This is a genomic window from candidate division KSB1 bacterium, assembly GCA_034506335.1.
Classification (GTDB): Bacteria; Zhuqueibacterota; Zhuqueibacteria; order JANLFK01; family Oleimicrobiaceae; genus Oleimicrobium.
Genome location: JAPDPR010000030.1, coordinates 1 through 42,380, shown reverse-complemented (window position 1 = coordinate 42,380; position 42,380 = coordinate 1). Strand labels below are relative to the sequence as shown.

Annotated in this window: 34 protein-coding genes and 2 tRNA genes; 26 read left to right on the top strand and 10 right to left on the bottom strand. The window is 61.8% G+C overall.

Annotation, left to right across the window (positions count from 1 at the left end; all coding sequences use genetic code 11):
* The 5 genes from ONB25_09815 to ONB25_09795 form a co-directional block, all read right to left on the bottom strand.
* Positions 1-2,968, bottom strand: a 2,968-nt coding sequence (locus ONB25_09815; GenBank protein MDZ7393173.1) for a DUF559 domain-containing protein, incomplete at its 3' end; no start/stop codon positions are given.
* Positions 2,965-3,372, bottom strand: coding sequence for a HEPN domain-containing protein (locus ONB25_09810; protein ID MDZ7393172.1), 408 nt, complete (start codon positions 3,370-3,372; stop codon positions 2,965-2,967). The genes ONB25_09815 and ONB25_09810, both read right to left, overlap by 4 nt.
* Positions 3,359-3,694, bottom strand: a complete 336-nt coding sequence (locus tag ONB25_09805; GenBank protein MDZ7393171.1) for a nucleotidyltransferase domain-containing protein — start codon at positions 3,692-3,694, stop codon at positions 3,359-3,361. Before ONB25_09805 ends, ONB25_09810 begins: the two co-directional genes overlap by 14 nt.
* Positions 3,694-7,062, bottom strand: coding sequence for a helicase-related protein (locus tag ONB25_09800; protein ID MDZ7393170.1), 3,369 nt, complete (start codon positions 7,060-7,062; stop codon positions 3,694-3,696). The genes ONB25_09805 and ONB25_09800 overlap by 1 nt, the downstream gene beginning before the upstream one ends.
* A 507-nt stretch (positions 7,063-7,569) precedes the next feature.
* On the bottom strand, positions 7,570-8,772 hold the full coding sequence (locus ONB25_09795) for an ATP-dependent 6-phosphofructokinase (protein ID MDZ7393169.1): 1,203 nt from the start codon (positions 8,770-8,772) through the stop codon (positions 7,570-7,572).
* A gap of 612 nt (positions 8,773-9,384) precedes the next feature.
* Between ONB25_09795 and sucC the strand changes: the two genes are divergently transcribed.
* From sucC to ONB25_09705, 18 genes are all read left to right on the top strand, one after another.
* Positions 9,385-10,545, top strand: a complete 1,161-nt coding sequence (gene sucC, locus ONB25_09790) for an ADP-forming succinate--CoA ligase subunit beta (GenBank protein MDZ7393168.1) — start codon at positions 9,385-9,387, stop codon at positions 10,543-10,545.
* Positions 10,546-10,584: 39 nt separating this feature from the next.
* Positions 10,585-11,460, top strand: a complete 876-nt coding sequence (sucD, locus tag ONB25_09785) for a succinate--CoA ligase subunit alpha (GenBank protein ID MDZ7393167.1) — start codon at positions 10,585-10,587, stop codon at positions 11,458-11,460.
* Positions 11,461-11,483: 23 nt separating this feature from the next.
* Positions 11,484-11,765, top strand: a complete 282-nt coding sequence (locus ONB25_09780) for a 4Fe-4S binding protein (GenBank protein ID MDZ7393166.1) — start codon at positions 11,484-11,486, stop codon at positions 11,763-11,765.
* A 47-nt stretch (positions 11,766-11,812) separates the two neighbouring features.
* Positions 11,813-12,970, top strand: a complete 1,158-nt coding sequence (locus ONB25_09775; protein ID MDZ7393165.1) for a 2-oxoacid:acceptor oxidoreductase subunit alpha — start codon at positions 11,813-11,815, stop codon at positions 12,968-12,970.
* Positions 12,967-13,887, top strand: a complete 921-nt coding sequence (locus ONB25_09770) for a 2-oxoacid:ferredoxin oxidoreductase subunit beta (protein MDZ7393164.1) — start codon at positions 12,967-12,969, stop codon at positions 13,885-13,887. The genes ONB25_09775 and ONB25_09770 overlap by 4 nt, the downstream gene beginning before the upstream one ends.
* Positions 13,888-13,918: 31 nt before the next feature.
* On the top strand, positions 13,919-14,530 hold the full coding sequence (locus ONB25_09765) for a 2-oxoacid:acceptor oxidoreductase family protein (GenBank protein ID MDZ7393163.1): 612 nt from the start codon (positions 13,919-13,921) through the stop codon (positions 14,528-14,530).
* Between the two features lie 4 nt (positions 14,531-14,534).
* Positions 14,535-14,990, top strand: coding sequence for a 4Fe-4S dicluster domain-containing protein (locus tag ONB25_09760; GenBank protein MDZ7393162.1), 456 nt, complete (start codon positions 14,535-14,537; stop codon positions 14,988-14,990).
* 6 nt (positions 14,991-14,996) lie between these two features.
* Positions 14,997-15,881 carry a CoB--CoM heterodisulfide reductase iron-sulfur subunit B family protein gene (locus ONB25_09755; protein MDZ7393161.1) on the top strand — a complete coding sequence of 295 codons (885 nt, stop codon included), beginning with the start codon at positions 14,997-14,999 and terminating at the stop codon, positions 15,879-15,881.
* A 6-nt stretch (positions 15,882-15,887) separates the two neighbouring features.
* Positions 15,888-16,055 carry an FAD-dependent oxidoreductase gene (locus tag ONB25_09750; protein MDZ7393160.1) on the top strand — a complete coding sequence of 56 codons (168 nt, stop codon included), beginning with the start codon at positions 15,888-15,890 and terminating at the stop codon, positions 16,053-16,055.
* Positions 16,056-16,070: 15 nt separating this feature from the next.
* Complete coding sequence (locus tag ONB25_09745; protein ID MDZ7393159.1) at positions 16,071-18,926, top strand: FAD-dependent oxidoreductase; 2,856 nt, start codon at positions 16,071-16,073, stop codon at positions 18,924-18,926.
* The gene (locus tag ONB25_09740; protein MDZ7393158.1) at positions 18,926-19,357 is read left to right on the top strand and encodes a hydrogenase iron-sulfur subunit; all 432 of its coding nucleotides are present in this window, start codon (positions 18,926-18,928) and stop codon (positions 19,355-19,357) included. The genes ONB25_09745 and ONB25_09740 overlap by 1 nt, the downstream gene beginning before the upstream one ends.
* Entirely contained in the window at positions 19,358-20,494 is a 1,137-nt protein-coding gene (locus ONB25_09735) for a (Fe-S)-binding protein (GenBank protein ID MDZ7393157.1), read from the top strand. It begins immediately after the preceding gene.
* A 114-nt stretch (positions 20,495-20,608) separates the two neighbouring features.
* Positions 20,609-21,331, top strand: coding sequence for a hypothetical protein (locus ONB25_09730; GenBank protein MDZ7393156.1), 723 nt, complete (start codon positions 20,609-20,611; stop codon positions 21,329-21,331).
* A gap of 52 nt (positions 21,332-21,383) precedes the next feature.
* Positions 21,384-21,980 (top strand): FAD-dependent oxidoreductase, encoded by a 597-nt coding sequence (locus tag ONB25_09725; protein ID MDZ7393155.1) that lies wholly within the window; start codon positions 21,384-21,386, stop codon positions 21,978-21,980.
* A 15-nt stretch (positions 21,981-21,995) separates the two neighbouring features.
* Positions 21,996-23,828, top strand: coding sequence for a hydrogenase iron-sulfur subunit (locus ONB25_09720; protein MDZ7393154.1), 1,833 nt, complete (start codon positions 21,996-21,998; stop codon positions 23,826-23,828).
* A gap of 25 nt (positions 23,829-23,853) precedes the next feature.
* A complete protein-coding gene (locus tag ONB25_09715; protein MDZ7393153.1) occupies positions 23,854-23,991 on the top strand; it encodes a hypothetical protein in 138 nt (45 codons plus the stop codon).
* Between the two features lie 131 nt (positions 23,992-24,122).
* Positions 24,123-27,101: a DUF294 nucleotidyltransferase-like domain-containing protein gene (locus ONB25_09710; GenBank protein MDZ7393152.1), complete on the top strand. Its 2,979-nt coding sequence runs from the start codon at positions 24,123-24,125 to the stop codon at positions 27,099-27,101.
* 212 nt (positions 27,102-27,313) lie between these two features.
* The gene (locus ONB25_09705) at positions 27,314-27,514 is read left to right on the top strand and encodes a hypothetical protein (GenBank protein ID MDZ7393151.1); all 201 of its coding nucleotides are present in this window, start codon (positions 27,314-27,316) and stop codon (positions 27,512-27,514) included.
* A 71-nt stretch (positions 27,515-27,585) separates the two neighbouring features.
* Here ONB25_09705 and ONB25_09700 read toward each other — a convergent pair whose 3' ends face one another.
* The 5 genes from ONB25_09700 to ONB25_09680 form a co-directional block, all read right to left on the bottom strand.
* Positions 27,586-28,428 carry an esterase family protein gene (locus ONB25_09700; GenBank protein MDZ7393150.1) on the bottom strand — a complete coding sequence of 281 codons (843 nt, stop codon included), beginning with the start codon at positions 28,426-28,428 and terminating at the stop codon, positions 27,586-27,588.
* A gap of 187 nt (positions 28,429-28,615) precedes the next feature.
* Positions 28,616-29,611 (bottom strand): pectinesterase family protein, encoded by a 996-nt coding sequence (locus ONB25_09695; GenBank protein MDZ7393149.1) that lies wholly within the window; start codon positions 29,609-29,611, stop codon positions 28,616-28,618.
* A gap of 250 nt (positions 29,612-29,861) precedes the next feature.
* Positions 29,862-31,517, bottom strand: coding sequence for an MFS transporter (locus tag ONB25_09690; protein ID MDZ7393148.1), 1,656 nt, complete (start codon positions 31,515-31,517; stop codon positions 29,862-29,864).
* A 299-nt stretch (positions 31,518-31,816) separates the two neighbouring features.
* Complete coding sequence (gene xylB / locus ONB25_09685; GenBank protein ID MDZ7393147.1) at positions 31,817-33,349, bottom strand: xylulokinase; 1,533 nt, start codon at positions 33,347-33,349, stop codon at positions 31,817-31,819.
* On the bottom strand, positions 33,327-34,898 hold the full coding sequence (locus tag ONB25_09680) for a metallophosphoesterase (protein MDZ7393146.1): 1,572 nt from the start codon (positions 34,896-34,898) through the stop codon (positions 33,327-33,329). The genes xylB and ONB25_09680 overlap by 23 nt, the downstream gene beginning before the upstream one ends.
* Before the next feature lie 458 nt (positions 34,899-35,356).
* Between ONB25_09680 and ONB25_09675 the strand changes: the two genes are divergently transcribed.
* The 8 genes from ONB25_09675 to ONB25_09640 all read left to right on the top strand — a co-directional run.
* Positions 35,357-35,433, top strand: a tRNA-His gene (locus tag ONB25_09675).
* A gap of 41 nt (positions 35,434-35,474) precedes the next feature.
* Positions 35,475-35,546 (top strand) — tRNA-Glu (locus ONB25_09670).
* A gap of 116 nt (positions 35,547-35,662) precedes the next feature.
* Positions 35,663-36,835: a galactokinase gene (locus ONB25_09665; GenBank protein ID MDZ7393145.1), complete on the top strand. Its 1,173-nt coding sequence runs from the start codon at positions 35,663-35,665 to the stop codon at positions 36,833-36,835.
* Positions 36,836-36,863: 28 nt separating this feature from the next.
* On the top strand, positions 36,864-37,796 hold the full coding sequence (gene rbsK / locus ONB25_09660) for a ribokinase (protein MDZ7393144.1): 933 nt from the start codon (positions 36,864-36,866) through the stop codon (positions 37,794-37,796).
* A 28-nt stretch (positions 37,797-37,824) separates the two neighbouring features.
* On the top strand, positions 37,825-38,346 hold the full coding sequence (locus ONB25_09655) for a DUF5698 domain-containing protein (protein ID MDZ7393143.1): 522 nt from the start codon (positions 37,825-37,827) through the stop codon (positions 38,344-38,346).
* A gap of 78 nt (positions 38,347-38,424) precedes the next feature.
* Entirely contained in the window at positions 38,425-39,174 is a 750-nt protein-coding gene (locus tag ONB25_09650; protein ID MDZ7393142.1) for an ion channel, read from the top strand.
* Positions 39,175-39,308: 134 nt separating this feature from the next.
* Entirely contained in the window at positions 39,309-40,640 is a 1,332-nt protein-coding gene (locus tag ONB25_09645) for a replication-associated recombination protein A (protein MDZ7393141.1), read from the top strand.
* A 189-nt stretch (positions 40,641-40,829) separates the two neighbouring features.
* Positions 40,830-42,380, top strand: a 1,551-nt coding sequence (locus ONB25_09640) for a putative LPS assembly protein LptD (protein MDZ7393140.1), incomplete at its 3' end; no start/stop codon positions are given.

Genomic DNA, 42,380 nt, shown 5'->3' with positions numbered 1-42,380 from the left:
CGGGTTCGTTATCGTCACCTTCGCCCTCTGGGAGAGGGCTGGTCTGAGGGCCGTTGGAGGACTGCAGGGTCCAGAGGAAGAGCGCCGTGAGGCGGGCGTCCTCTTCCAGCGCACCGGCAACACCGTTCCGCGCGCGGGCCTCCCCGGTGCCGAGCACGTTTTCCAACGCCGTGCGGCCCACGACCTCCCAGACCTTCTCCAGAAACTCAGGCAGTTTGACCTCCCGGCCATCGGCGGTCTCGACCTTGCGGTAGCGGCTGAAGATCTCCAGTGCCGGGCCTATGCAGGCGAAGACGAGATCGGCCCCGCGGATGCCCTCGGCCTGGAGCCGCTCCATCCAGTCGCCGACCCGCCTGGGCAGCTCGCGCAGCACTTCGCCCCAGTCGCCCACGGGCGCATCGTCGGGACGCGGACGGCAGACGAGGTGGACGCTGGTGGCGAGGGCGGCGGAATCCCGGGCACGTAGGCGCGAAGCCATTTCAGTGGCAATGGGCCAGGAGCCGGTGATCGTCCAGCCGCCGCGGATCATGCCCGAAAGCAGCGCTTCCCAGCCTTCGGTCGTCTTGTGGGCGAAGACGACGGAGGCCACGCCATCTTCGCGGAGCACGCGCCGGCCCTCGGCGAAGGCCTTGGCCATCGCATCTTCGTAGAAGTGCTTGTCCTTGGGGCGGCCGTCGGCGGTTGTGGAACGTTCGTTCTGGACTGCTTCGGCGCTCTTGGGGGTCAGTGGATTGGCTGGATCGAACGGGTCGCGCAGGAGCGGATGGCCGGGCAGTGTGCGCTTCAGCCAGACGAAGAAAAAGTCCGAGAGGTCCGCGTATGGCACCGCATCGTAGTACGGTGGATCGGTGAACCACACGGTGGCGGCCGCATCGGGCAGGGGATGCTCCGTCGCATCGGCGAGGTGGACTTGGCCCGTGTGAGAATCCTGCATTGAGCTAACGATGTCACAAACCGCCCCCAAGGAGCTTAGAAACACACCCCTTGCATCAGCATAGGGGGAAGATTCGCAAAAGTCCCAAACGATAGGGAGCGCCTGACGTCCAAAAGTGTTGGCAGGGTTTTCATATCCTGCCATCCAACGTGAACCTGCACTGTTGCCATCAGCGCCCTTAGTAATTTGCAGCACCATCCCCTCCCTCACCGCCTCGCTCTGGGCTCTCTGCGTCCCTGCGGTGAGTTCCCGCACCAGCCGCGCCAGCGTCACCAGCGCCACCTTCTGCCGCGCAGTGAAGAGGTCGCCCCATTGAAGCATGCCGTAGCGCTGAACGCGGAAGCCGAGGGTTCCGACCGGCGGTAGCGGTTCGTCCGGCACAGGGCAAAGTCCCTTCTTGCCGCCGCGCTCCCACTCCTCCAGAATCGCCTTGAGGCGTTTCTGGGCCTTCCAGACGGCCCGGTAATCGCGGTCCGTGGGCAGGCGGTAGTTACGGCCTTGGTTGCCCGAATTGAGCGTCACCACAGCCAAGAGCCGAGCCCCGCCGCTGCGGTTGCCGTCGGCATCGAAGACCACATCCGCTCCGCCGCGCTGAGCCGCCAGTTGCGCGCGCACGCGCTCCGGCGGCAGGACCGCGCCGCAACACAGGCACCTGGCCCGGGCACGGGAAACAGTCCCCTCGGGAACCTCCTTCTCGCTTTTCGGCTCGAAAATCTCGAACTCGACCTCCGGCACCATCTCCCTCTCCCCCTGGGAGAGGGTTGGGGTGAGGGCATTCCATATCTGCTGAAGAACCGCCTCCGTCTCCGTAAGGATCTCGTGATTCCAGAAGCGCAGGACGCGCAGGCCGCGTTGTTCCAGGAATCGCGTTCGTTCCTGGTCGTACCGGCGTTGATCGTCATGCTGGCCGCCGTCTGCCTCGACCACCAACTTCGCTTCGTGGCAGTAGAAATCGACAACGTACGGAGGAATCGGATGCTGGCGGCGGAACTTGGCGCCGGCCAAACGGCGATCTCGCAACATGCACCAGAGTTTGGTCTCTGCGTCGGTTTGCTGTTTACGCAGGTTGCGCGCGAATTCGAGCAGTTCCTTCGGCACCACGGGTGGGCCGTGGTAGCCCTCACCCTGCCCTCTCCCAGAGGGAGAGGGCTTGTTCTCCTCTGTCCCAGAGGGAGAGGGGTCGCTCTGGTCTCTCCCAGGGGGAAAGGGGTTGCTCTGATTTCCTTCAGAGGGCGAGGGGGTGCGAACGAGCTTGTAGCGCAGCGCCCGCCTGCGGTTGGGCTTCTTGCAGAGCCAGAAGGAGCGCACAAGTGGTATCTCGGCGCCGCAGTTCGGCGCTTCGCACTTGACCGTGCGCGCCCAGAGGTAGGCGATGGGGGTGGCTCCGTCAGGGTCCTTGGGGTAGAACTCGGCCAGTTCCTTTTCGGCCTGCTTCTTGATTTCGGCTCCGACTCGGCGAAGTTCCTCGGCGAGCTGCGGCCCGTGGCGGGGGATGTCCTCCAGCATGACCTTGAGGATGAGGCAGGCCACGGGGTTCAGGTCGCTTGCGAAGGCCTCGCAGCCCAGGCGCAGGGCCTCGAGTGGAATGGAGCCTCCGCCGGCAAAGGGGTCCACGACGAGGGGCGTCTCGTCCGGGTGCGCGGCCTTGACCAGTTCCCTGGCCGCACCGATCCAGCGCGGGTTGTTGGCAACGTCCCAGTTGGCCACATCGCCGATGAACGTCAGGAGTGCCTGGCGCAGGCCCTTGTCGGACTTGACCTGCTCCTGCAGTTTTGGTGTATTCCACCCCTGCACATCGAGCAGCACCTGCGCCGCCTTCGACTTGAAATCCTTGGGGCAGTGCGGATCGCACGGGTCGGGGAGCAAGAGCCCCAGGAGGATCGCACGGCAGGAGGCCAGGGGCCGCCGCGCCCACCACAGGTGCAGCGTGGACGGGTGCCCATGCCGAATGGACTTCTCCCGAGCCGCGTGCTTGCTCACCACGGCAATCGGGAAATCTACCTCCGCCAGGCGCTTGCATTCCTTAGGAATCATACGGGCGCTCCTTGGATTATCCTCTCGGCCCATTCGACCACGCGCCTGGCCGCGGCAATGGCCTTGCGGTATTCCTCCTCCGTCACCGGCTCGGTCAGGCCCGGGTAGCGCGCCTCAAAGGCGTACCCAGTGAGGAACACTGCTTCTTGAACGTGACTCGGGATACTGATGCCACGGCGTCGGAGCCCGGTCACAAGCTCGTCAAGGTCGTGCACATAGCGGAATGTCCACCCACGCGTAACATAGACGGCTTTCAAGGCCTTTTCCGCGGCCTGTTGGGCGTGAAAACAGAGGTCTTCGTAGAACCCTCCATGGGGTAAGGGTGCACTCGCCAAGGCAAGATCACCCTTGGCGCGGGCCATGCAGTCCTGCGGCGAGCCAGGGGTCAACCTACTCCTTGGCATGGTAGAGCTCCCGTCCTTCGCGAAGGGCTGGCCAAAGTACAAGCGAAGGGTTGTCGCCATACTGTTCAACGTCCCGCTCGGTCACCACCACAACATCTTTGGCTATCCCCATCCCCGCCAAATGTTGATGGATTTTCTGCGCGGTCCGCCTGCGATGGGTTCCGTTGGGCATGACCACCAGCAGATCCAGGTCGCTATGTGGGCCTACCTGACCACGAGCAGCAGAGCCGAAGAGGATGATGCGCTTAGGATGCACGGCCGCAACGATGCGGCGCACCAGTTCCTCAAGAATGGCCTGCGAGACGAACTGAGACGTCTCCATCAGTGCCCTCCGTAGGGCGAGGAATCGTCTTGTATCCGCATTGGACCCGTCATCGCGGTCACTTGCAGCCAGTAGTGGTCCACTTTGGTGACCTCGTGCCAGGGTAAGCGGGCCGGGTCTTTGACCGGGTCCTGCAGCGTGGGTGTAGTGCCGCAGTTGGTGACGACGTACAGCCAGTAGCAGTCCCGGCGGTCTTCGGCCACGCGGCGTTCGTTGGGGGTAAGGAAGATGGTCCCGGTCGCGTGGGTTAACCCCTTGACCTCGATTAGGCGCAGTTCCCCGGAACGCAGGTCAAGGCTGGTAACGTCGTAGCCGAGGTCCCTTTCGTGGACATCATACACTTCACGACCCTGTGCCCGTTCGTACTCCATGACCACGCGCATGGCGATCGCTTCAGTCTTAGCGTCGGGCTGGAGCCGCCGAATTTCCGGCGATTGGAGTTCCGGGTGGGGGAGGACAAGGGCGCTGGCAATGCGTTCCACACCCTGGAGGCTGAGCGACCGCTGTTGTTCCAGTTCTTTGCGACGGCGATCGCGCCGAGCCAGCAGTTCGGCGTGGCGGTTTTCTGCCTGCACCAGGCGCCCTTCGGCCCCCGGTTCATTCCGGTCGATGGCCTCCTGGGCCTTGCCGATCTCCTCGTCCGCCCGCTGAATGAGCTCCGTCAGCGACAGCTCAACGTGCCGAGCGATACGTTCCACCTCAGCGGTTCGTTCCTTGCGGATCTCTTCCAGGAACGGCTGCAAGGCGTTCTGCTGGAGCCACGCTAACGGCTCAGGTTGATATGCGACGGGCGGCAGTTCGCCCGGCGGGCCGGCGGGGATGAAGTTGTTGAGAACATTCGGCTCACGCAACGCAGGCTGGCCACTTGCAGTGACCTCCACCGCGAAGAGCCGCTCGTGGACTACCTGGCCTTGGCCGTCCACCACGCGGGCGCGGTAGAAGTCGATGCGCGACGGCTCCTCGTGCTGGAGAGAGTAAAAGCAGGCCCCCCTGCTGAAGGCGTCGGCGGCCATGGCACAGGTGTGCCTGCGCACGGCTTCGAAAAGTGGGTGGCCGGGCGTAACCCATTCCAGGTTGTTCTTTTCGGCCGTGTCACGATCGGTCGAGCAGCGCGGATAGCGTGCGGCCAATGGCGGCAGCTTCCAATCCGCCGCCCGTTCATACTCCCGCAGCAGCAGTGGCGTGCGGCCTGGCTCAAACGTGTGCGGGAGGTGGGGGATGTCCTTCATCTCAAGCCGAGCATAAGGGGCGGCCTCGCGCATGAAGCGGGCAACCGTCTCCGGCACGACGCGGCGTTCCTGGGCGCGAGCCCGGCGCTCAATCAGCATCTCCAGATTGAGCTTCTTGGAGGCCAGGCCCTCGAGGGCATTCTGGCAAATGGCGCGGAAGCGGCCCTCATCGACGTTCTCGAGTAGGCGCTCCTCCAGGTCGGCATCGCCGAGTTTACCGGCGTAGTAGTCCCGCAGGATGCGCTCCACGTGAGCCGCTGGCAGGATTTCGCCAACGACGTTAAAGACCGCATCGTCGTCCAGTGCGTCGCGGATTGCCTGGAGCTTCTCCAGCAGCCGCTGCAGCACCCGGCCCTCGATGGTGTTGGTGGCCACGAAGTTGAAGATCAAGCAGTCCTTGTGCTGGCCGTACCGATGGATGCGCCCCATGCGCTGTTCCAGGCGGTTGGGGTTCCAGGGGATATCGTAGTTGAACATGATGTTGCAGACCTGGAGGTTGATGCCCTCGCCCGCCGCCTCGGTGGCCACCAGCACTTGGATTGCGCCTTCGCGGAACTGCTGTTCGGAATACAGCCGCGTGCCCGGCTCGTCCCGAGAGCCGGGTTTCATGCCGCCATGTATGCAGCCGACGCGGAATCCCCAGCCCTTCAGTTTCCCCACCAGGTAGTCGAGCGTGTCCTTGAACTCGGTGAAAATGAGCAGACGCTTGTCTGGGTCGTCGAAAAAGCCCTCTCTATGGAGCAGCTCTTTCAGTTTCGACAATTTTGCCTCGGAGTCGCTGTCTTCCACAGCCTCTGCCTGGGCGGCGAGTTGGCGGAGTTCGGCGACCTCCTCTCGCACCTGCTCCGCATTGCCGGCCAGCGTGATGGCTTCGAGCAACCTCTCCAGGTGCTCCCGTTCACTTTCCTCCATCTCCTCGATCTCTTCCGGGTCCGGGAGCTCTGGCGGGGCGAGGCTGACAAGTTCCTGGGCCTTTTTTAGACCTTCTTCAAGGCGGCGGGCGCGGTTTTCGAGGCTGTGGCGCATGGCATAAGTGCTGGAGGCCAGCCTGCGCTGGTAGAGGGACATCAGGAAGCCCACTGCACGGGCGCGGGGATCGTCGCCTTGCGCGGCCGCCTTGGCGCTTTGGCGCTTCACGAAGCGGGTGATGTCCCTATACAGATCGAATTCCGCGCCGTCAATCTCAAATCCAACGGTGTGGGGGATGCGCTTGGTGAATATCCTCTTTGCTACCCACGTCCCGTCTGCCTTCCGCTCGGGGAAATAGACCATGGCTTCCTTGGTGCGACGGAGGTAGAACGGGGCCCGCCGGCGCTCCATCGCCTCCTGGATGGACCGGACGTCAGCATACGCATCACGATCGAGCAACTGCAGGAAGAGACAGAAATTGACAGGGTCGCCCTTGTGCGGTGTAGCGGTGAGGAGCACCAAATGATCTGAAGTGTCCCGCAGCAGCTCGCCAAGCTTGTAGCGGAGGCTCTTATGCGATTCGTCGGAGGCCGACATGCGGTGGGCCTCATCGACAATCACAATGTCCCAGTGCACCTGTCTTAGGCCAGGGAGAATGTCAGATCGCTTGGCAAGGTCCAGCGAAGCAATGATCTTCTTCTGCTCCAGCCATTGGTTGACGCCGAACTGCTCGCGTATGTCGGCGCCTTTCAGGACAAGAAACTTTTCTTCGAACTTTTCCTTGAGCTCGCGCTGCCACTGAAAACTTAGGTTGGCCGGGCACACGATGAGGATCCGCTCCGCAAGCCCTCTCAATTGCAGCTCGCGGATTAGCAAGCCGGCCATGATGGTCTTGCCCGCGCCCGCATCATCTGCCAGCAAGAAGCGAACTCGCGGCAGCTTCAAAAGGTAATCGTAGACCGCCTCCAACTGATGGGGCAAGGGATCGACTCGGCATACAGACAGTCCAAAAAAGGGGTCAAACTCCCATGCAAGACCGAGAGAGATCGCCTGCAGTCCCAGGCGGAGGAGACGCCCATCCCCGTGGTAAACGGGGTGTGAGTCGACGATGCGCAGGCCCTGCAAGTCGCTGGCAGTGAGGGTTACCTTGCGGAAGCGTTCGGTTTGCACCCCTACCAGACCCAGAACCCACGAGGTCTCGGTGAGCTGCTGCACGCTCTCGACGCGCATGGGTTCCGCAAAGAATGTCCCCGTGATGACTTGTCCTTGACGCGGTAGGTAATTCATCGCCTACCCCCGCGGCCCTAGGTGACGCTCATGCCACACATGGAGGGCCGCCCCTGTCTTCGTCCTTGAGCCCGGAACCGATCGCTCCGTGCTCCACCCGCATTGCGCCATTGCGAATCCCGCTTCGTCCAAGAAGACCCCCCGTCCTGTGGGACGTTCATCTCACTAGGCGCTCCTGGAGGCCGTCCGAGTCGTTCTCATCAGCGTTCACCGCACTCATCGCTGCGCAGCCGAACGCTTTATTGCGCGCAAGCGCTCTCGCTCTCCAGCCGCACTCAGCGAAGACACGCATGCGCGCTCTTACGCGGAAGCTCTTCGAAATATACCACACAACCGGCAAAAAGTCAATCTCTTTCACGGTCACTTTTCCCAATGCCCCAAGGGCCCAAGACGCCAAAGCCGCCCCAAAAAGTGGGGCGGCTTGCCATTACCGATAAGCGTTTCTTGAGCTTACACGTCACTGGTCATAATAAACATCGGCTGCCGCATAAAGCTCTCGTACTTGGGGCGCAGGCGCTCGGTGTTGTAGTACTTCTCCACATCCACCACCTTCTTGCGGCCTGTGAACACCACATCCAGCGGCACATTGTCGTACACGCCGTTGCGCAGGCTCACAAGGCGGCCGAAAGACTTGCTCAACACAAGGTCCAGGGCGAGGTTGCCGAAGGCCATGGGGACCACCGAGTCGATGGCGTCCGGGTCGCCGCAGCGTACCAGGTATCCAAGGCGTTGGTTCACCACATTGATGCGCTGACCGTTATTATACTTGGGCGAAAGCTCCTTGAGGCGCGCCGCAACCTTATCGCCCACGCCGCCGAGCTTCTTGTGCCCGAATTGGTCGGCCTCCTCGCTCTCAAAACACATTTCCTTGTCGTCGGTCATCACAGCACCTTCGGAGACCAGGACCACCGCGTAGTTGCTCGGGTGATGCTTCCGGTCGGCCACCAGCAGCTCCGTCAAGCGCTCGATGTCGAAGGGGTATTCCGGAATCACGCAGCGGTCGGCAGCACCTGCCATAGTGGGGAGCATGGCGGTAAAGCCCGCGTAGCGGCCAAAGACCTCGATGACCAGGAAGCGCTCGTGCGAACCGGCTGTGGTGCGCAGCTTGTGGGTGAGCTCGATGGTGCGCGTCACGCACGTGCTAAAGCCGATGCAGTAGTCGGTGCCCGGCACGTCGTTGTCCATGGTCTTGGGGATGGCTACCACCTTGACCCCTTCCTTGTGCAGGCGGTACGCATAGCTCAGGGTGTCGTCGCCACCGATGGGGATCAGGCAGTCGATGCCCAGAAACTCCAGGTTCTTGAGCACTTCTTCTGTTACGTCGTTGATCTCATCCTGGTACTTGTCTCGCAAGTGCGCAGGTACATTGCTCTTGGGCAGGTGACTGGGGCGCGTGCGGGAGGTGTGCAAGAAGGTGCCGCCGGTGCGCCCGGCGCGGTCCACAATTTCCTCGGTCAGCACCTGGTAGCTGTGGCCGTTGTCGGCGTCTTTATCGCGCACCATGTCCACCAATCCGGCCCAGCCGCGCCGGATGCCGATGACCCGATACCCCTCGCGCAGAGCTCGAAACGTCACCGCACGAATGGCGGGGTTGAGTCCGGGCACGTCTCCACCTCCAGTCAAAATACCGATAGTTCCTCTGGTTTTGCTCATGGCTTTCGATCTCCCTCACGCTAGTCTCTGTGTTCTGCAACGTGTGGGCGGCGATCAGTGCCGCCTCTCCCTTCCATTGACTTGAATTATATGCAAACATCGGCAGATTTTCAAGAAGAAAATAGCGCGTTCGAGGATCTCAGGCTGTCCTCATCCGTAGGGACAGCCAGGCGTGCTCTTTTGCCGATGGAGTGGCGCGATGGAATTGAGCCGGAGCCTGTTTGCTCTTCGCTGAAGCTCCTTCATTTTTATCTTGACATTTGTAAAATGAATTGTTATAATAAAGCGAGGTCCTTTGCCGCCTCATGGAAGCGGGGTTCCGAAGCCGAGACTCTGGCACGGGGTAAAGGAGTGGGGCGGGCGAGCTTTGGTGCTGTATCTGCGTGGCTCATGAGACTGCGGTGCTAAGCAGATCAGGAGCGGGATGCCCCAGAAGCTAAGTCAGCCTGATGGGTCGAAGCAGCATGACGACCCGGTCAGAAGGTGGGAGTGGTACGCTACAAGCCAATTAGCGTGTCCGCAGGAGCGGAACCTTTGCACGCTGATTGGCTTTTCTACTTTCGGATGGCGGTTCGGAACAGGTGAGGGCGTCGCAGGACAGACGGAGGACGGATGAAGATTCACGAGTACCAGGCCAAGGAGTTGTTGAAGAAGAGCGGGGTGGCCGTGCCGGCTGGTGGCGTGGCCTTTGCCGCGGAGGAGGCGCAGCGCATCGCCGATGAGATCGGCGGCGACAAAGTCGTGGTCAAGGCGCAGATTCACGCAGGAGGGAGGGGAAAAGGAGGGGGGGTACGAGTTGTGCCGCGGACCGAAGCGGGCGCTACCGCGGCGAAGATGCTAGGCATGACACTGGTCACCCATCAGACCGGGCCTGAAGGCAAGGTGGTGCGGAAGGTACTGGTGGAACAGGCACTGGACATTGCGCAGGAGCTCTACGCGGGTATCGTGTTGGATCGGGCGCGCAACGCGCTCGTGTTCATGGCCAGCACTGAAGGCGGGGTGGAAATCGAGAAAGTGGCGGCCGAAAGCCCGGAGAAGATCCTGAAAGAGTACCTCGACCGCAGCGTGGGCATGCAGCCGTTCCAGGCGCGCAAGTTAGCCTTCGGCTTAGGCTTGCACGGGGAGCAGCTGAAGAACGCGGTGCGCTTCTTCACCGCACTAGCCAGTGCCTACATGACCTACGACTGCTCCCTTGCGGAGATCAACCCGCTGGTAGTGACCACCGACGGTCGGGTGCTCGCGCTGGATGCAAAGATTAATCTGGATGACAACGCCCTGTACCGTCATCCCGATTTGCTCGCGCTGCGCGACTTGGATGAAGAAGACCCATTGGAGGTGGAGGCGACCAAATACGACCTCAACTACATCCGCCTGGACGGAACGGTGGGGTGCATGGTCAACGGGGCAGGCCTCGCCATGGCCACGATGGACATCATCAAGCTGGCGGGTGCCGAACCGGCAAACTTCCTGGACGTGGGTGGCGGGGCCTCGGCGGAGACGGTGGAAAACGGCTTCCGCATCCTGCTGTCCGACAAGAAGGTGAAGGCGGTCTTGATCAACATCTTCGGCGGCATCGTACGCTGCGATCGCGTGGCAAGGGGCGTGATCGAGGCAGCGCGCAAGATCGACCTCAGGGTGCCGCTGGTGGTGCGTCTGGAAGGGACCAACGCCAAGGAGGCCGCGGAGTTGCTGGCCACGTCCGGACTCAACTTCGCGGTGGCCACCAGCTTCGCGGAGGCGGCGCAGAAGGTGGTCGAGGTCATGCGGAATTGAAGAGAGCGGCGAGAAGACGCAGAGCAGGGAGGACCAGCATTGAGCATCCTGGTAGATAAGAGCACTCGGGTAGTGGTGCAGGGGATTACTGGAGGCGAGGGCAGTTTTCATGCCCGTCAAATGCTTGAGTACGGCACCAACATCGTGGCAGGCGTAACTCCGGACAAGGGCGGCCAGGTGTGGGAAGGGAAGGTGCCGGTTTTCGACACCGTGCGCGAGGCAGTGGAAAAGGAGGGGGCCAATGCGTCGGTAATCTTTGTTCCGGCTGCCTTTTCGGCCGATGCCATCATGGAGGCAGCCGACGCAGGGCTGGAGCTGGTGGTCTGCATCACGGAGGGGATCCCCACGCTGGACATGCTGAAGGTGTACCAGTTCCTGCAAGGGCGCAAGACGCGCCTGGTGGGTCCCAATTGCCCAGGGGTCATTTCGCCGGGTAAATGCAAACTGGGCATCATGCCCGGGGCCATTCACAGAGAAGGACGTGTGGGTGTTGTGTCGCGCAGCGGTACGCTCACCTACGAGGCGGTTTGGCAGCTGACCAGCCTGGGTATTGGCCAGTCCACCTGTATTGGCATAGGGGGCGATCCCATCATTGGCACCACCTTTGTGGATGCCTTGCGCCTTTTTGAGGAGGATCCAGAGACCGATGCGGTGGTGCTCATCGGTGAGATCGGCGGCACGGCCGAGGAGGAGGCAGCCGCCTTTGTGAAGACAAGCATGAGCAAACCGGTCATCAGCTTCATTGCCGGGCGTACGGCGCCCCCAGGCAGGCGCATGGGACATGCCGGGGCCATCATCGCCGGCGGCAAAGGTACTGCGGCGGAGAAGATGGCGGCACTGCGCGAAGCGGGCGTCACCGTGTGCGAGAGCCCGGCCACCATCGGCAAAACGGTGGCCCAGGTGCTGGGACACTGAGCCTGGTGCAAGGAGGTGGAAGGATGCAGTTCTGGCGCGTGCCCTTAGATGCCGATAAGATGAAAGTCCCGCGCGGGGCAGTCTACATCGTCAAGGAGCGGTGTAAAGGGTGCGGATTCTGTGTGGAATACTGCCCCAAAGATGTGTTGGAGCTGTCCGCTGAGTTCAACTCCAAGGGCTATCACCCGCCGTACGTGAAGAAACCGGGCGAATGCGTCAACTGCGACCTTTGCGAATCCATTTGCCCGGAGTTTGCGATCTTTAGCGTCCTGTTGGAAGAGGGGGCCGAGGAGACTACCACGTAGCCAGGGCGCGCGTGGTGGCCGGAGAAGACAATTGCAGGAGGACAGCGGTGAAGGCCGACCCGAGAGGAGTACTGACCGGCGAGCACTACCTGGACGGCGACCACGCATGTGCAGAGGGGGCATTGGCGGCAGGGTGCCGCTTCTTTGCCGGCTACCCCATCACGCCGTCCACCGAAGTGGCCGAACGCATTGCGGAACGCTTCCCGCACGTGGGCGGCATCTTCATTCAGATGGAAGACGAGCTGGGCTCCATGGCGGCGGTGGTGGGGGCAGCCTGGGGAGGGGCCAAGGCGATGACCGTCACCTCCGGGCCTGGGTTTTCGCTGATGATGGAAAACATCGGCCTGGCCGCCATGATGGAGACGCCCTGTGTGGTGGTGAACGTGCAGCGCGGCGGTCCGTCGACCGGCCTGCCCACCATGGTGGGGCAGGCGGATATGATGCAGGCTCGCTGGGGTTCCCACGGCGACTATGAAATCATCGCCCTCTGCCCCAACTCGCCCCAGGAGGCGTTCGACCTCACCATCCAAGCGTTTAATCTATCCGAGCAATACCGCGTGCCCGTGCTTGTGATGATGGATGAGTGTGTGGGGCACATGACCGAAAAGGTGGTCATTCCGGAGGCCGACGAGATCGAGCTGGTACCCCGTCGCTACACCAAGAAACCTCCGGGCCAGTACTTGCCCTACGAACCCTGTGAGGACCTGGTACCTGAAATCATCAAGGCCGGTGATGGCTACCGCATCCACAGTACCGGCCTCACTCACGATGAGCGCGGCTACCCGGTGATGAGCGCCGAAGCGCAGAACAAGCTGGTGCGGCGCCTGGTGGACAAGATCCGCAAGAACGCCGACAAGATCGTGCGCGTCGAAGAGCATGGCACCGATAAGGCCGACGTAGTTGTGGTTTCCTACGGCATTACCAATCGAGTGGTGCAGGCTGCCTTAGCGGAGGCGCGCAAGGAGGGGATCAGGGTCGGCGACCTGAAGCTGGTCACGGTGTGGCCATTTCCGGAACGGCGCATCGCCCAGCTTGCCGAAAAAGTGAAGGCCTTTGTGGTGCCGGAGATCAACTTTGGGCAGATAATCCTGGAAGTGGAGCGCTGCGCGCATGGCAAAGTGCCGTGTTACCAGGTTCCGCACGGCGGTGGCGGAGTGCATGAACCTTCGGAGATTCTCAAGGTGATAGAGGAGGCGGCCCGATGACGCAAGGAGCGGTTGTACACGAACCCGAGCTGCGCCACGAACACCCCTTGGAACCATTCCTGCGCATGGATCGCATCCCGCACATCTGGTGTCCTACGTGCGGCATAGGCACCTCGGTGGCGTGCTTCCTCAACGCCCTAAAGGAATCTGGTCTGCCTCTGGACAAAGTGGCGGTCGTGTCAGGGATTGGCTGTAGCGGCAGGGTGGCAGGTTATGTCAAGCTGGACTCATTTCACACCACGCACGGGAGAGCAATTGCATTTGCCACCGGGCTGAAGCTGGCCAATCCGGAGCTCAAGGTGGTCGTGTTCAGCGGCGATGGAGACCTGATTGCCATTGGCGGTAACCATTTCATCCACGCGGCACGGCGAAACATGGACATCACCGTGATCTGCGTGAACAACTTTATTTACGCCATGACCGGTGGGCAAGTAGGTCCGACCACGCCGGTGATGGCCAACTGCTCAACCTCGCCCTATGGGAACTTTGAGCGGCCCTTCAACATTCCTCTGCTGGCTGCCTCGTGCGGGGCGGTCTATGTGGCGCGGTGGACAGCCCTCCATATCCGCCGCCTCACCAGGGCGATGACCGAGGCCCTGCTCAAGCCCGGTTTCTCGGTGGTGGAGGTAATTGCTCCATGCTCCACCCTCTACGCGCGGCGCAACCGGCTGGGGACCGGCTTGGACTTGATGAAGTTCTACCACGACAATTGCGAAATCAGGCACGGGGCAGATCCGAAGGACCTGGACATCGGTTTTCAGCAAAAGATCATCGTGGGCAAGTTTGTGGACACCACGCGTCCCACGTTTCTTGAGGCGTACAACGAGCACATGAAGAAGGTGCTGGGAGAGGCCTTCGTGCCCTACCAGGGGGCGTTTTCGGCGACGGCTCAGAGTGACGAGTCCAAAGCGGCCTGAGGCCGCCTCACGACCTAAGGAGTCACGCGCCATGCGCACGGAGATCAGAGTATCAGGCTACGGTGGGCAGGGAGTCATCCTGGCCGGCTACATCATCGGGAAGGCCACCGCGATTTTTGAGAAGAAGCATGCCACGCTCACGCAGAGTTTTGGCCCTGAGGCACGTGGCAGTGCCTGCAGCGCCCAGGTTATCTGTTCGGACGAGCCCATCCATTACCCCTACATTCGCACGCCCAACATTCTCATCGCCATGTCGCAAGAGGCCTATACCAAGTTCGAGCCGGAATTGGACCCCAATGGGCTGCTCCTCATCGAGGAGGACTTGGTCAAGGCCAAGCCGCCCCGGGACAACATCCGCATGTACGCCGTGCCGGCCACCCGCTTGGCAGAGCAGCTGGGCAGGAGGATTGTGCTTAACATCGTCATGCTGGGCTTTTTCACCGCCGTGACCAACACCGTGAGCAAGGAGGCGATGGAGAAGGCGGTGCTCAGTTCCATTCCCAAGGGCACCGAGGAGATCAATCGCAAGGCGTTTGAGACTGGTTACGAGTACGGGATGAAGCTATTGGCGAGCAGGGGGGAGCAGAGGGCGGCATCTGGTGCCGGGTCACCACGGAAGCGCAAGGCCGCGGCAAAGGAGTAGCCTGATGCCTACTATCGCGTTTGGATTCCGCGACAAGCTCAACGCCGTGCTGGGCGGCGAGATGCACAGTTACTGTTTCCAATGTGGCGCGTGCGTGGGGGACTGCCCGGCGGCGCGCTACTCGCCGCGCTTCAACCCGCGCATGATCATGCTCAAGAGCATCATGGGGTTGGAGGAGGAGCTGCTCGGCGAGGACTCGGTCATCTGGCTCTGCACCAACTGTTACAACTGCTACGAGCGCTGCCCCCAGGACGTGCGCCCGGTAGAGGTAATCATCGCGCTGAAAAACCTCGCGCGCGCGAAGGAGCATGCCCCCCAGAAGGTGGCCTCAATGGTCAACAGTGTGAAGGAGCAGGGTCTGACGGCCAGCGTGACCAGCGCCACCGAACGCATGCGTGCTGAGCTGGGGCTGCCCCCTCTGCCTCGTGTGCCGGTGGAGGAACTCAGGGAGCTCATGTAGGCGCCAATGCCTGCGTTGCGCTACATCCCTTTTTTCGGGTGCATGATTGGGGTCAAGTACCCCCAGTTTGAGGCGGCGGTGCGCAAAACCGTGCCGGCGCTGGGCATCGAACTGGTGGACGTGCAGGGGTTTACTTGCTGCCCGGACCCCATCTACTTCAAGGCCTCGGACAAGATGGCGTGGCTGAGCATCGCCGCGCGTAACCTCACGCTGGCCGAGGAGGCGGGCCTGCCCATCGTGACCATGTGCAGCGGGTGCACGGCGACCCTGTCGGAGGTCAATCATCTGCTCACGCACGATGGAGCCTTGCGCGAAAAGGTCAACGAGCGGCTGCGGCGTATCGGGCGGGAGTTCAAGGGGACCACGTCGGTGCGCCACATCGTGACCGTGTTGCGCGACGATGTGGGCCTTGACCGCGTGGCGGCCAGCGTCACGCGCCCGCTTTCCGGGGTGCGAGTGGCCATTCACTACGGGTGCCACCTGCTCAAGCCCAGCAAGATCATGCGGGTGGATGACCCAGACAGGCCACAGATACTCGAGAGCTTAGTGCGTGCCACCGGTGCCGAGCCGGTGGATCACGAAGAGCGCTTGCTTTGCTGCGGAAAGGCGTGCGAGGACGAGGAAATTCCGGCGCAGATGACACGCGACGTGCTCGCCTCCGTCAAGGCGCTGGGCGTGGACTGCATGGGGCTGATCTGCCCCACCTGTTTCGACGAGTATGACCTTGGTCAGTTCAAACTCGCGCGCAAGTTCGGCACTCTTTTCGAGCTGCCGGTGGTGTACTACTTCCAACTCCTTGGACTGGCGCAGGGAAAAAGTGCCCAGGAGATGGGTTTCCATCGTCACAAGGTCAAGGTGGAGCCGCTTCTGGTAAAGATTGCAGCACAGTGAGGGGAGATGGAGAAGGGCGTTCTGGTCATAGGCGGCGGGATTGCCGGGATTCAAGCGGCGTTGGACCTGGCAAATGCGCGGGTCCGCGTCTACCTGGTGGAGAGGGCGCCCAGTCTGGGTGGGCACATGGCCCAACTGGACAAGACCTTTCCCACCATGGACTGCTCCATCTGAATCCTGGGCCCGAAGATGATGGATGCCGGTCGGCATCCGAACATAACGCTGTACACCAATGCCGAGGTGGTGGCCCTGCGCGGAAGCGCTGGCGACTTTACCGCCACCGTGCGCTGTTACCCGCGGTACGTGGACCAGTCGCGATGCACCGGCTGCGGCAAGTGCAGTGAGGTCTGTCCGGTGGTGGTGCCCAATGAGTTCGACGTGGGTTTAGGGGCGCGCAAGGCCATCTACTCGCCTTTTGCCCAGGCTGTGCCCAGCGCCTACATCATCGACCGGGAAAACTGCCTGAACGATCGCCTCATCGTCTGTGAGCGATGCCGCCGCGCCTGTGAGCGACAGGCCATCGACTATGACATGCAGGTGCAGGATGTGGAGGTGCCAGTGGGCGCGGTGATTGTGGCCACAGGTTTTGAGGTGTTTGACCCGTACGCGATGAAGACCTATGGCTACAGCGTCTCGCCCGAAGTGATGACTGGCATCGAATTTGAGCGCATGCTCAACGCTTCCGGCCCCACGCGCGGGCGTATCATCCGCCCCTCGGACCGCAAGCCACCCAAACGGCTCGCCTTTGTGCAGTGCGTCGGCGTGCGCGGAGAAAGGGATTGCCAGTACTGCTCCCGGTTCTGTTGCATGAACTCGGTGAAAAACGCTATGCTGGCCAAAGAGCACGAACCAGGGATCGAGCAGGTGACCATCTTCTATTCGGACATTCGCGCCTTCGGCAAGGGGTACGAGAGCTTCTTCAACCGCTCCAAGGAGCACGACTACATCAGGTACTTCCGCGGCAAGCCGTCGAAGATTGTGCGCGATGCCCAGACCGGCGAGCTCCACATCTTTGTGGAGGACACCTTTGCAGGCAAACCGGACAAGGTAGTGGCCGACATGGTGGTCCTGGCATCAGCGGCGGTGCCGGCGGAGGGTACTGCGCGTCTGGCCGAGACGCTGGGGATAGAGTTGGACGAAAGCGGCTTTTTCAAGGTGGTCGAGGAGAACGGTGAGCCGCTATCCACTACAAGGGAGGGGATCTTCCTCTGTGGGTGCGCCCGCGGGCCGGAGGACATCCCGGACTCAGTGGCCCAGGGCAGTGGCGCAGCAGCTGCAGCCCAACGCTACGTGGCAGCGTGCCGCGTGGAGGAGGTCAAGCAGGAGATCCCGCCGCTGAACACTGATGGGCCGCCGCGTGTCGGTGTGTTTCTCTGTCACTGCGGGGTGAACATCGCAGGCGTGGTGGATGTGCGTAGTGTGGCCGACTATGTGCGAGAATTGCCGGGCGTGGTCCACGTGGAGGATAACCTCTTCCTCTGCTCTGACGCCGGACAGAAGCTGATTCAGGAGCGGGTGGTAGAAAAGGGGCTCACCCGGGTGGTGGTGGCAGCCTGCACACCGCGTACGCACGAGCCCATCTTTCAGGAGTCGTTGCGGCTGATCGGGTTCAATCCTTACCTCTTCGAGATGGTCAACGTGCGTGACCAGTGCAGTTGGGTGCACAGCCAGGAGCCGGAGCGGGCCACGTTGCGCGCCCGCGATCAGATTCGCATGGGCGTGGCGCGTGCCCATCGCTTGGAGCCGCTAGAGAAGCGACAGATCTCCATCGAGCGGGCTGTGGTGGTGATTGGCGGCGGCATCGCCGGCATTGAGGCGGCGCTGCGCCTTGACGCGCAGGGCTTTCCCGTCTACCTCGTGGAGAAAGAAGACGAGCTGGGCGGGCGCCTTCGCGAGCTGGCCTTCTTGGCTCCTCATGAGCTGCCGGCTCGAACCCTGCTCGAGCGCAAGCTTGCTCAGCTTCAGGCCAGTGATGTGCACGTGATGACCAGCGTCCAGGTCACCCAGGTGACGGGCTTTGTGGGGAACTTTGAGGTGACCACCACGCGCGGCCTCCTGCGAGCCGGCGCGCTCATTCTGGCCATTGGCGCTCAGCCCTATCAACCGGCGGAAGAGTTCGCCTACGGACAGACTCACGCGGTGATGACTAACTACGAGCTGGAGCATGCGCTTGCCGGAGGTGATGCGGATCTCTTCGTAGGGGGGAGGCGGGTAGAGCGGGTCGCGTTCATCCAGTGCGTGGGCTCGCGGAATCCGGACAAGAACCCGAACTGCTCGCGCATTTGCTGTGGGACCACCGTGCGGCAGGCACGGCAGTTGCGCCGGATGGGTGCAGAGGTAGTGGTGTTCTACCGCGACATGCGCACCGCCAGCCACGGCGGCGAGGAGGCCTATCGCCAAGCCCGTGGCGAAGGGGTGATCTTTGTGCGCGTGCCGGATGGGCGGCCACCGGAAGTGGTCCCTCTGGCGCAGGGGTGCCACGTGCGCGCTTTCGATGCCATGTTGCGTGACACGGTGGAGACTGATGTGGACCTGGTGGTGCTGGCGGCAGGACTGGTCCCTCGCGAGCCCGATACCTCGAAGTTCCGCGAAATGCTCAAGGTGCCGTGTGGCCCGGATGGCTTTGTGCTGGAACGCCACCCCAAGCTTGGGCCGGTGGAGACCACCAGTGAGGGCATCTTTGTCGCGGGGTGCGTGCAGGGGCCAAAGGGTGTGGGTGATGCGCTGTCCCAAGCGGCTGCGGCCGCAGCCAAGGCCAGCATCCTGATGAGCCGCGACCAGGTCTCCCTGGATGCCACCACCTGTACAGTGCTGGAAGAGCGCTGCCGCGCGTGCGGCACCTGTGTGTCCATCTGCCAGTTCCACGCGCCGGAGCTCTATGTGCTCCCCTCTGGCGCGCGGGTGGCGCGCATCAACGAGGCGCTGTGTAAAGGGTGCGGCACCTGCGCCTCCTGGTGCCCAAGCGATGCCATCAAGGCACGGCACTTTACTGACGCGCAGATTGAGGCCATGCTGGAGGCCATGCTGCTGGAAGAGGTGGCGTGATGAGCGAGCCGCAGCAATTCCAACCGAAGATCGTTGCCTTCGCGTGCAACTGGTGCAGCTACGCAGGGGCCGACAACGCCGGTGTCAATCGCATCCAGTATTCGCCCCAATTTCGCATCATCAAAACCATGTGCTCGGGGCGCGTGAGCCCGGCTCACATCCTGAAGGCGTTCGAACTGGGCGCCGATGGCGTCCTGGTGTCGGGGTGCCACTTCGGCGATTGCCACTACCTCTTCGGCAACTACCGGGCCGTGGAGCAGTTTGAGAAGGCGAAAAGGCTTGTTCGCCTGCTCGGTTTGGAGGAGGAGCGGCTGCGCCTGGAGTGGGTGTCGGCTGCCGAGGGTGTGCGCTGGGCCAAGCTCATCAACGAATTCGTCGACCAGATTACGCGCCTTGGGCCAAGCCCGCTGTCGCGCAATGGGAGAAAGTAGATGGAGCTGGACAGCGTAGCCAAGGGGACAAACGTTCTGGACTGCCTCGAGTGCGGCAAGTGCACCAGCAACTGCCCAGTTTCGCGCTTTGACCGAACTTTTTCCCCGCGTTCTACGATCAGCACCTTCTTGGAGGCCTCGGCCGAGGATCTGATGCGCGATGATCGACTGTGGCGCTGCCTCACCTGTGGCATGTGCAGCGTGCGCTGTCCGGTGGACGTCCGGTACAGCGAGTTCACGCGCCGGCTCCGCATACTCGCCACGCGGGACGGTAGAGAGCCCACCTGCTCCCACGGGGGCGCCCTGCAGTCTTTGATGAAGATCATGACTGCCCCGGCCCTGCAGCAAAACCGCATGGAGTGGGTGAGAGGCGACCTCAAAGTGGCGGAGCGGGGCGAGGTGCTCTACTTCGTAGGCTGTCTACCCTATTTCGACGCCTTCTTCAGTAACCTTGGCATCGATACCCTCGGCATCGCCCGCAGCGCGGTGAAGCTCCTCAACAAAATGAACATAACCCCCGTGCTGCTGAAGAACGAGCGTTGCTGCGGCCACGATCTGTACTGGACCGGCAGCGTGGAGCACGTCAAGCAGCTCGCAACCCACAACGTGCAGGCGATCCGCGAAGCCGGAGCGAAGATGGTAGTCTTTACCTGCGCAGAATGCTATCGCACCTTCAAGCTCGACTACCCGGTGCTTGTGGGCCCACTGGGCTTTGAGGTGGCGCACTTGTCCGAGTACTTGGCGCCCCAGCTCGATGCCCTTGGACAACTGCAGGTCCCTGCAAAGCGGGTGGTCACCTACCAGGATCCCTGTCGTCTGGGCCGTCATCTGGGCGTCTACGATGCGCCACGGGTAGTGCTCCGCGCCTTGCAGGGCTTGGAGCTGCGGGAAATGACCAAACACGGCGAAACGGCCGTCTGCTGCGGCACCAGCGCGTGGATGAGCTGCGACCGTCATTCCAAGGCTATCCAGACGGCGCGGCTGACCAGCGCCCGTTCCGTCGGCGCAGACCTCATGGTGACCAGTTGCCCCAAGTGCTACATCCACTTTACCTGCGCCATGAAGAGCCAGGACTTTCCGGAGGAGGCAAAGATCGAAGTGCGGGACTTGAGCACAGTAGTGGCTGAGGGAGTGTAAAGGTGAGGCGTTCTTCGCCTCATGATGGGCGCAGGCTCGCTGTCGAGGTAGCAGGAACCTTGGCCGGTCGACGCCGCGCAGTGATGCTTCTCACCAACAGAATGGAGGTACACCATGAGGAAGGGCAGGAGTGTCAAGATTCTCTGTGCGATGCTGCTGATTGCGGTGTGCTCCGTAGGTGTAACCAATGCGCGTGAGCACAAGGGTACGGGGCAAGGATGCTTCTACATTGGCGCGAGCACCGTGGATGTGGAAAAGCTCAACACGCGCTTGAGGGCTTTTGGCTATCCAGAACTCTCCGACCGGGTCATGAGCATGGGCGGGGGTGGCCATGCGTTCATTAACCGCTTGGTCATCGGGGGGCAGGGGCACGCATTGATCAGCAAGTCCTATGACGTCATCGTGCGTAACGTGCCGTACAAGACCGAGTTGACTGCCGGCATCGGCTTCTTCAATGTGGGCTACCTTCTCACCCCTCAGAGCAGTCTGAAGGTCTACCCCATGTTCGGCATAGGTGGTGGAGGCATCGAACTGTCAATCACCGAGAAGCAGCCGCCCGCTTTCGAGCAGATTCTCCAACAGCCCAATAGAAGCACACATCTCTCGAAAGCAGTGCTCTTGGTCAATGTGGCCCTTGGGGTTGACTACTTCATAGTCACGCAGCGGGATGAAGAGGGCGTAGGAGGACTTGTGCTGGGGTTGGAGCTTGGCTATAACCTCTGTCCGGTGACCTCTGGCTGGTCGGCAGAGGAGATCGAGATTACCGGCGGCCCGGACGTGGGGATCACTGGACCGTACGTTCGGTTCAAGATAGGAGGTGGGGGCAAAAGGAAGTGACCACGGTGGGATGGCCGGGGGGCCATCCCAACTATGATGCGGGAGTACTGCGATGGGAGAAGCCCTTCCGCGCATCGGCGTGTTTGTGTGCGACTGCGGCCTGAACATTGCCGGATCTGTGGATACGGCCGCGGTGGCAGAGTACGCCAAGACGTTGCCGGGCGTGGTGGCCGTCATCCGCAACACCTACACCTGCGCCGACCCCGGGCAGAATGAGATCAAGCGTGCCATTGCCGAGCACAAGTTGGAGCGGGTGGTGGTCGCCTCCTGCACGCCCAAGATTCACGAGCCAACCTTCCGCACCTGCGTCGAGGAGGCTGGGCTGAACAAGTACCTCTTCGAGATGGCCAACATCCGGGAGCACTGCAGCTGGGTGCATCAGTACGATCGCCAGGCGGCTACGGAGAAGGCCAAAGACCTGGTGCGGAGCGCCGTGTATCGGGCACGTTTCTTGGAGCCGCAGCGGGAACCGGTCTACCCGGTGACCAAGGCTGCACTGGTGATCGGCGGCGGTGTGGCCGGCATTCAGGCGGCCCTTGACCTGGCCGACGGCGGGCACCAGGTCTATTTGGTGGAGAAAGAGCCGTCCATCGGTGGCATCATGGCTGCCTTGGACAAGATCTACCCCACCATGGACTGCGCCATATGAATCCTCGGCCCGAAGATGATGGATGTCGGTCGACATCCCAAAATCGAGCTGTTTACCTTTAGCGAGGTCGAGGAAGTCAGCGGCTTCGTCGGCAACTTCAGGGTCAAGATCCGCAAGAAGGCGCGCTACGTGCGGGCGGACGAGTGCAACGCCTGCGGCGAGTGCGCCAAGGTCTGCCCGGTGGTGGTGCCAGACGAATACCAGCAGGGGTTTTCTTCCCGCAAGGCCATCTACATGCCTTTTGCCCAGGCGGTGCCCTCGGCCTACATCCTGGACATGAGTCATTGCCTCGGCACCAATCCCATCGCCTGCGGCAAGTGCTCCAAGGCCTGCGCCAAAAAGTGCATCGACTATGACATGCAGGATGAGATCGTGGAGCGGGAGGTGGGAGCAATCATCGTGGCCACGGGTCTTGAGGTGTACGACCCGCGGCCGCTGGATGAGTTTGGCTACACCCGCTTTGAAAATGTGATCACCAGCATGGAGTTCGAGCGCCTCATTTGCGCCGGAGGCCCTACCGCAGGTCACTTCATCCGTCCCACGGATCGTCGTCTCCCGAAGACGGTGGGCTTCATCCAGTGCGTGGGCTCGCGGGCCACTAAACGCGGCAACCGCTACTGCAGCAACATCTGCTGCATGAACACAGTTAAAGACACCCTCTTGCTTAAAGACCACTACCCCGACGTGCAGTGCAAGGTCTTTTACATGGACATGCGTGCGTTCGGCAAGGGCTTCGAGGAGATGTATCGGCGGAGCAAAGAGGAGGGCGTGCAATACATCCGCGGCATCCCCGGCGATATCTATGAAGATCCGGTCACCAAGAACTTGCTGCTGCTAGTGGAAAACACCATGACCGGCAAGGTGGAGGAACACGAGCTGGAGATGGTGGTGCTGGCGGTAGGGCTGCAGGCGCGCCCGGAGCAAAAAGAGCTGCAGAAGCTACTCACTCTTTCCAACACCGCCGATGGCTTCCTGCTCGAGTCCCACCCCAAGCTCAAGCCGGTGGATGCGCCCACGCAGGGGGTCTTCTTTGCCGGTTGCGTGGAGGCCCCCAAGGATATCAAGGACAGCGTCACCCAGGCCGGTGCAGCCGCTGCCAGAGCGGGCATCCTCTTGAATGCCGGCCAGGTGACCATCGAGGCCATCACCTCGATGCTTGACCCCTCGCGGTGCAGCTTCTGTGGCCTGTGCAGCAGGGTCTGCCCCTACCACGCCATCATCCCACCTGACCGCAAGAAGGGCCAATATCCCGTATTCATCGAGGCGGCGTGTGCCGGGTGTGGCGCATGCGCGGCGGAGTGCCCGGAGGATGCCATCTCCATGCGCCACTTCCGCGATGAGCAGATTCTGGCGCAGATTGAGGCCATCCTGGCGGAGAAGCCGGAGCAGAAGATTCTGGCATTCGCCTGCAACTGGTGTTCGTACGCGGGCGGCGACAATGCGGGCACGGCTCGGCTGCAGTATCCGCCGAGCGTGCGACTGATTCGCACCATGTGCAGCGGCCGGGTGGACGAAAAGTTTGTCTGGTACGGATTCAAACTCGGCGCGCCCATCGTGTTGGTCTCCGGATGCCACTTTGCTGACTGCCACTACATCAACGCCGTGCAGTGGACGCAGCGGCGGGTGGAGCGACTCTGGGACAAGCTGGAAAAGAAGGGCATCCGCCCGGAGCGACTCCAGCTGGAGTGGATCAGCGCGGCCGAGGGACAAAAGTTCGCCCGCGTGATGCGCGAATTGGAAGAGCTGCGCCAAAAGGTGACTGCAGAGGAAATCCGCCAAACCATGGAGATCCTCAAGGACTATGAGCCGCTGAAGCGGGAGACTGCAGTGGCCGCCGCCTCAACATGACCACAAGGAGGTGAACGCCCCAGCTATGGCGGAAGCCAAATTCAAGTGTCTGCGCTGCGGACATGAATTTACGGCTCCCTATGACCCGAAAGTGACCGAGGAACGCGCCTGTCCCAAGTGCCATAGTAACAGCGTGCGCCGGATCAAGGAGGAGAGCAAGTAGAGCCTCGGCAGACCCTGGTTCTCCAGAGGGGTGCCGCCTGGGGCGGGGCTGGTGAGGACAAGACAGACCTACCGCTTTGCCCCGGCGCGGCGGAAACGCACCTGCGTCGCTTGCGTGCCGAGTGAGTTGCCATGGAAACGGTCCTTCTTCGCCTGAGAGAAAGAGTCGCCCGGCTGGGCAACCATAACCAGAAGTACCTCCGCATGATCGACCTCCACCTGGACTCTCTGGTGGAGCGCTTGGAGGCTTCTGGCACCATCGACCAGGTGCACCTATGGACCACCGGCCGCGATTTGCGGGCCGAGATGGACGTGGTTTGTGCCCAGGGAGAGAGTGAGAAAGAAAGGCTCGAGTTCCTAGGCACCTACTTTGCCCTTCAATTCCTGCACCTCAACCTGCGCGCGCTCGATGTGCTCATGCTCGACCTCTCCGCCACCAACGAACCGCTCCAGGTCTATCAAAAGTTCATGCTCGATGTGGGTGCCAGGTTGCGCGCGCTGATTGCTACCTACATGGAGAAGCTCCTCGACCTGTTCTTGCCCGCGGACCAGCGCCCAGAGTTTGTTATCTGTGGTGTGGGGACCCGCACTGACCAGGACGACCTGGATATTGGCGTGATTGATGACGGCTCTTCCAAGCGCGAGTACCTCAATCGGGCGGTGAGCAAGCTTAGCGGCGAAATGTTTAAGCGGGCCGTCTGCCTGCATATGCATATCTCCGAGCATGTGGGCCAGAGCGGGTTCTCTGCTTCGATCCCCGAATACTGCGCCCTTCTTGACTCCGAAATCCGTGACTTTGTCATTATCAGCGAGATGCTCAATGCCGCGCCGATCATCGGCAGCCGCAGGCTGTTCCGCCAGTTCCAGCGCCAGGTCACGGGCCGTTACTATTACCACCGCCGCGGCGATAATCGTTACCACGAGGGGTATCTGCGCGGCATCCTGGGCGAGGTTCGCTCCCTGCAGATCCGGCGCCTCAAGCCCAATCGGATCAATTTGAAAAACGATGCGTTGCGCATGATCAAGGGGGCACTGTTCGCCGGCAAGACCATCTTTCGCATCGACAAGGTCAACTGCTGGGCGATCCTGTACGAACTTTGGAAGCGCGATGCACCCCGCGCGGCCATGTATGCAGCGCTGGAGGAGTCGCTCACCTTCTTGGAAATATTCCGCTACCTCTACCAGCTCTTCGTCGTGCAGGAGGAGGAGATCTACCTCGAGACCGAGCAGGCGAAGACGGTGCTGGCCGATGTAGCGCGAGCCATGGGATACGAGGGCACCGGGGTGGTCTCCGCGGAGCAGCATTTGCTCGTGGACTACTACCGTTACGTGGCCCAGGCCAAGCGGGCTATCGATGAGCTCGTACCGCATGTGACCCAGCACTTGCGTTCGGTGACTGTGTTTGCCGGCTTGCGCGAGGAGGCGCTGGCGCCCTGCCGAGAGCGGCCCGCCGGAAACCTTGCGGTCCGGTTTGTCCAACACCTGGAATTTTTCAACGGGACCAAGTTCTGGGACGATGTGCTGGAGGCGGTGGAAGATAACCAAGCTGAATTGCTCGTTGCCCTGATCAAGGACCTTTGTGCAGTAGAGGAACCGCAGGGGCGTGAGCTGGTGAGGCGTTTTGCCGCGTGGGGGGCCAATGCGTTCATCGCCGCGCTCTCCTTTCTGGTCATGCTGGACCGCCATCGGCACCATTTCCCCAGCCGGTGCGTGTTCGAAGACTTTAATGGCGCGTTCTTGGATGTCTTCGCCGGCAGCCCCGAGGAGATTCGGCGCATGGTCCGGGTCTTTGACCACTACCCGCAGCTGATGAATCGCTACCTAAGCTGTCTGTCAGAAGCCGACCGTGAAGTCTTTGCTAGAAAGATGTGCGGCGAGGCCTGGGATCCGGATGTCGCTCAGGTTCGCGCGCGGCTTCTGGAGCTGTGTGATCTCCACATCCACAGCAGCCAGTACTTCAAACGTTTCTTCCTGCGGGTGATGGAGCGGCACCCGGCGGCGATTCACCTCATAGACCAGCCCGCGCAGCTGCAACAGCTGGCCGAAGGGCTGTACGGCGATGTGGACCGCTACGGTGCCTTCACGGCGAAGAAGGAAAGATTGGGCGATTTCTTCGACGTCGAGTTCTTCCGTCTCGGCCTCCTCTGCTTAGCGGGGGCTCCAATCCGCGCCGTCAATGCCCAGTTTACCGAGTCATCCGACCGCTACCTGCGCACGCTGTTCGACCTCTGCAAGGCGGAGGTGGACGAGCAGCTGGGCTCGGGTGTGGTGACCAAGGACCTCCTGGCCCTGTTTGTCTCCGGCGGGCACGCGCGCGAGCAAGCTTTTGTGGACGACTATGACCTCTTCTTCCTCCTGGACGCCGACGACCCGAAGCTCCGCGCCTATGGGGACAAGATCGCCAGCCGGATGAACCAGCAACTCATCCGCAGAGGTATCCTGCCCCACTACCGTTTTGCTGACCTGTTCGGGCATTATGTGACAACGATGAACGAGTTGGATTCCTACTTGGCCCAGGACGACGGTGCGGTGGTGGTGGACAAATCGCAAGTCCTTGGCTCACGCATGGTGGTGGGAAGCACCAAGTTGCAGCAGGCCTTTGTGCGACGCATCATCGAACCCCATGTGTACGATCGGGTGCACACCTATTTGGCACAGATGCAGAGGGAGATTCACAGCCGGCATCGTGAGGCGCGCAAGCTGCCGGGGGCCCCGCGCAATATCAAGGAGGGCCTGGGTGGGATGCGCGACATCGAGATGACCCTCCTCATGTGCAAGGCCAAGTACCGCATCGAGCAACCGGTGACCTTCAAGCTTCTGGAGGCGCTCTTGGAGGTGGCTCCGGAGTGGCGGAAGGAGCTTGTTGCTTTGCGCGAGGCCATCGACTTCTATGAGCAGCTCCGCAGCCTGTACCGGCTCACCGCCTCCAGCGCAGACGAGATTGACCCGCGTTTCCTGAACAGGGCCGCGGTCATCATGGGCTACGGCGACGGAGAAACGGACGCGGCCGATAGGTTGATGGCGGCATTTGCGTCGTGCGCTCAAAAGACCCGCCGCGTTTTGGCCAGGTTGGAGCGCTTCCTGGTACCGACCCCCGTGCATGCCTCTTGAGCCAGACGTTCCCTGGCACATGCTCGGTTTGGTCTTCGACCAGCCTTAAAAGGGGCCTCTGTGCTGCCAGTTGCCTCCCACTAGGAGAAACGCCGCGAGAAAAGCTCGCCTGTTTTGCCTAGGCATAGCAGGGTAGGCAGACACCTCGGTCGGCCACCTCATCCATGGGTGTGGCGTAACCATAGAACAGTGCGTGTAGCTCTGGAGTGACGGTGAGCACCAAAACGCTGGACACGGTGAGGTGGCCGATAGTTGGCAAGGCCAATGAAAACCATATCCCCTGCCTGCTTTCCACCGAGCGCCAAGGGGAGCATGCCGAAGACGGCGGTGGCCGTGGTCATCAAGATCGGCCAGGCATCTCGTGCACAGCCAACGGTGACCGTTTACCGGCAGACAGCCCCCTCGCGGCGTAGTCGGTCAGTGTGGTCTTGCAGAACGAGAGCATTGTGGACCACACTGCCGAAATGTTCAGGAGGGGACGGGCCTACTGCTGCATTTTCTTGGCAAAAAACAGCAGATGATACTCCAGCGCGTTGGTCCAATACGCCCAGGTATGCGCCCCTGGCCGCTCGGTGTAGTCGTGGGGGATCTTCAGCTCGAGCATCCTGCTGTGCAACTGTCGGTTGCTGTCCAGCAGGAAATCCTCTGTGCCGCAGTCTATGAAGATGGCCTTGTTCCGACCCACCAGGCGGGCGCAGAGGAACAAGGCCGAGTTCTCCTCCCACAGGCGCGATGCCTGCTCGTATTCGCCCAATACGTCGGCCAGTCCAGCGCGGCGGGTGCCCGGGGGGAGAGTCATGGCACCGCTCATACACCCTGCACCGGCAAACCTTTCTGGGTGCTTTGCAAGGAGGGTGAAGGCGCCGTGCCCGCCCATACTCAGACCGCAGAGGAACCTGCCCGTCGAATCGGCAATGGTACGGTAGTGGGCATCGATATAGTCGACGACCTCCTTGGCGATGTAGGTCTCATATTGGGAGTCCTTGCGCAGGGGGCTGTCCACGTACCAGCCGGCATAGCCGCCGTCAGGGCAGACGATGATGAAGCCGTACCGGTCGGCCAGGGGGCCAAGGCTGGCCTTTGTCGGCCAGTCGCGATAGGAACCGCTCCATCCGTGCAGCAGGTAGACGACTGGGAAGCGCTCCTGAGTAGTGACATAACGCTCAGGCAGAACGACGACTGCCGGTGAGGTCTTTCCCATGGCGGCGCTTGGTACCGCCACCGTGTCCACCTGCGCCGCGATGCTGGTCAACGGCGCGGCCCACAGCAAGATCGCCAGCATCCCCACGAACAGCCAGGGTAAACTGCGGGAACAGGCCCTTTTCATTCAAACCTCCTTTCGAGAAAAGCCGTCGCTGGCAAAGATAACGACGGGGAGTTAGTTCCTAAACCGCTTCGGTTCGCATTCACCCGCTTGTTTCCTACCACCCGAGTGGTCACTGCCAATCTAACAGGGACTTGCCCGCGTGCGTTCAGGCGAAGCGAGCGCGTGTTTGGGTCTCCCTTGCGCTAGCTCACTTCTTTGCGGCAGGCTCCACGGACCCTTGTCGCCATCCGTGCCACGCCCCCAGCACCCGTTCCGGCGCGAAGGAATTGGCCTCCTCGTCAGTGAGCTGGCGCGCCCAAGGCACGCGGCGCTCGGTTGACGCACCTGGTCCTGTACTTTTCCACTCGGCAAACCGCACGGTGCGCTCGCATTCGGGCTTGTTCCAGTTGTGCCACCCTTCCGGGCGCACCACTTCTGACATGCTCGTGTTCAGGAACACCACTGCAGCATGGGCGCGCCAAGGCCTGCCCAAGTAGGCGCGTACACCTGGTTCGCCAGTGATGGTGCAGTTCCAGAATACGAAGCCGTGCTCCTCGCCCGGGGGAGTCGATGCTGCCGTCACGTACCCGTTGCCGCGACAGTGGATCGCACACCCCACAAAGACTGCCGTGCCGCCGCCGAAAATAAAGTCCACATGGCCGGCAATATAGCAACCCTCGAAATAGGAACGCCCGCGGTTGAGAAGGATAGTGTCTTGCCAGCCCAGGAGCCGACAGTTTCTAAAGACCACTCTGTCGCCGTCAACGCGCAGCGCCACGGCCTGAGCCACTGGCCCGGCCGCGTTCTCAATGGTAAGGTTTTCGGCCACAAAGTCATCGCCGTCTATGACGACCGTTGGCGTGCGGAATGTCCCAATGGGCTTGCCATCCAGGCCGATCATCTTGGCGTGCAGGTCGTAGGTGATGACCGTGGACTCGGGGGCAGCGCCTACCAGCCGGATGCACCCTCGTTCGCGCTGGACGTACACCAACTCGCGGTAGATGCCCGGCTTGACGAAGATGACCCAGCGCTTCGCAGGCGTGGCCGAGTGCGGCGCGGCCATGATCGCCTCCTGAATCGATGTGAACTGACCACTGCCGTCCGCGGCAACCACCGCATCGTACCGCAAAGACGAGAGGGTCCCCTCACCCGAGTCTTGCGAAAGCGCGGGGAGGGCAAGAGCCGCCAGAAGTACGGGGACCATGTTTCGTGTTATTCGCCTGGAGGCAGCTACGCTTCCACTGCGGTGCCCCCACCATGTGCACCCTCGGCCGTGGCCGGCATACGTACTGCCAATGCGTTGCACATCAACTCCTGTTCCTTTGCAAAAAGAAGAATGCTTCGACTCGTACTTCGGCGCTCGCAAGGCATTCCCTCAAGTGGGGTCCGTCTCTTCGGGTCCAGAAAGCCCGGGTCCGGGGATGGTCCGGCAATTCTCTGCCCTGGGAGGCTTTTCACGAGCCACCGGCGCCAGTGTTTTGCGTTGGACCCCGAGCGGCCAAAAAGCGGTCGTATGCCAACAGCCCCAGTATGGTCACTGCACCGATGCCGCTGAACAAGAGCCACAACGTACGGGGCTGGTGCAGGGTGTCCACAAAGTGCACGTAAAGGTGCGCGCCGAGGATTGCCCCGATGCTGCTGCCGATCACCCCGTAGAGGAAAATGTACCCCATGTAGGTGGCGACCCTCTCTTTGGGCGCCGTCGTGCCCACATAGGAAAAGAACTTTGGGTGAGCGGTCATTTCGCCGATGGAGAATATGATGATCCCCACGATAAAGACCCAGATGTTGGTCGAGATGGCAAGGATCGCCATTCCCACCGTGCCCAGCAATATGCCGGCCACCATGGTGGGCAGCGCGCGCGTCTTCCGCACCACTGCGGAGACGACCAGCTGGAGCGCGATGATGGTTCCGGCGTTGATCACCGTCACGTGCTCCACGTCGAAAAACCAATTGATCCGCAAACCCACAGCGTGAAGAGCGCTATTGACCGCTCGATTCAGTGGGGAAGCGTCAACATAGTCGTGCACGTACCAGAGCACCGAGTCAAACATCTGGAAGTACAGGATCCAGAAACCCGAGTAGATGAGGATCATGACGAGAAACTTCAGGTTCGCACGCGCCCGTGCCAAGTCTTGATACTCTACGACGAGCAGGGAAAACACCGTGGTGTAGATGATGGTCACGACAATTCTGGTGAACAGCGAGAGGCCGGGCAGGACCCAGAGGAGGAGCCCTACCGCCGTGACCAACGCGGCGAGAATGCGCGTGCGCTCCCCCCGGGCGCGAAGGCTAAGGACGATGAGGCTCACCACCAGCAGCAGGCCTACGTAAAGAACGAAAAAGTTTCCCGTGCTCACATGCAGGGCCACACCCCCAGCAACCACTGCCACGGTGAGGAGGAGCGCCACTGCTGTCTGCCCGCCTCTCTGCCTCAGCATGGCAAAGAGGAGGACGAAAGGGCTGTAGATGATCTCAAAGGCGTTGGCGAGGGTCGTAAGGAGATTCGTTGTTGCCTTTGGGCGCGCAGGATCGCGAAAAGCCAGCAGGGTGGGAATAAGCATCGAACCTGTAGCCAGAGCCGAGGCAAGAATGACCGTGCGTGGGCCAAAGCTGTTCTTCAGGTACGGCACCAGAATGAGAGGGAAAAGGAATGCGCCGAGATTGATGGACCAGTAGTAGATGCCGAAGCCGAGGGAACTGGTGCGTTCGTCAGTGGTACGGGCGATGGTTCCGGAGATTATGGGCTTGAAGGCCCCGGCCCCTAATCCCATGACCACCAGCGCCACGAAGACCGCAGTGTAGGAGGTGACCTGGCTGGTCAGGAAGTAGCCCGTCCCCAACAGGGCAAAGGCCACCAGCAGGGTGCGTCGGTAGCCGAAACGGTCGGCGATGGCCCCGCTGAGAATCGGCAAGAAATAGAGCAGAGGCTGAATAGTCCCTTTGATGAGCCCTACTCCCTCCTTGGAAAACCCCAACTGCTCAGTCAGGTAGACCGAGAGGAAGCTCATCATGCCGTAATAGGCGCCCCGCTCGAAGAACTCAAAGACTATTGCCATCCAGAACGTGCGCGAGAACCTGGACAGCCGACCAGCTCCCTTGCCACTCATGACCGTTCCTTTCTCCCAGTCAGATGGATGACCATGCCGACACGCAGAGTGCCACCAGGGGACGGCGAGCACGCGCGCAGCCACCCCTTGCTTGCTGTACACGGAGAATGTTCTGTGCTCCATCGGCACCCAAGGTGGATTCTCCTCCTCCGCGTGGGCCACGCGCGCCGACTGCTCCGGGACCTCCGTTCTTTCCGTTCCTTGGATCCGACTATGGACAACGTGCTGATCTCGTTCTTCACAGTGGCCTCGGCGTGCTCGGTGGTCTGTGCGGCCGGAGGTCCCGCTCTTGCCTCATGCTACGAGACCACCAGGTCCGCAACTGCCCGGAACGTGTCGCGCAGCAGGGGGTAGAGGCTGCGATAGAGGCGGTAGTATCGCTCGTAGACGGCCGTGACCTCTGCCCTCGGTGTGGTCTCGCTGACCACGCGGATGGTGGCCTGGCATGCCTCAGGCACGGTGGCGTAGATGCCAGTACCCACGCCCGCCAGCAGGGCGACGCCGAAGGCCGGGCCCTCCTCCACGTTGATGCTGCTCACCGGGGCGCCAAAGACGTCCGCCTGGATTTGCCGCCAGAGGGCGCTTCTGCCTCCCCCGCCTGAGGCGCGAATCTGCCGCGCTTCGATGTGCTGCGCGCGCATGATCTCCAGTGAATCGCGCATGCCGAAGGTCACGCCCTCCAGCACGGCCCGCACCATGTGCGCCTTGGTGTGGCGCAGGCTCAAGCCGATGAACACCCCGCGCGCATTGGGATCAGGATACGGAGTCCGCTCGCCCGCCAGGTACGGCAGGAAAAGCAGCCCCTCTGCCCCCGGCGGCACCTGCGCGGCCGCAGCGGTCAGCAGTTCGTACACGTCGATACCCCTTTGCTTGGCTTCAACTATCTCCTCATGGCACAGGGCGTCCCTGAACCAGCGCAGGGAACCGCCGGCAGAGAGCATCACCCCCATCATGTGCCAGGCACCCGGCACCGCATGGCAGAACGTGTGCAGCCTGCCCTGCGGGTCCGTTTCCGGCTTGTCAGCGTAGGCGAATACCACCCCAGACGTCCCCAAGGTGGAGGAGATAACCCCCTTGCTCACCACGCCTGTGCCCACCGCTCCGGCTGCCTGGTCGCCCCCTCCCCCTACCACTGGTATCCCTTCGCGCAGACCCGTCTGCTCGGCCGCCACCCGACTCACCTTCGCCGTGGCAACCGGTGATTCCGCACACTCCGGAAGGAAATGGCGCGGGATGTCCAGGATCTCCAAGAGCTCCTTGGACCACCTACGGTTCTTGACGTCGAAGAGAAGCGTCCCCGAGGCGTCGGAGACTTCGGTGGCAAAGGTGCCGGTTAGGCGAAAGCGCACATAGTCCTTGGGCAAAAGGATGGTGCGCACGCGCTCGTAGTGATGCGGCTCATTCTTGCGCAGCCAGAGGATCTTGGGCGCAGTGAAGCCGGTGAGGGCGGGATTGCTGGCCAGTTCCATCAGGCGGGTGGCGCCCACGCGCGAGGTAATCTCCGCGCACTCTTCGCCCGTGCGCTGGTCGTTCCACAGGATTGCCGGCCGTATGACCCGGTGATGTTCGTCCAAGAACACCGCCCCGTGCATCTGCCCGGAAAGCCCAATACCGGCAATCTGTGCGGCTGCACCCGGTACCTTGGCCAACACTTTCCCCACGCCGGCGCACACTGCGCGCCACCAATCTTCCGGGTCCTGTTCTGACCAGTTCGGTCGAGGGGTGTGAAGCGGATACTCCTCGGTGGCTGAGGCCATCACCGTGCCGTCTTCGGCGATGAGCAGGGTCTTGGTGCCCGTTGTGCCTACGTCAATGCCCATTAGGTATGCCATGGCGTGCCTCCTCATCTGCGTTTGTCCCCAACCTGTTCTCAGGGTTTGCCCCTGGTAGGAGGTGGATAACGGTGATCTCGGGTCGACAGAGAAAGCGAAAAGGAACGAAGGCGTTCCCAATGCCCCGGTTCACGTACAGTTTGGTGGTGCCAAAGCTGAAAAGGCCGGCGGCGTAACGTCTGCCCAGGAGCGTTTGGGCGTACAGCGCTCCTACAAGGGGCAGGCGGACCTGGCCGCCGTGCGTGTGGCCGGCAAGCACCAGGTCAATGCCCAGGTCCTCCGCCGGCCGCACCATATCCGGTGAGTGCGCCAGCAGCAGCGTGAAGGCTTCATGCGGGATGCCATGCGCCGCCGCTCGTATGCCCTCGCGCTCAAGTGCAAAGTCCAACCACCCCTCTGGGTCTGGGCCGCTGTGACATGATGGTGCAGCCAGCAACAGACTGTCCCGCCTCGTGTCCACCACGCGCAGATCCTTGAAGCGCCTGAGCCCCTCCCCATGGCTCCACAGGCCCACGGTACCGCGCGTGAGTCGCGCCCGGCAGGTGTCCACCAAGACGAGCTGCCAGCTCAGGGGCTCGGGATAACCTTCTTCCCAGGCCTTGGCCTTGACCACGGTGCGATCCTCCAGGGACTCTGCTTGGAGGCGAAACCTGTACCACTTCTCCGGCTCCATGGAAAAGGGAATAGTGACCGGATTCACGGGTGAACCGTGGGCGTCCAAGCGAATGCCGGACAGGCCTTCGCGCCAGCGGAGGCGGTAGAAGCGGTCCTCGCCGCTGCCAAAGGCAGAGTAGACCGTCACTCCCACGCCCGCCTCGCCGGAACCGGAATAGCTCATTGCACCGGTACATTCGTAGTTCTGCCAGTCCCTGCTCCCTGGTCCCACGTAGTGGGAGTACGCGTTGTCCAGTGACCGGCCAGCCCGCATCAGGCAGGTGCCGTCGTGGCGTTCGACGGTGAAATCAGCATAGAGCGCAGGGTGGAAGGAAAAAAAGTCCGCGCCCAGGACGTAGAGCGGCACACTGTTCACCTCGACGCGCTGATGCTGATTGCAGAGCACGGTGGCACCGGCTGCGCGCAGGGCATCCAGCACCGTGTTGTTGAGTTCCTTCTGCGCCACCAGCTCGTTGTTGCCGCGCACGACAAAGACCCCGTGCGGGGCCTTGAGGAGCCCGACGAATCGGGCCACGCTGGCCAAGGTCGAGTGCAAGAGCTGGGAGTGCTCTTTGGCCAGCCAGCGCGAGGAGCCAATGAGGTCGCCGGTAATGACCACCAGGTCGGGGGCGAAGCTGTTTGTTACATGTGCCACTTTTTGGTAGAAAGGGGTGAGGGTGCGCATGTGCAGGTCGGAGAGCTGCACGATGGTGATCGGCTGCTGTGCAGGCGCCAGTTTTGGGCTCTGGAGGTAGAGGTGGGTTACCTGCAGGCGAGTTGGTTCAATCCAGCGGGCGTAGAGCAGCAGGAGGAGAAGGAGGATGCCCACCGCTAGGATGGTGCACCCGGCTGCCCTGCGGGTTGTCCTCGACCCTCGTTTCCCGTTGCCGCCCATCACGATTCGCGCGACCTCCATGCCTTGGCGATTGTGCCGTGGCTGCAAATTTACACAGAACGCGGGAAAGAGGCAATCGGTTTTTCCGGGGGGTGCGCACTTGTGTATGCGCTGCCGTGGGGGAAGCCGCCCTGCGCCTAATGGTGCGGGGTTGGAGTGCAACGCCTTTATGCGTTGCGGGGTGGGGAGGGCTGGAGTGCAGTGCCTTTATGCACTGCGGGGGCGGGGGCCTGCCCCGCTGCCCCTCACGCGTCTTGGGCCCGCGCCCCGTTTCACACCTCCCGGCTTCCCTCCCTCCGCGCGCCGTCTGGCGACGGCGCAGCGCCGCATAAAGGCGGCGCACTCCGGGCGTACCTTGTCGGCAGTGGTGGTGGAGCCCAACCCCGCCAATGTTTTCCCCTTGTTTTGCCACACGAATTTTCGTATATTTTGCCGCCTCGGCGAGGAATGGCACCACGGTGAGCGTAGCTCAGCTGGATAGAGCACTAGGCTGTGGCCCTGGTGGTCGCGGGTTCGAATCCCGTCGCTCACCCCAATGATTGGGCTCGCCGCCCTCATCGCGCGGCAGCCAGCGCCGTCCCCTTCGTCTAGTGGTCAGGACTCAGGATTTTCGATCCTGCAACAGGGGTTCGACTCCCCTAGGGGACGCTCAAGACGGGCGAGAAAAGAACCGTGCCCGCCACGGCATCTCGCCCTTTTTTCTTACGGCACAAGAGAGCCCCCGCCTTGGACCCTGCGACCGGTGAGCACTGGAAAGGCGACACGTGGCAAGTTCGATAGCAAGAGAACCGCTGCTTGAACAGTTCACCCTCCACTTCGGTGCGCCACCACAGGTGCTGGTGCGCGCTGCTGGCCGCGTGAACCTCATCGGCGAACACACCGACTACAACGACGGCTTTGTGCTGCCGGCAGCTATTGACCGGCACATCTACTTTCTTGCTCGGCGACGAGCAGGTGCAAAGGTGCGTGCCTATGCCGCCGAGTTCGACGAGCTTGCCACGTTTCCCGTCCAGCAGGAACGGCCCGACAAGCCACACCACTGGAGCGTCTACCTCATCGGGGTGCTGCAACTCCTGCAAGCGCGGGGCGTAGCGCTGGACGGATTTGACGTCCTCATTGCCGGCAATCTGCCGCGGGCGGCGGGACTGAGCTCCTCTGCGGCTCTTGAGGTCGGGATGGCCTCTCTGGTTCAGGCACTGTACCCATTCAGGATGCAAGAGCTGGAGCTCATCAAACTGGTACAGCAGGCCGAACACCAGTTCGCGGGCACCAAGTGCGGGATCATGGACATGTTCGTCTGCCGGCTCGGTCGCCGCGACCACGCCCTTTTCCTGGACTGCCGTTCTTTGGACTATCGGCTGGTGCCGCTGCAGCTGCGTGAGAGTGCATTGGTCATCTGCGACAGCAAGAAGAAGCGCGGCCTGGCTTCCTCCGCTTACAACGAGCGCCGCGCCCAGTGTGAAGAAGGTGTGCGTCTGATTCGGCAGTGGCTGCCGGAGGTCAGGGCCCTTCGCGACGTCAGTGTAGAGCAGTTTGCCGAGTTGAGCGGGCGCCTGCCGGAGGTGGTGAGGCGACGCTGCGAGCACGTGGTGCGGGAAAACGCCCGCGTGCTGGATGCTGTCCGTGCGCTGGAGGGGGGCGACCTGAGCCACTTTGGCCGGCTGATGGTCCAATCGCATGAGAGTTTGCGCGACCTTTACGAGGTGAGCTGTCCAGAGTTGGACACCCTGGTGGAGAGCGCCCTGGCAGTTGACGGCACGCTGGGTGCCCGCCTGACCGGAGCGGGATTCGGTGGGTGCACCGTCAATCTGGTGCGCACGGACGCCGTCGAGGCGTTTCGCGAGCGGGTGTGCAGCGACTATGTCCGACGCTTTGGTCGTGAGCCCGGCATTCTGGTCTGCCGCGCCGACGATGGCGTGCAGGTGGAGTGGCTTTGACAAAGGAATTGGCGGAGAAGCGCACAGCATGGCCGAGACCCCGGGTAAGAGGATTGTGGTTGTGGGCAGTTCCAATACCGACCTTGTGGTGCGCTGCCCTCGGGCACCGGCGGCAGGCGAGACGGTGCTGGGGAGCGGCTTTTTCATCGCGGCCGGCGGCAAAGGGGCAAATCAGGCGGTCGCTGCGGCACGCCTTGGGGCGGAGGTCTGGTTCGTCGCGCGCGTGGGGGATGACCTCTTCGGCAGGCAGGCCATCGCCGGCCTCACTGCCGAGGGCGTACACTGCGACTTTGTAGCAGTGGACCCGACCTACCCCTCCGGCGTGGCCCTCATTGTGCTGGAAGAACAGGGACAAAACCGCATCGTGGTGGCTTTGGGCGCGAATGAACACCTGACCCCTGCGGACGTGGACAAAGCGCGCACGGTGCTTGCCAGTGCCGGTGTGTTACTGGTGCAATTGGAAACGCCGCTGGAAACGGTTCTACATGCCGTGGATATGGCAGCCAGAGCGGGCGTGCCGGTCATCCTCAATCCGGCACCGGGGCGGCCTCTGCCTGCAGAGCTGTTGCCTATGGTAAGCATCATCACCCCCAACGAGAGCGAAGCGGAGCTGCTCACGGGCGTGAGGGTGAGTGGTGGCGCGCACGTGCGTGAAGCCGCCGTTCGCCTCCATCGGACAGGCGTCAAGAACGTCATCATCACCCTTGGCGCCAAAGGAGCCTTCTTTTTCGACGGCAGCGATGGCGTTTTGGTGCCCGGTTTCCCGGTGAAGGCAGTGGACACGACTGCCGCAGGCGATGCGTTCAACGGTGCGTTAGCCGTAGGATTGGTGCAAGGCCTAGCGTTGCCTGATGCGGTGCGCTACGCGAATGCGGCTGCCGCCTTGGCAGTGCAGACGCTGGGAGCGCAACCCTCACTGCCGCGCGCTGCCGAGGTGGAGGCCTTCCTGGCCGGACATTGAATTGCTAGCAATGTGAGCGAGGATACATATGAGTCTGGCGCTGAACGCGATCATGATTTTTTTCTTCCGAATCATCGACGTCAGTCTTGGCACGATTCGGATGATCTTCATCATCCAGGGGCGGCGCATCGTGGCGGCCCTCATTGGTTTCGTGGAGGTCACTATCTTCCTGGTGGCCATCTCCAAGGCCATCTCCGGGATGCACAACATCATAAGCGTCATCGCCTATTCAGGAGGCTTTGCGTGCGGGACCTTGCTGGGGATCACTATCGAGCATAAACTGGCGTTGGGGTGGTCACACATCCGCATCATCTCGCAGCGTTTTTCGCGCCAGATTGCGACTGCGTTGCGCGAGGCAGGGTTCGGGGTGACGGTGGTTCCGGGAGAAGGGATGAAAGGGCCGGTGGAGTTGGTCTATACCACGGTGCGCCGCAAGCAGAGCAGACAGGTGATCAAGACCGTGGAGAGCATCGATCGGGATGCCTTCATCACTCTGCACGACTCGCGGCACATCTTTCGAGGTCACATAGCGGCCAACAAGAAGAAGTAACGCGCTGGTTTTCGTATGGGCCCCGTACAGGGAGGGCACCGGCTCGGTGTCTTTCGGATGGCTCACGAAAGAGGGAGTATGCCAAGACCAAAGCGAAGGAAGCGGGGGTGGCACGACTGGTTTGCCTTGTGGGCGCGGCGTTTCCGCACAGTTGCCAGCGTGGCAATAGTCATTTTTGTGCTCTGCTACGTGCTCGGCGCCTTTGTCCGCATCGGCAAGTCAAGCGGTAGCTATGTGCAGGCGGGCGGCGCGGTGGCCACGCTGGTGGGTGGGGCGAATCTACTGCGTGCGGCTTTGCTGCGACGGCGGCGCTCAGTGTTCTGGGCCATGGCCCTTCTCCCCATACTCTTTGTGGCAGGAATCGTGGAGTACTACATCATCTGCCACCGAGATCTCTATTGGATTATCCTCGCCCTGCTGGCAGTGGCAGTGGCGCTCAACGTCTACGAATTTGCTTTGAGCCTGCGCGCTGTCTGGCGCGGCGAGGCCGTGTCGCGCGAAAGCACGCTGGCGCAGTTTGCCTTTCTTTACGTTACCACCGTGCTCAGCTACACCTTGCTCTACACCATCCTTGACCCGCACGTGCCGCATCGCCTGTTCAAGATGGAGGCCAGCATCGACCCGCTCTTGGACTTTTTGTACCTGAGCGTGATCACGGCCACCACGGTGGGCTACGGGGACATTGTGCCGCTCACTGCCGGCGCCAAAATGCTGATCATGTCGCAAACCATCATCTGCTACCTGTTCCTCTCCATACTTATCGGCCTCATCGTGAGCTGGACAAGCAGCTACCGGGGCCGGCGGTCCTCCCAAACGCATTCTCGGTAAGAGGTGCCGGCAGTCGCGGCGGTGCCCGTGCGCCGGCATCGGTCGAGATTTACGCCTTGATTATCTGGCGAGTTTTGGCTAAATTCACACAGGAGAATTCCGTGCAGGTGGTGCACAGCCGGTAAGTCGAAGCGATGAGCCTTTTTGAGCCAGAACCCGAATCAGCTCCTGTCTCGCCAGAGGCGCCTCTTGCCGACCGGGTGCGGCCGAGGACCCTTGCCGAGTTTGTGGGGCAGGCGCACCTTGTTGGGGAGGGCAAGGTGCTACGCAGGGCCATCGAGCGCGATGAGCTGATGTCGATGATCTTCTGGGGGCCGCCCGGCGTGGGGAAAACTACGTTGGCGCGTATTATCGCTCGCGAGACGCATTGCAGCTTTTTCTCCCTCAGCGCGGTGACCTCGGGTGTGGCAGAGGTTCGTGCCGTCATCGACAAGGCGCGGCAATTGCGGACGCGCAGCGGCAGGCGTACCATTCTCTTCATTGATGAAATCCACCGCTTCAACAAGGCGCAGCAGGATGCGCTGCTGCATGCGGTTGAGGACGGGACCATCCTCCTCATTGGTGCCACGACCGAGAACCCCAGTTTCGAGGTCATCCCCCCGTTGTTGTCGCGCTGCCGGGTTTACAAGATGGAGCCCCTCACGGAGGCGGAATTGGATGCGGTGCTAGTGGGGGCACTCCAGCGGGATGAGGAGCTGAGTCGGTTGCGCATTACTTTCGCGGAGGGGGCGCGTCAGCTCCTGCTGCAGCTTTCGGCGGGCGATGCGCGTGTGGCGCTGAACGCCCTGGAGCTGGCGGTTCGGCTGGCGCCTGCAAAGGAGGGGCATGTCACCATCACCCGCGAGCTCATCGAGGAGGCAATGCAACGGCGCACCCTCCTTTATGACAAGAAAGGCGACTACCACTACGACACCATCTCGGCCTTTATCAAGAGCGTGCGGGGATCGGACCCAGATGCCGCGCTTTACTGGCTGGCGCGCATGCTGGAAGGGGGGGAGGACCCGCTCTTTGTGGCGCGCCGGCTGATTATTCTCGCCTCAGAGGACATCGGCAACGCCGACCCCCATGCGCTGATGGTGGCCACCTCGGCCTTCCAGGCAGTACACGCCGTGGGCATGCCGGAGGCCCGCATCATCTTGGCCCAGGCCACGACCTACCTGGCTTCTGCGCCGAAGAGCAACGCCTCCTACCTCGCGATCGAGGCAGCCACTGCCGATGTGCGCCAGGAACAGCCCGGCTCTGTGCCCTTGCACCTGCGTAACGCCCCCACCCAGCTCATGCGCCAATTTGGCTATGCCGCCGGCTACCACTACCCTCACGACCATGGCGGCTTTGTGGAACAGGATTACTTCCCCAAGGAAATAGGACCTCGGGTGTACTACAAGCCCACCGATAACGGCGTGGAAAAGCGTATCAGGGAACGGCTCGAACAGCTGTGGCCCAAACGTCGGCGCAGGAGCGAGTGACCTGTTATGTCGGCGTGGCGGCATACACCGCGACTGTTGTGCTTGTCGTGCTTGGTCGCTCTTGCTGCAATAGGTCACCTCCAGGCCTCAGCAGCGGGCGTTTGCCTTTGCCCTGCCTCTCAAGATACCGTACCTGCCCGTCGTGCGCGAGCGGAACTGGACACAACGATCCACTACGAAGCGCAGAGCGTGGACAACCTGGTGGAAGAGAGAATCACCTACCTCCTTGGGGATGCGGTGGTCCGCTACCGCACCATGACCCTGCGCGCAGAGAAGATCACGGTGGAGTGGGACAAGAATCTGCTCACCGCCGAAGGTGTGCCGGACACCGTTTTGGTCCCGTCCGCGAATCCGGGCGACTCGGTGCGGGTGGTGCGGTGGCGAGGATTGCCTACCCTTATCAGCGATGGCGAGACGATGACCGGCTTTAAGATGGTGTACAACACCGCCACTGACAAGGGGATTGTGGTACGAGGACGGACAGAATTCGAGGGCGGATTCTATGGCGGTCAGCAGATCAAGAGGGTCGGAGGGAATGTGTACAACGTGTCCCACGGCGAGTTCACCACCTGCGACCTGACCGATGACGCGCACTACCATTTCTACTGCCGGCGGATGAAGATGATACCCAACGACAAGGTGGTTGCCCAGGGGCTGGTCATGTACCTTGGGCGCATTCCTGTCCTCGGCTTCCCGTTTGCAGTCTTTCCGCACAGGAAAGGGCGGCAGAGCGGTTTTCTCATGCCGCGCTACGGCTACAGTGCGCGCGAAGGGAACTATCTCCGTGGGCTCGGCTATTACTGGGCGCCCAACGACTACTTCGACGCCCAGGGAACCGTTGACTACTTCGAGCGGAGCGGTCTGTTCTTTCAGGCAGGCATGAACTATGCCGTGCGCTACGTGATGCGAGGCTGGGTGAACGGCTCCATTACTCGCAAGGACTTTACCTACGGGATTCGCCAGCGGCGGTGGGACCTGCAGGTGCAGCATGCGCACGAGATCGATCCAACGTTGCGGATTTCTGCTGCGGGCTATTTTGTCAGCGATGGCTCATTCTACCGCGATTTGAGCACCAATCTTGATGCTCGCCTGACGCGCCAATTGCGCTCTAACGCCACCCTGAGCAAGACATGGCGCAATGGCAAGGTGGGGCTGACGGTGAACGCCTCGCACGTGCGGGATTTGCAGACTGACGAGACCACCCTCAGCCTGCCCCAGGCGAGTCTTTACGTGGCACAGGGGCAGTTTTTCCCGCCTGCCACTACCGGCCGGGGGCGAATGGAGACCCGTCGGGGGGTGAAAGAGGAACTCCGTTGGTACCAGGCCATCTACTACTCCTATTCATCCAACCTGATGAACACCGAGGTCACCCGCAAGTGGCAAGGCGTCGAGACAAAGACGGTGAACCGCCGTCTTGCCCACAACATTGGACTCTCAATGAACAATCCGGGCAAGCTCTTTGGTTGGCTGGGGCTCAGTCAGTCGCTGAGCATCAATGAGGACTGGTTTGACCGTACGACCGACTACTTTCTCATCGATTCTACCAACAGCATTGGCACGCGCGAAAGGCGAGGCTTCGCTGCCCGCCATGTTTTTTCTTACAGCCTCTCCGGGCACACTAAACTGTACGGTCTGTTCACGCCCAACGTGTTCGGCGTGAAGGCTGTGCGCCATGTGGTCACGCCCACGCTGTCGTTCTCCTATCAGCCCGACTTTTCTCAGGCAAAGTGGGGCTACTAC

Bases quoted from the DNA above. Each gene is read 5' to 3' on its own strand.
- ONB25_09800 (MDZ7393170.1), bottom strand. From the start codon at position 7,062: ATGCGCGTCGAGAGCGTGCAGCAGCTCACCGAGACCTCGTGGGTTCTG.
- ONB25_09745 (MDZ7393159.1), top strand. From the start codon at position 16,071: ATGATGGATGCCGGTCGGCATCCGAACATAACGCTGTACACCAATGCC.
- ONB25_09725 (MDZ7393155.1), top strand. From the start codon at position 21,384: ATGGGAGAAGCCCTTCCGCGCATCGGCGTGTTTGTGTGCGACTGCGGC.
- ONB25_09805 (MDZ7393171.1), bottom strand. From the start codon at position 3,694: ATGGAGACGTCTCAGTTCGTCTCGCAGGCCATTCTTGAGGAACTGGTG.
- ONB25_09700 (MDZ7393150.1), bottom strand. From the start codon at position 28,428: ATGAAAAGGGCCTGTTCCCGCAGTTTACCCTGGCTGTTCGTGGGGATG.
- ONB25_09770 (MDZ7393164.1), top strand. From the start codon at position 12,967: ATGACGCAAGGAGCGGTTGTACACGAACCCGAGCTGCGCCACGAACAC.
- rbsK (MDZ7393144.1), top strand. From the start codon at position 36,864: ATGGCCGAGACCCCGGGTAAGAGGATTGTGGTTGTGGGCAGTTCCAAT.
- ONB25_09680 (MDZ7393146.1), bottom strand. From the start codon at position 34,898: ATGGGCGGCAACGGGAAACGAGGGTCGAGGACAACCCGCAGGGCAGCC.
- ONB25_09710 (MDZ7393152.1), top strand. From the start codon at position 24,123: ATGGAAACGGTCCTTCTTCGCCTGAGAGAAAGAGTCGCCCGGCTGGGC.
- ONB25_09755 (MDZ7393161.1), top strand. From the start codon at position 14,997: ATGCCTGCGTTGCGCTACATCCCTTTTTTCGGGTGCATGATTGGGGTC.
- ONB25_09810 (MDZ7393172.1), bottom strand. From the start codon at position 3,372: ATGCCAAGGAGTAGGTTGACCCCTGGCTCGCCGCAGGACTGCATGGCC.
- ONB25_09735 (MDZ7393157.1), top strand. From the start codon at position 19,358: ATGGAGCTGGACAGCGTAGCCAAGGGGACAAACGTTCTGGACTGCCTC.
- ONB25_09690 (MDZ7393148.1), bottom strand. From the start codon at position 31,517: ATGAGTGGCAAGGGAGCTGGTCGGCTGTCCAGGTTCTCGCGCACGTTC.
- ONB25_09795 (MDZ7393169.1), bottom strand. From the start codon at position 8,772: ATGAGCAAAACCAGAGGAACTATCGGTATTTTGACTGGAGGTGGAGAC.
- ONB25_09760 (MDZ7393162.1), top strand. From the start codon at position 14,535: ATGCCTACTATCGCGTTTGGATTCCGCGACAAGCTCAACGCCGTGCTG.
- ONB25_09715 (MDZ7393153.1), top strand. From the start codon at position 23,854: ATGGCGGAAGCCAAATTCAAGTGTCTGCGCTGCGGACATGAATTTACG.
- sucC (MDZ7393168.1), top strand. From the start codon at position 9,385: ATGAAGATTCACGAGTACCAGGCCAAGGAGTTGTTGAAGAAGAGCGGG.
- ONB25_09740 (MDZ7393158.1), top strand. From the start codon at position 18,926: ATGAGCGAGCCGCAGCAATTCCAACCGAAGATCGTTGCCTTCGCGTGC.
- ONB25_09695 (MDZ7393149.1), bottom strand. From the start codon at position 29,611: ATGGTCCCCGTACTTCTGGCGGCTCTTGCCCTCCCCGCGCTTTCGCAA.
- ONB25_09720 (MDZ7393154.1), top strand. From the start codon at position 21,996: ATGATGGATGTCGGTCGACATCCCAAAATCGAGCTGTTTACCTTTAGC.
- xylB (MDZ7393147.1), bottom strand. From the start codon at position 33,349: ATGGCATACCTAATGGGCATTGACGTAGGCACAACGGGCACCAAGACC.
- ONB25_09750 (MDZ7393160.1), top strand. From the start codon at position 15,888: ATGGAGAAGGGCGTTCTGGTCATAGGCGGCGGGATTGCCGGGATTCAA.
- ONB25_09655 (MDZ7393143.1), top strand. From the start codon at position 37,825: ATGAGTCTGGCGCTGAACGCGATCATGATTTTTTTCTTCCGAATCATC.
- ONB25_09645 (MDZ7393141.1), top strand. From the start codon at position 39,309: ATGAGCCTTTTTGAGCCAGAACCCGAATCAGCTCCTGTCTCGCCAGAG.
- ONB25_09650 (MDZ7393142.1), top strand. From the start codon at position 38,425: ATGCCAAGACCAAAGCGAAGGAAGCGGGGGTGGCACGACTGGTTTGCC.
- ONB25_09780 (MDZ7393166.1), top strand. From the start codon at position 11,484: ATGCAGTTCTGGCGCGTGCCCTTAGATGCCGATAAGATGAAAGTCCCG.
- ONB25_09765 (MDZ7393163.1), top strand. From the start codon at position 13,919: ATGCGCACGGAGATCAGAGTATCAGGCTACGGTGGGCAGGGAGTCATC.
- ONB25_09730 (MDZ7393156.1), top strand. From the start codon at position 20,609: ATGAGGAAGGGCAGGAGTGTCAAGATTCTCTGTGCGATGCTGCTGATT.